The sequence below is a fragment of the Ruegeria sp. AF8 genome (assembly GCF_056541825.1).
This window is the reverse complement of sequence record NZ_JBQFYW010000001.1, coordinates 954,183-1,010,787: the sequence shown is the minus strand read 5'-3', so window position 1 is coordinate 1,010,787 and position 56,605 is coordinate 954,183. Positions and strand designations below refer to the sequence as shown.

At 58.2% G+C, this 56,605-nt stretch carries 55 protein-coding genes and 1 pseudogene (2 of these 56 only partly in view); 34 read left to right on the top strand and 22 right to left on the bottom strand.

The features are described 5' to 3' along the window. The 5 genes from ACR0AO_RS05140 to ACR0AO_RS05120 all read left to right on the top strand — a co-directional run. A protein-coding gene (locus ACR0AO_RS05140; protein WP_480600877.1) for an extracellular solute-binding protein crosses the window boundary here: on the top strand, positions 1-334 show its 3' end. Its footprint begins 1,481 nt before the window's first position; only the last 334 of its 1,815 coding nucleotides appear in the window; its start codon lies beyond the left edge, outside the window; it ends in the stop codon at positions 332-334. A 32-nt stretch (positions 335-366) separates the two neighbouring features. Continuing rightward, positions 367-1,191, top strand: coding sequence for a metalloregulator ArsR/SmtB family transcription factor (locus ACR0AO_RS05135; protein WP_480600646.1), 825 nt, complete (start codon positions 367-369; stop codon positions 1,189-1,191). Between the two features lie 30 nt (positions 1,192-1,221). Continuing rightward, positions 1,222-1,698, top strand: a complete 477-nt coding sequence (locus ACR0AO_RS05130) for an arsenate reductase ArsC (RefSeq protein WP_480600644.1) — start codon at positions 1,222-1,224, stop codon at positions 1,696-1,698. Then, entirely contained in the window at positions 1,695-2,354 is a 660-nt protein-coding gene (locus ACR0AO_RS05125) for an MIP/aquaporin family protein (protein WP_480600642.1), read from the top strand. Before ACR0AO_RS05130 ends, ACR0AO_RS05125 begins: the two co-directional genes overlap by 4 nt. A gap of 192 nt (positions 2,355-2,546) precedes the next feature. Then, the gene (locus tag ACR0AO_RS05120; RefSeq protein ID WP_480600639.1) at positions 2,547-2,771 is read left to right on the top strand and encodes a hypothetical protein; all 225 of its coding nucleotides are present in this window, start codon (positions 2,547-2,549) and stop codon (positions 2,769-2,771) included. Here the strand turns inward: ACR0AO_RS05120 and ACR0AO_RS05115 are convergent, their stop codons facing one another. Further along, positions 2,772-3,395, bottom strand: coding sequence for a helix-turn-helix domain-containing protein (locus ACR0AO_RS05115; protein ID WP_480600637.1), 624 nt, complete (start codon positions 3,393-3,395; stop codon positions 2,772-2,774). It abuts the gene before it with no gap. 64 nt (positions 3,396-3,459) lie between these two features. On the opposite strand from ACR0AO_RS05115, the gene ACR0AO_RS05110 reads away from it, so the two are divergent. From ACR0AO_RS05110 to ACR0AO_RS05090, 5 genes are all read left to right on the top strand, one after another. Beyond that, the gene (locus ACR0AO_RS05110) at positions 3,460-4,977 is read left to right on the top strand and encodes a class I adenylate-forming enzyme family protein (RefSeq protein ID WP_480600634.1); all 1,518 of its coding nucleotides are present in this window, start codon (positions 3,460-3,462) and stop codon (positions 4,975-4,977) included. Next, positions 4,974-5,633 carry a DsbA family oxidoreductase gene (locus ACR0AO_RS05105; RefSeq protein WP_480600631.1) on the top strand — a complete coding sequence of 220 codons (660 nt, stop codon included), beginning with the start codon at positions 4,974-4,976 and terminating at the stop codon, positions 5,631-5,633. Before ACR0AO_RS05110 ends, ACR0AO_RS05105 begins: the two co-directional genes overlap by 4 nt. A gap of 75 nt (positions 5,634-5,708) precedes the next feature. Continuing rightward, a complete protein-coding gene (locus ACR0AO_RS05100) occupies positions 5,709-6,917 on the top strand; it encodes a multidrug effflux MFS transporter (protein ID WP_480600629.1) in 1,209 nt (402 codons plus the stop codon). A 54-nt stretch (positions 6,918-6,971) separates the two neighbouring features. Then, positions 6,972-8,636 carry a tetratricopeptide repeat protein gene (locus tag ACR0AO_RS05095; RefSeq protein WP_480600627.1) on the top strand — a complete coding sequence of 555 codons (1,665 nt, stop codon included), beginning with the start codon at positions 6,972-6,974 and terminating at the stop codon, positions 8,634-8,636. Beyond that, positions 8,633-9,310 (top strand): SH3 domain-containing protein, encoded by a 678-nt coding sequence (locus ACR0AO_RS05090; RefSeq protein WP_480600625.1) that lies wholly within the window; start codon positions 8,633-8,635, stop codon positions 9,308-9,310. Before ACR0AO_RS05095 ends, ACR0AO_RS05090 begins: the two co-directional genes overlap by 4 nt. 15 nt (positions 9,311-9,325) lie before the next feature. On the opposite strand, the gene mfd is transcribed toward ACR0AO_RS05090, so the two are convergent. Beyond that, positions 9,326-12,781: a transcription-repair coupling factor gene (gene mfd, locus ACR0AO_RS05085; RefSeq protein WP_480600622.1), complete on the bottom strand. Its 3,456-nt coding sequence runs from the start codon at positions 12,779-12,781 to the stop codon at positions 9,326-9,328. Between the two features lie 23 nt (positions 12,782-12,804). After that, positions 12,805-13,329, bottom strand: coding sequence for a component of SufBCD complex (locus ACR0AO_RS05080; RefSeq protein ID WP_480600620.1), 525 nt, complete (start codon positions 13,327-13,329; stop codon positions 12,805-12,807). Between the two features lie 123 nt (positions 13,330-13,452). On the opposite strand from ACR0AO_RS05080, the gene hemB reads away from it, so the two are divergent. The 4 genes from hemB (at position 13,453) to ACR0AO_RS05060 (ending at position 18,334) form a co-directional block, all read left to right on the top strand. Next, a complete protein-coding gene (gene hemB / locus ACR0AO_RS05075; protein WP_480600618.1) occupies positions 13,453-14,451 on the top strand; it encodes a porphobilinogen synthase in 999 nt (332 codons plus the stop codon). 143 nt (positions 14,452-14,594) lie between these two features. Next, entirely contained in the window at positions 14,595-15,167 is a 573-nt protein-coding gene (locus ACR0AO_RS05070; protein WP_480600615.1) for a lipid-binding SYLF domain-containing protein, read from the top strand. A gap of 162 nt (positions 15,168-15,329) precedes the next feature. Further along, positions 15,330-17,792: a penicillin acylase family protein gene (locus tag ACR0AO_RS05065; protein ID WP_480600613.1), complete on the top strand. Its 2,463-nt coding sequence runs from the start codon at positions 15,330-15,332 to the stop codon at positions 17,790-17,792. 146 nt (positions 17,793-17,938) lie between these two features. Continuing rightward, positions 17,939-18,334 carry a nuclear transport factor 2 family protein gene (locus ACR0AO_RS05060; RefSeq protein ID WP_480600611.1) on the top strand — a complete coding sequence of 132 codons (396 nt, stop codon included), beginning with the start codon at positions 17,939-17,941 and terminating at the stop codon, positions 18,332-18,334. Positions 18,335-18,337: 3 nt separating this feature from the next. Here ACR0AO_RS05060 and hflX read toward each other — a convergent pair whose 3' ends face one another. The 4 genes from hflX to trkA form a co-directional block, all read right to left on the bottom strand. After that, a complete protein-coding gene (hflX, locus tag ACR0AO_RS05055) occupies positions 18,338-19,609 on the bottom strand; it encodes a GTPase HflX (RefSeq protein ID WP_480600609.1) in 1,272 nt (423 codons plus the stop codon). Then, on the bottom strand, positions 19,609-19,848 hold the full coding sequence (hfq, locus tag ACR0AO_RS05050; RefSeq protein WP_005982826.1) for an RNA chaperone Hfq: 240 nt from the start codon (positions 19,846-19,848) through the stop codon (positions 19,609-19,611). The genes hflX and hfq overlap by 1 nt, the downstream gene beginning before the upstream one ends. Before the next feature lie 132 nt (positions 19,849-19,980). Beyond that, positions 19,981-21,519, bottom strand: a complete 1,539-nt coding sequence (locus ACR0AO_RS05045) for a TrkH family potassium uptake protein (RefSeq protein ID WP_480600607.1) — start codon at positions 21,517-21,519, stop codon at positions 19,981-19,983. After that, positions 21,519-22,895 carry a Trk system potassium transporter TrkA gene (trkA, locus tag ACR0AO_RS05040; RefSeq protein WP_480600603.1) on the bottom strand — a complete coding sequence of 459 codons (1,377 nt, stop codon included), beginning with the start codon at positions 22,893-22,895 and terminating at the stop codon, positions 21,519-21,521. The genes ACR0AO_RS05045 and trkA overlap by 1 nt, the downstream gene beginning before the upstream one ends. Before the next feature lie 96 nt (positions 22,896-22,991). On the opposite strand from trkA, the gene ACR0AO_RS05035 reads away from it, so the two are divergent. Beyond that, entirely contained in the window at positions 22,992-23,471 is a 480-nt protein-coding gene (locus ACR0AO_RS05035) for a hypothetical protein (protein WP_480600601.1), read from the top strand. A 14-nt stretch (positions 23,472-23,485) separates the two neighbouring features. Here the strand turns inward: ACR0AO_RS05035 and ntrX are convergent, their stop codons facing one another. The 5 genes from ntrX to dusB all read right to left on the bottom strand — a co-directional run bounded on the left by ntrX (position 23,486) and on the right by dusB (position 30,706). After that, on the bottom strand, positions 23,486-24,895 hold the full coding sequence (ntrX, locus tag ACR0AO_RS05030) for a nitrogen assimilation response regulator NtrX (protein WP_480600599.1): 1,410 nt from the start codon (positions 24,893-24,895) through the stop codon (positions 23,486-23,488). Further along, a complete protein-coding gene (locus tag ACR0AO_RS05025) occupies positions 24,892-27,177 on the bottom strand; it encodes a sensor histidine kinase NtrY-like (RefSeq protein ID WP_480600597.1) in 2,286 nt (761 codons plus the stop codon). Before ACR0AO_RS05025 ends, ntrX begins: the two co-directional genes overlap by 4 nt. Positions 27,178-27,276: 99 nt before the next feature. Further along, positions 27,277-28,644, bottom strand: a complete 1,368-nt coding sequence (locus tag ACR0AO_RS05020) for a response regulator (protein ID WP_480600594.1) — start codon at positions 28,642-28,644, stop codon at positions 27,277-27,279. Beyond that, positions 28,644-29,726 (bottom strand): two-component system sensor histidine kinase NtrB, encoded by a 1,083-nt coding sequence (locus ACR0AO_RS05015; RefSeq protein ID WP_480600591.1) that lies wholly within the window; start codon positions 29,724-29,726, stop codon positions 28,644-28,646. Before ACR0AO_RS05015 ends, ACR0AO_RS05020 begins: the two co-directional genes overlap by 1 nt. After that, entirely contained in the window at positions 29,723-30,706 is a 984-nt protein-coding gene (gene dusB, locus ACR0AO_RS05010; RefSeq protein ID WP_480600588.1) for a tRNA dihydrouridine synthase DusB, read from the bottom strand. Before dusB ends, ACR0AO_RS05015 begins: the two co-directional genes overlap by 4 nt. Positions 30,707-30,888: 182 nt before the next feature. On the opposite strand from dusB, the gene ACR0AO_RS05005 reads away from it, so the two are divergent. The 4 genes from ACR0AO_RS05005 to ACR0AO_RS04990 all read left to right on the top strand — a co-directional run bounded on the left by ACR0AO_RS05005 (position 30,889) and on the right by ACR0AO_RS04990 (position 34,347). Next, positions 30,889-32,022, top strand: a complete 1,134-nt coding sequence (locus ACR0AO_RS05005) for a bifunctional 2-C-methyl-D-erythritol 4-phosphate cytidylyltransferase/2-C-methyl-D-erythritol 2,4-cyclodiphosphate synthase (protein WP_480600584.1) — start codon at positions 30,889-30,891, stop codon at positions 32,020-32,022. After that, positions 32,019-32,516, top strand: a complete 498-nt coding sequence (locus ACR0AO_RS05000) for a phosphatidylglycerophosphatase A family protein (protein ID WP_480600875.1) — start codon at positions 32,019-32,021, stop codon at positions 32,514-32,516. The genes ACR0AO_RS05005 and ACR0AO_RS05000 overlap by 4 nt, the downstream gene beginning before the upstream one ends. After that, positions 32,513-32,995 carry a CinA family protein gene (locus ACR0AO_RS04995; RefSeq protein WP_480600582.1) on the top strand — a complete coding sequence of 161 codons (483 nt, stop codon included), beginning with the start codon at positions 32,513-32,515 and terminating at the stop codon, positions 32,993-32,995. The genes ACR0AO_RS05000 and ACR0AO_RS04995 overlap by 4 nt, the downstream gene beginning before the upstream one ends. A gap of 170 nt (positions 32,996-33,165) precedes the next feature. Next, the gene (locus ACR0AO_RS04990; protein WP_480600580.1) at positions 33,166-34,347 is read left to right on the top strand and encodes an ammonium transporter; all 1,182 of its coding nucleotides are present in this window, start codon (positions 33,166-33,168) and stop codon (positions 34,345-34,347) included. 75 nt (positions 34,348-34,422) lie between these two features. Here the strand turns inward: ACR0AO_RS04990 and ACR0AO_RS04985 are convergent, their stop codons facing one another. Both ACR0AO_RS04985 and ACR0AO_RS04980 read right to left on the bottom strand, forming a co-directional pair. Continuing rightward, a complete protein-coding gene (locus tag ACR0AO_RS04985) occupies positions 34,423-35,721 on the bottom strand; it encodes an MmgE/PrpD family protein (RefSeq protein WP_480600576.1) in 1,299 nt (432 codons plus the stop codon). Positions 35,722-35,759: 38 nt separating this feature from the next. Beyond that, on the bottom strand, positions 35,760-36,206 hold the full coding sequence (locus tag ACR0AO_RS04980) for a type II toxin-antitoxin system RatA family toxin (RefSeq protein WP_480600574.1): 447 nt from the start codon (positions 36,204-36,206) through the stop codon (positions 35,760-35,762). Between the two features lie 72 nt (positions 36,207-36,278). On the opposite strand from ACR0AO_RS04980, the gene hpt reads away from it, so the two are divergent. Together hpt and ACR0AO_RS04970 are read left to right on the top strand one after the other, a co-directional pair. Then, a complete protein-coding gene (gene hpt, locus ACR0AO_RS04975; protein WP_480600571.1) occupies positions 36,279-36,827 on the top strand; it encodes a hypoxanthine phosphoribosyltransferase in 549 nt (182 codons plus the stop codon). A gap of 14 nt (positions 36,828-36,841) precedes the next feature. Continuing rightward, entirely contained in the window at positions 36,842-37,015 is a 174-nt protein-coding gene (locus ACR0AO_RS04970; protein ID WP_480600569.1) for a hypothetical protein, read from the top strand. A gap of 7 nt (positions 37,016-37,022) precedes the next feature. On the opposite strand, the gene ACR0AO_RS04965 is transcribed toward ACR0AO_RS04970, so the two are convergent. Next, complete coding sequence (locus ACR0AO_RS04965; RefSeq protein ID WP_480600566.1) at positions 37,023-38,165, bottom strand: amidohydrolase; 1,143 nt, start codon at positions 38,163-38,165, stop codon at positions 37,023-37,025. Beyond that, entirely contained in the window at positions 38,162-39,112 is a 951-nt protein-coding gene (lipA, locus tag ACR0AO_RS04960; protein WP_480600562.1) for a lipoyl synthase, read from the bottom strand. Before lipA ends, ACR0AO_RS04965 begins: the two co-directional genes overlap by 4 nt. A gap of 192 nt (positions 39,113-39,304) precedes the next feature. On the opposite strand from lipA, the gene ACR0AO_RS04955 reads away from it, so the two are divergent. Beyond that, the gene (locus ACR0AO_RS04955) at positions 39,305-40,222 is read left to right on the top strand and encodes a hypothetical protein (RefSeq protein ID WP_480600559.1); all 918 of its coding nucleotides are present in this window, start codon (positions 39,305-39,307) and stop codon (positions 40,220-40,222) included. 159 nt (positions 40,223-40,381) lie between these two features. Beyond that, on the top strand, positions 40,382-40,930 hold the full coding sequence (locus ACR0AO_RS04950) for a redoxin family protein (protein ID WP_480600557.1): 549 nt from the start codon (positions 40,382-40,384) through the stop codon (positions 40,928-40,930). Between the two features lie 52 nt (positions 40,931-40,982). Here ACR0AO_RS04950 and ACR0AO_RS04945 read toward each other — a convergent pair whose 3' ends face one another. Both ACR0AO_RS04945 and ACR0AO_RS04940 read right to left on the bottom strand, forming a co-directional pair. Then, positions 40,983-41,909 (bottom strand): LysR substrate-binding domain-containing protein, encoded by a 927-nt coding sequence (locus ACR0AO_RS04945; protein ID WP_480600555.1) that lies wholly within the window; start codon positions 41,907-41,909, stop codon positions 40,983-40,985. 100 nt (positions 41,910-42,009) lie between these two features. Beyond that, complete coding sequence (locus ACR0AO_RS04940; protein ID WP_480600552.1) at positions 42,010-43,152, bottom strand: DUF6456 domain-containing protein; 1,143 nt, start codon at positions 43,150-43,152, stop codon at positions 42,010-42,012. Positions 43,153-43,390: 238 nt separating this feature from the next. On the opposite strand from ACR0AO_RS04940, the gene ACR0AO_RS04935 reads away from it, so the two are divergent. Further along, positions 43,391-43,687 (top strand): DUF6477 family protein, encoded by a 297-nt coding sequence (locus ACR0AO_RS04935; RefSeq protein ID WP_480600549.1) that lies wholly within the window; start codon positions 43,391-43,393, stop codon positions 43,685-43,687. Positions 43,688-43,690: 3 nt separating this feature from the next. On the opposite strand, the gene ACR0AO_RS04930 is transcribed toward ACR0AO_RS04935, so the two are convergent. Further along, positions 43,691-45,235, bottom strand: coding sequence for a trimethylamine methyltransferase family protein (locus ACR0AO_RS04930; protein WP_480600546.1), 1,545 nt, complete (start codon positions 45,233-45,235; stop codon positions 43,691-43,693). Positions 45,236-45,390: 155 nt separating this feature from the next. On the opposite strand from ACR0AO_RS04930, the pseudogene ACR0AO_RS04925 reads away from it, so the two are divergent. Further along, positions 45,391-45,647: pseudogene (locus ACR0AO_RS04925) on the top strand (DUF2270 domain-containing protein); the annotation flags it as partial. Positions 45,648-45,701: 54 nt separating this feature from the next. Here the strand turns inward: ACR0AO_RS04925 and ACR0AO_RS04920 are convergent. Continuing rightward, positions 45,702-46,139, bottom strand: a complete 438-nt coding sequence (locus tag ACR0AO_RS04920; RefSeq protein WP_480600543.1) for a GNAT family N-acetyltransferase — start codon at positions 46,137-46,139, stop codon at positions 45,702-45,704. A gap of 82 nt (positions 46,140-46,221) precedes the next feature. Here ACR0AO_RS04920 and guaA point away from each other — a divergent pair, with 82 nt between their 5' ends. The 9 genes from guaA (at position 46,222) to ACR0AO_RS04875 (ending at position 55,444) form a co-directional block, all read left to right on the top strand. Further along, entirely contained in the window at positions 46,222-47,796 is a 1,575-nt protein-coding gene (gene guaA, locus ACR0AO_RS04915) for a glutamine-hydrolyzing GMP synthase (RefSeq protein WP_480600541.1), read from the top strand. Positions 47,797-47,910: 114 nt separating this feature from the next. Then, entirely contained in the window at positions 47,911-48,804 is an 894-nt protein-coding gene (locus ACR0AO_RS04910; RefSeq protein WP_480600538.1) for a DMT family transporter, read from the top strand. 140 nt (positions 48,805-48,944) lie between these two features. After that, on the top strand, positions 48,945-50,096 hold the full coding sequence (locus ACR0AO_RS04905; protein WP_480600536.1) for an OmpP1/FadL family transporter: 1,152 nt from the start codon (positions 48,945-48,947) through the stop codon (positions 50,094-50,096). Between the two features lie 104 nt (positions 50,097-50,200). Beyond that, complete coding sequence (locus ACR0AO_RS04900) at positions 50,201-51,100, top strand: DMT family transporter (protein WP_480600533.1); 900 nt, start codon at positions 50,201-50,203, stop codon at positions 51,098-51,100. 47 nt (positions 51,101-51,147) lie between these two features. After that, a complete protein-coding gene (locus ACR0AO_RS04895) occupies positions 51,148-52,020 on the top strand; it encodes an ATPase (protein WP_480600529.1) in 873 nt (290 codons plus the stop codon). A 37-nt stretch (positions 52,021-52,057) separates the two neighbouring features. After that, the gene (gene metA, locus ACR0AO_RS04890; RefSeq protein ID WP_480600526.1) at positions 52,058-52,975 is read left to right on the top strand and encodes a homoserine O-acetyltransferase MetA; all 918 of its coding nucleotides are present in this window, start codon (positions 52,058-52,060) and stop codon (positions 52,973-52,975) included. Beyond that, a complete protein-coding gene (locus tag ACR0AO_RS04885; protein ID WP_480600523.1) occupies positions 52,959-53,918 on the top strand; it encodes an alpha/beta fold hydrolase in 960 nt (319 codons plus the stop codon). The genes metA and ACR0AO_RS04885 overlap by 17 nt, the downstream gene beginning before the upstream one ends. A gap of 49 nt (positions 53,919-53,967) precedes the next feature. Continuing rightward, complete coding sequence (ppk2, locus tag ACR0AO_RS04880; protein ID WP_480600521.1) at positions 53,968-54,837, top strand: polyphosphate kinase 2; 870 nt, start codon at positions 53,968-53,970, stop codon at positions 54,835-54,837. Continuing rightward, positions 54,830-55,444 carry a TetR/AcrR family transcriptional regulator gene (locus ACR0AO_RS04875; protein WP_480600518.1) on the top strand — a complete coding sequence of 205 codons (615 nt, stop codon included), beginning with the start codon at positions 54,830-54,832 and terminating at the stop codon, positions 55,442-55,444. The genes ppk2 and ACR0AO_RS04875 overlap by 8 nt, the downstream gene beginning before the upstream one ends. A gap of 18 nt (positions 55,445-55,462) precedes the next feature. Here the strand turns inward: ACR0AO_RS04875 and ACR0AO_RS04870 are convergent, their stop codons facing one another. Together ACR0AO_RS04870 and ACR0AO_RS04865 are read right to left on the bottom strand one after the other, a co-directional pair. Continuing rightward, complete coding sequence (locus ACR0AO_RS04870; RefSeq protein ID WP_480600515.1) at positions 55,463-56,521, bottom strand: adenylate/guanylate cyclase domain-containing protein; 1,059 nt, start codon at positions 56,519-56,521, stop codon at positions 55,463-55,465. Then, on the bottom strand, positions 56,518-56,605 hold the end of the coding sequence (locus tag ACR0AO_RS04865; RefSeq protein WP_480600512.1) for a group I truncated hemoglobin. 281 nt of this gene lie beyond the right edge of the window; 88 of the gene's 369 nt are visible here — the last part of the coding sequence; its start codon lies beyond the right edge, outside the window; the stop codon is at positions 56,518-56,520. Before ACR0AO_RS04865 ends, ACR0AO_RS04870 begins: the two co-directional genes overlap by 4 nt.

The following is a 56,605-nucleotide window of genomic DNA, read 5'->3' as shown; positions in this document are numbered from 1 at the left end:
GAGGGATTTGTCGCTGTCTCCGGGAAATGAGCAACGCCTGTATTGGGGCAGCCAGGGCGCCGATCTGCCCGGAACGCGGAACCTGATGGGCATGTCCTCTCCTGCCGCCGATGCGATGATCGACACGATCCTGGCGGCAAAGTCGCGCGAGGATTTTTTGGCCGCAACCCGGGCGCTTGATCGCGTGTTGATATCGGGCCGCTATGTCATCCCGATCTGGAACTTTGATGTCGGGCGCATCGCTCATGCTAATGAACTGAAATTTCCCGAATACATCCCGATCTATGGCGACGGACCGCAATACATGCCCGATGTCTGGTGGTACGAGGATTGACGGCGACGTTCTATTTCCGTATTTCGTGAATTATGGAAATAGATTTACACGATCAATTGAGTGCTCTGGCCCACCCTAAAAGGCTCGAAGTGTTCCGGCTGCTGATGCGCCGGTATCCGGACGCGGTACCTGCAGGGCATATCGCAAGTGCGTTGGGTTTAAAGCCGAATACGGCCTCCGCTTATCTCAACGCGCTCAGAACTGCGGGTCTGATCGAACAGAACCGCGAAGGGACCACAATTTTCTACACCGCAAATTTGTCGGAAGTCCGTGATTTGTTCACCGGCCTGCTTGGAAATTGCTGCCAGAACCGCCCCGACCTTTGCATTGCCCCGTCGGGAGAACCGCTGATGTCGGACAAACCCCGTGTACTTAACGCGCTGTTCATCTGCACCGGAAATTCAGCACGCTCGATCATGGCCGAAGCGATCCTGGAAAATGAAGGCAAAGGGTTATTCAACGCCTTTTCGGCGGGCACAGCACCATCAGAAACCCCTCATGCTGAAGTTTTAAAGCTGCTTGACGGCAAAGGCTATGACACACAATCGTTGCGCTCGAAATGTGTGGACGAGTTCGCCTGCGAAGACGCGCCGAAAATGGATTTCGTTTTCACCGTCTGCGACCAAGCCGCCAACGAATCTTGCCCGGCCTGGCCGGGACAACCCATGAGCGCCCATTGGGGATTGCCGGACCCGGTCAAGACCGAAGGCACGGATGCCCAGAAACATCTCGCTTTTCAACAGGCCTATGGGCTGTTGCGCAATCGCATCTCAGCCTTCGTCAGTTTGCCCTTCGAAACACTCGACCGAATTTCATTGCAACATGAGGTCGACAAAATCGGACGGACGTTCGATTGAATCAACACCCCTTCACCAAGGAAAAATGCGATGAACATCCTCGTTCTCTGCACCGGCAACTCTGCCAGGTCGATCCTGCTCGAATCCATCCTGAACACATCGGGAACCGGTCGTGTGAACGCCTATTCCGCAGGCTCTGCGCCTGCGGGAAAAGTACATCCGCAATCGCTGATCCTGCTTGCCGAAAAAGGGCACGACACGTCAGGCGCACGGTCGAAAAGCTGGGATGAGTTCGCGACCGAAAATTCGCCTCGAATGGATATCGTCATTACGGTTTGCGGCTCGGCCGCAGAAGAAACTTGCCCGGTATGGCCCGGCGCGCCCATTCGCGCGCACTGGGGCGTCGAAGATCCTGCCGCGGCAGCCGAGCCGGACTGGAAACGCGCGTTCGACGATGCCTATGACATCCTGTCGCTCCGCGCCTCGGCGCTGTTGGCCCTACCGTTCGAAACAATGAGCGAACCCGAGCTGTCCATTCACCTCAAGCGCATCGGAGAAATCCAATGAACCCCCGCACATACTTTGCCGAATTTCTGGGCACCGCTTTCCTGCTTATCGGCGTGGTCGGCTCGGGCATAATGGCCGACAGCCTGTCGGGTGGAAACGTTGGGCTCGCCCTGCTTGCGAATGCCATCGCCACGGGCTGTATCCTCTACGCAATCATTACCACGCTCGGGCCGGTTTCAGGCGCGCATTTCAACCCGGCGGTCACCATCGCCTTTGCGTTGAGAAAAGAGCACAAGTGGCGCGATGTCACTCCGTACGTGTTGTGTCAGCTAGCTGGCGCCATAGTCGGCGTTTGGGCCGCGCATTTCATGTTCGATCTGGCAATACTCCAAAGCTCGACAACCATGCATCGGACGGGTCCGCATCAGTGGTTTTCCGAAATCATCGCCACGCTCGGCTTGCTTTTTGTTATTTTCGGCGGGATTCGGCACAAACCGGATGCCGTCCCCCCACTTGTGGGGCTCTACATTACCGGTGCTTATTGGTTTACATCGTCAACAAGCTTTGCAAATCCTGCAGTTACGGTCGCTAGGGGGTTTACGGATACCTTCGCAGGCATTTATCCTCACCATATTGTTATGTTTGTTTCGATGCAGATTCTTGCTGTCTTCATCGGACATATCCTGTTGAATTGGCTTTTTGCTGATGAAAAATAGCGGACCGGCCGCCACTCACTCCAAAGTCAGGTCCGTCAGCCCGTTGCGGTTTTCCCGCGACGGGCGAATTTTTTTCCACGAATCAACCCCAATAAGTGCGACATTTTGACTAGTCTGCATTGCAGTATCAAATTCCTTACCCTGATGGAGGGAGGGGAGCATTCCGTCAACACTCACTAGGAAAGCTCGCACATGATGACCTGGACGGACCTGACGCAAGATTGGGCCACGACTTATGCCCGCGCCAAGACGCGGTTTCCCAATTTGCGTGACAAGGACATGGCGTTCGTAAAGCAGGACCGGCACCGGTTCGAGGCCTATTTGGCGGAACGCCACCACCTGACAATAAACGAAGCCCATGAGGAGCTCGAAGATTTCCTCTTTACTGAAAAACTGTGTCGTGAACTGAACAGCTGATCACATCAATGACGTGACCCAGAGAATCGTGGCATCCTCGTCGCTGACCGAGATCACGTTGTGCCCCATACTGCCGTCGTAATAGGCGCTGTCCCCACGCCGCATTTCGACCGGCTCGTAGAACTCGGTAAAAAGCCGCACCACGCCGGTGAGGACATACATAAACTCCTCTCCGTCGTGGCGGACCCAGCCGTCAAATTCCTCCATCGAACGTGCACGGACGCGCGCGCGATAGGGCAGCATCTGCTTCTTGGTCAGTGTATCGGCCAGCAGTTCATGTTCGTATGTCGCCGTGGCATGCGCCGTGCCGGCCCCCGATTTGGTGACGGACATGCGCCCGATCACCTGATCCCGCAGCGGAGGCGTGAACAGCTGAGGGACTGAAATCTGCAATCCCACGGCCAGCTTTTTCAACGCATCATAAGTCGGCGACATCTGACCGTTCTCGATCTTGCTGAGAGTGGATCGCGCCAGACCGGCCTGAGTTGCGGCCTGCTCCAGCGTCCAGTTGCGGGCTTTGCGCAACTCTCTGACGCGGGCGCCAAGATCAAGCGGTTCCACCTCGGTCGCGGCGCCGTTGTCGCGCGCGATACGGATGAGGGATTTGGGGTCTCGGTTTTTCATGCCTTTTCTATAGGGCCGGTCAGGTGTGCTTGCAACGCAGAGCGTCGCGGGCTAGCCATTCGGCATGTTGTCAACCTTTGATCAGGGTCCACCGCCCGCCTGCCCCGCCCCGTTCAATCTTGCCGCTCACGTGATGCGCAGGGCCGGAGCGCAGCCCGGTAAAACCGCTCTTTCGGTTCTGAATGCTTCCGGAAGCTTGGATTGGAGCTTTGCCGATCTCGAAAGCGCCATTCGGGGAACGGCCTCTGGTTTGCTTGCCAACGGGGTGAAACCGGGCGATCTGGTTCTGATGCGTTTGGGAAACACGGTCGATTTTCCAATAGCCTACCTGGGCGCCATTGCCGCCGGGATCGTACCGGTACCGACGTCATCGCAACTCACCGAAGTGGAAACCGCCAGAATCATTGACGAGTTGCAGCCCGCCGCGATCCTGCGCGACCCTGCTGTCGCCTGCGCCGGGCACCCGCGCCAGATCGGTCTGGACGAGTTGATCGCCATGCGCAGCCTTCCGCCTGCGGAATATGACATGGGCGATCCTGAACGTCTGGCCTATGTCATCTACACCTCGGGCACTTCGGGCAGCCCCCGCGCCGTTGCCCATGCGCATCGGGCGATCTGGGCACGGCAGATGATGGTGGATGGCTGGTATGGGCTGACCGAACGGGACCGTCTGTGCCATGCCGGCGCATTCAACTGGACCTATACGCTGGGGACCGGGCTGATGGACCCCTGGACAATCGGAGCAACCGCCCTGATCCCGGAACCCGGCACTGAAATTTCCAGTCTTCCGGCATTTCTGAAGAAGTCACGCACAACTATTTTTGCTGCCGCACCGGGCGTTTATCGCAAGATGATGCAAGAGAATGCACAACTTGATCTGCCCGATTTGCGGCATGGGCTTTGCGCGGGCGAGAAGCTGTCTCGCACCCTACACGAGCAATGGCTGAGTGCAACCGGCAGCGAGCTTTACGAAGCTTACGGCATGTCGGAATGTTCCACCTTCATCTCGTCCAGCCCGGCCTCGCCGGCCAGCGGGGATGCTTTGGGCCGGCCACAACCGGGGCGTCGTGTCGCCATCATGGGACCGGAGGGACCTGTCCCGCAGGGTACAGAAGGTACAATCGCCGTGCATCGATCCGATCCCGGCCTGATGCTGACCTATCTGAATGCCCCGGATGAGGCCAAAGCCCGGATGCGCGGCGACTGGTTTCTGACCGGAGATCAGGGTTCGATGACCAGCGACGGGCAGATCTGCTATCTTGGCCGCGACGACGACATGATGAACGCGGGCGGTTATCGTGTTTCGCCGGTCGAAGTCGAGGCCGTTCTGTCCCGATTTCCCGGCATCTCACAGGTCGGGGCCACTGCAGTCGAGGTCAAACAGGATACATTCGTGATCGCGGCCTTTTACACCGGGCCGGAAAAACTGGACGATGCGGCCCTGCGGACCTATGTGGAGGCTAACCTGGCGCGCTACAAACAACCCCGTGCCTTCATCCACTTGCCCGCCCTGCCGATGGGCGGCAACGGCAAACTCCTGCGCCGCGCCCTGCCGGCCTATTTCAAGGCACCATCCGAATGACACAGACCGTCAAGCTTGATATCCTGTCCGACCCGATCTGCCCGTGGTGCTATATCGGCAAGACCCACCTGGACAAGGCGCTGGCGGCGCGGCCGGATCACCCCTTCGTCATCGAATGGCATCCCTTTCAGCTTAACCCGGACATGCCCGATGAAGGCATGGACCGGCGCGACTATCTGGAACGCAAGTTCGGCGGCAAGGACGGCGCCGTCCGGGCCTATGCGCCAGTGGTCGAGCACGCGGAGAAGGCCGGGCTGTCCATCAAGTTCGAGGATATGAAACGCACGCCCAATACACTGGATGCCCACCGCCTGATTCATTGGGCCGGAACCGAAGGCAAACAGAACGAGGCGGTCGATGCCCTGTTCGACGCATATTTCGTTGACGCGCGCGACATCGGCGATCACGAAATCCTCGCCGATATCGCGGACAGTATCGGCATGGATGCGGCGGTGGTTCTCAAATTGCTGAAATCTGACGCTGACCGCGAAGACATCCGCAATCGCGATACACATTCCCGACAGATGGGCATCAAATCCGTTCCCACCTATATTGTCGCCAATCAACACGCGGTTCCCGGCGCACAACCCCCTGAACTTTGGGAAAAAGTGATTGGTGAAATCATGTCCCAATTCGAGACTTCCTCTGCAGATTAGCACAGAGGTCTGTGCAATTTCCCCTCTGGCTCTGCCATGCCCGGCGTGATAGCGCGAACCGGTAAGGAGACGCCAATGGCCGACCGGATGTCCAGGGCAGAATTCATTGCGCTGATCGCGATGATGTTTGCCACGATTGCCTTTTCGATCGACTCGATGCTGCCTGCGCTGCCCGAGATCGGCGAACAACTCAGCCCCGGCGACGTGAACCGGGCGCAGTTGATCCTGACCTCATTTGTTTTGGGCATGGGCATCGGCACCTTCTTCACCGGGCCCTTGTCGGATGCCTTCGGGCGCAAGCCGGTGATCTATGCGGGGGCGATCCTTTATATTCTGGCTTCAGCCCTGGCATGGGCCAGTTCGTCCCTCGAAATGGTGCTGGCAGCGCGTATTTTGCAGGGGCTGGGCGCTGCCGGGCCCCGCGTCGTGGCTTTGGCGATCGTGCGTGACCTTTATGCCGGGCGCGAAATGGCGCGCATCATCTCCATCGCCATGTTGATCTTTACGCTGGTGCCTGCAATCGCTCCGATGCTTGGCGCAGGTGTTATTGCCATTACGGGCTGGCGCGGTATTTTCGCTTCGTTCATCCTGTTCTCGGCCATTTCGATCACCTGGATGGGGCTTCGCCTACCCGAGCCTCTGGCCCGCGAAAACCGCCGTCCGTTGCGGTTCCCTCTGATGATCGGATCGGCCAAGGAGATGTTCACGCATCCCACCGTACGGCTGTCAATCATCGTGCAGACCCTGTGCATGGGCGTTCTGTTCACCATGCTGACCATGGTGCAACCGGTCTATGACGTGATCCACGACCGGGCAGAGAGTTTTCCGTTCTGGTTCGGCTTCGTGGCACTGGTGTCCGGCTCCGCCAGCGTATTGAACGCGGCGCTGGTGGTGCGGGTCGGCATGCGCCGGATGGTGACCTGGTCGCTCGCCGCCCAGATCGTATTGACGTCTGTGGTCATTACGCTGAATGCACTTGACCTGTCGCCGAACGCGTCTTTCGCCCTGTTCGTCGCCTGGCAAACATCGATCTTTTTCATGGCCGGGACCACGCTTGGCAACCTCAACGCCATCGCGATGGAACCGATGGGACATATCGCCGGAATGGCGGCCTCGGTTATCGGCGCGGTCGCCACTGTTTTCGCGGCCGCAATCGCAGCCCCTGTCGGCCTGTTGTTCGATGGCTCTCTGACACCTTTGACGTTCGGCATCCTGATCATGTGTATCGCGGGCTTTGCGCTGATGCTTCACATGGGTCGAATCGAGGATCGCGTGCCTGCCTGACCTGTGCGGAATCGAAATTAGTGGTTACAGTCCCCGCAGTCAGGGGGCATTCTCATGAGCGACTATTACGATCTCGGATCGCATACTTGTCCGATCACCACCCACTCGACCAAGGCCCAACTCTGGTTCGACAGGGGGCTTGTCTGGACCTATGGCTATAATCATACCGAAGCCGTCGCCTGTTTCGAAAAGGCCGCCGCGGCGGACCCGGGCTGTGCAATGGCGTATTGGGGTATCTCCTATGCAGCGGGTCCGAATTACAATCTGCCATGGGATCGCTGGGATACCGCAGGCCGGGCCAAGGCGCTGGCCGCCTCTTTTGACGCTGCGCAAAAAGCCCTGTCGCTGGTCGAGGGATGCACGCCGGCGGAACGCGCGCTGATAGAGGCCCTGCCCGCACGTTACCCCCAACGCGATCTGGTTGAAGACATGCACGCGTGGGATTACGGCTTTGCCGACGCCATGCGCAGTGCTTTTACCAGGGTTTCAGACCATCTGGACGTTCGCACGATCTATGTCGAAGCGCTGCTGAACCTGACCCCCTGGAAGATGTGGGACCTTAAAACCGGTGAGCCGGCACAAGGTTCAGCGACGTTGGAAGCGAAGGACGCTCTGGAATGGGCGATGACACATGATCCGGCCGCCATGGCGCATCCGGGTCTTTTGCATCTCTATGTGCACCTGATGGAAATGTCACCGACGCCGGAAAAAGCGCTGCAGGCCGGAGACGTCCTCAGAACGCTTGTTCCGGATGCCGGGCATCTGGTGCACATGCCGACCCATATCGACATTCAGTGCGGCGACTATCACAATGTAGTTCACTGGAACCAGGCCGCCTCCGAGGCTGATCTGAAATATTTCGAACGCGAAGGCGCGTTCAACATCTATACCGGCTATCGGCAGCACAATTATCACTTTGCCATCTATGGCGCCTTTTTCCTTGGTCAGATGGAACCGGCCCTACGCGCCAATCAGGGGATCTGGGACACGACGCCCGAGGAATTGCTGCGTATCGAAAGCCCCCCAATGGCGGACTATTTCGAAAGCTACATGGCTATGGGTCCTCATATCCTGATCCGGTTCGGCCGATGGCAGGAAGCGATGGCACTTGAGATGCCGGACGATCCCGCGCTTTTCTGCACGCTGGCAGCGACCACGCGCTATGCCCGTGCTCTGGCCTTTGCCGCGACCGGCGATGCCGACCGGGCAGAGGAGGAAGAAAAGCTATTTCAGGAAGCAGTCGCGCAGGTTCCGGAAACCCGTCTTTTGCATAACAACAAAGTTGTCGACCTCCTGGAAATTGCAAAAGAAATGCTGCGTGGAGAAATCGAGTACCGAAAAGGCAATCTCGACACGGCCTATACCCACCTGCGCCGCGCTGTCGAACTGGACGACGGGCTGCCTTACGACGAACCCTGGGGCTGGATGCAGCCGACGCGGCACGCATTGGGGGCATTGCTGTTCGAACAAGGACATGTGGAAGAGGCCGAGGCGGTTTACCGCGAAGATCTCGGATTTGGTGGCAACCTTGGGCGCGCCCTGATCCACCCCGGCAATGTCTGGAGCCTTAAAGGACTGCACGACTGCCTGAAGAAAAGAGCGGAAACAATTGAAATTATCCAGATCAGACAGCAGCTTGATCTCGCATTGGCACGCGCCGACCGTGCGGTTGGCGCATCCTGTTTCTGCGCTCAGGCCGCGATGAGGGCCGCGGAATGAAGTTTTCTCTGCCGATTGCACTTGTGGTCTTTGGTCTGCCTGCACTCGCCGAGCGTCAGGCCTTTCCGCCCTCCGACGAGGCGCAGCATGACCCCGGTTTGCTGACGTTTCGCGAAGAACTGCGTACAGCCGTCGCGGAACGCAATGTTGACGCGGTCGTGGCAGCTGCCTGCCCGGATATTCACCTCAGCCTCGGCGGTCGGGGCGGTCCTGAAGAGCTGCGTCTAAACCTTACTTTGCCGCCAGAAGCGCTGGCCGAAGAATTCCGGCACGAGGCCGACGACATGCGCGAAGAATATTGGGCGGCGCTCGAGACGACGCTGGCCGCACCGGGGTATTTCGACGATGCGGGCGAATTCTGGATGCCGCATCAGTGGCGGATCCGGCTGCCCGTAGATATCGATCCGTTCGAAACTTATTTCGTGACCGGAGAACGAGTTACCCTGCGCTCCGAGAACCATTCCGGGTCGAAAATCCTCGATCTTATCAGCAACGAGGTCGTGTTCGCGCCTGGTTTCGATTCAGACGTCGACTATCAAAAAGTCCGCCTGACGGACGGCGCCGAAGGGTACATGCACCGCGACTTTCTTTGGTCCATGGTCGGCTATCGCGCGGCCTTCGTGAAATCGCCAGACGGAATATGGCAGCTTTGCACCTTTATTGCCGGAGATTGAACGGTCAGAACCGCATCAGGCTTTGACCTTTTTCTTTGCCTCAATCACTTTCTCGGCGAGATCCCGGGCGATGGCGAATGCGCCCTTTATCTTGTCGCTGTCCTTTTTCCAGTCGCGCCGCACGACGATCTTGTTGTCCTTGACCTTGGCCAGGCCGCGCTGGTTCTGGATGAACTCGACCAGCCCTTCGGGCGAGGCGAACTTGTCGTTGTGGAACTGGATCGTCGCACCCTTGGGTCCACCATCCAGTTTGGCGATCCCCGCCCGCTTGCACATCGCCTTGATGCGCACCACCAGAAGCAGCGTGTTGACCTCTTTGGGCAGGGTACCGAAACGGTCGATCAGTTCGGCGGCAAACCCCTCCAGTTCCACCTTGGTCGACAGAGAAGACAAGCGCCTATACAGGCCCAGACGCACGTCAAGATCCGGAACGTAATCCTCGGGGATAAGAACGGGAACGCCCAGGTTGATCTGCGGCGCCCATTGATCGTCGGCGTCGCTCAGCCCTTCCATCTCTCCGGCTTTGATCTTGGCGATCGCCTCTTCGAGCATGGATTGATACAGTTCGTATCCGACATCCCGCATCTGGCCGGACTGTTCCTCGCCCAACAGGTTTCCGGCCCCGCGAATGTCCAGATCCTGCGAGGCCAGCGTGAACCCCGCCCCAAGCGTATCGAGCGAACCCAGAACACGCAGGCGTTTCTCTGCTGCAGGGGTAAGTTTCATTCGGGGTTTTGTCGTGAGATACGCATAGGCCCGGGCTTTTGACCGCCCGACCCGGCCACGGATCTGGTAAAGCTGTGCCAAACCGAACATGTCCGCCCGATGCACAACCATTGTATTCGCGGTCGGGATATCCAGCCCGCTTTCCACGATGGTCGTCGCCAGCAGCACATCGTACTTGCCGTCGTAAAATGCGTTCATCCGGTCATCCAGCTCGCCTGCGGCCATCTGGCCATGGGCGATCACATAAGTCAGCTCGGGCAACTGATCTTTCAGAAACTGTTCGATATCGGGCAGATCCGAGATACGTGGCACGACATAGAAACTTTGACCGCCACGATAGTGTTCCCGTAACAGTGCCTCGCGGATGGTGACGGCGTCAAACTCACTGACATAGGTGCGGATCGCAAGGCGGTCGATGGGCGGCGTTCCGATAATCGACAGGTCACGCACGCCGGTCAACGACAACTGCAACGTGCGCGGGATCGGCGTCGCGGTCAGTGTCAGGACGTGGATGTCCGAGCGGAGCTGTTTCAGACGCTCCTTGTGGCCCACTCCGAAGTGCTGCTCTTCGTCAATGATCAAAAGCCCGAGATTGTTGAACCGGATGCCTTTGGCCAGCAGCGCGTGGGTGCCGATCACGATATCGATTGTCCCGCCGGCAATCCCTTCGCGGGTTTGCTGCGCCTCTTTCGCGGAAACGAACCGGGACAATTGCCGGACCTGCAAAGGAAAGCCGCGAAACCTGTCCTTGAACGACGCCGCATGCTGGCGCGCCAAAAGTGTCGTTGGCGCGACTACGGCCACCTGAAGGCCCGACATCGCCGCGACAAAGGCGGCACGCATGGCGACTTCGGTCTTGCCGAACCCCACATCGCCGCAAATCAGGCGATCCATCGGAACTCCGGAATGCAAGTCTTCCATCACATCCGAAATTGCGCGCAACTGATCGTCGGTTTCCTGATAGGGAAACCGCGCGCTGAACTCCTCCCAGGCATGCGGCGGGGGGTCCATCACCGGCGCTTTGCGCAAGGCCCGTTCGGCGGCAATCCGGATAAGCCGGTCGGCCATCTCGCGGATACGTTCCTTAAGCCGGGCCTTCTTGGCCTGCCATGCGCCGCCGCCCAACCGGTCAAGCAGACCTTCCTCGTGCCCGTATTTCGACAGAAGTTCGATATTTTCGACCGGCAGGTACAGCTTGGCCTGTTCGGCATATTCCAGCAGCAGGCATTCATGCGCCGCCCCCGCCGCCGTGATCACCTCCATCCCCTGATAGCGTCCGATGCCGTGATCGACATGCACGACCAGATCGCCGGGGCTGAGAGATTGAGTTTCGGTCAGAAAGTTCTCGGCCTTGCGGCGTTTTTTGGGTTGGCGGATCAGGCGGTCACCCAGCACATCCTGTTCCGAGATTACCGTCAGATCGGGCGTCTCGAACCCATGCTCCAGTGCCCAGACAGCCAGATGCAACCCACGCTTGCCGATCCGTGTGCCATCCCTCACAGGGATTGCCTCGGCCAGCCCTTCATCTTCGATCAGCCCGGTCAGGCGTTCGCGCGCGCCCTCGGAATACGAGGCGATCAGAACCGGCCCCTTTTTCATCCTGTCGGCAATGTGCGAGGCCAGCGCACCGAAAAGGCTGACACTTTCCTGCTGGCGTTCAGGCGAAAAATTGCGACCGATCCGGCCCCCGGCATCAATCACGCCCGGACCTGTCGATTGCGGCAAGGGATTGAACTGCAGGACGCGCCGATCCTCTATGGCATTCGCCCAGGCAGCGTCGTCCAGATACAGCAAATTGGGCGGCGCGGGCTTATAGACCGTATCCATGCGCGAGCGGTTTTCCAATGCCAGCCGCCGTGTCTCGTATTGATCGGCGATACTGTCCCATCGCGCCAACCGTGCGGGCGTCACCTGATCATCCAGTGTGATCGTGGCCTTCGGAAGATAGTCGAACAGCGTCTCAAGCTTTTCATGAAAGAACGGCAGCCAGTGTTCCATACCCTGATGCTTGCGACCGGCGGTCACCGCCTCGTAAAGCGGGTCGTCCGTTCCTGCCGCACCGAACTCGATGCGATAGTTCTGACGGAATCGGGTAATGGCCGCGTCATCCAGAATGACCTCGGACACCGGGGCAAGCTCCACCATTTCAAGTTTTTCGGTGGTCCGCTGCGACACCGGATCAAAGCGGCGCGCGCCATCCAGAACATCACCGAACAAATCCAGCCGCACCGGGCCGCTTTCCCCGGGCGGAAAGATGTCGATGATCCCGCCGCGAATTGCGTAGTCACCCGGCTCCATCACGGTCGGGCTTTGCGTGAACCCCATCCTGACGAGGAAAGCGCGCAGCGCTTCTTCGTCTATGCGGTGATTGACGCGGGCGGTGAACGCCGCTTTGCGCAGCACTTCGCGAGCCGGAACGCGCTGGGTCGCGGCGTTCAGGGTCGTCAGAAGCACGAACCGAGCGGGCATTTGGTGCACAAGAGCCGCAAGTGTCGCAACCCTGGCCGCAGCGATGTCCGGGTTGGGCGACACCCGGTCAAAAGGCAGACAATCCCAGCCCGGAAACACAAAGACTGGCATATCTGGCGCAAAAAACGAAAGCGCGGCGCGCGTGGCCTCCATGCGCTTGTCATCGCGCGCGATATGGGCCACCGGCCCTTCGGTCCGGGCAATTTCGTTCAGGATCAGCTGCGCATCAAACCCCTCGGGGGCGCCGCCGACTGTCACGTGGTTCGGAGCCTTCATTCCCTCGCCTTCCAGAAATTCACCTAGCCAAGCACACCGATCGACAGGTTCTGATACATCCCCCACAGGGAAGTTACAAAGATCGACACCATTCCAATGAGCTGGGTATAGAGACGGCACCGCAGAAACATCTTGGACACCATTTCCAAATCCGGCTCGGTCACCCGTATCCGACGCGCCAGCGACAAGTTGAGCAATGCGACCAGCGACATCGGAAACGCCAACAGGAACACAGCCTGCGCAAACTCTACCTTGTAGAAAAAGCCAAGCGTTGCCAGTGCGGTCAAAAGAAAACACACGATGCCCAACAGCCAGACACCGGAAACGTCCGCAATGTAAAGCATCCGGTTCACGTTGATCCTGACAATGTCAAGGAAATCGGCCTCGGCCTGACCTCTGTTGCGCCGGGCCCTTTGGATCAGATCATATGGCACGCCCAACACCCAATGACTGGCCGATGACCACACCACGGCAAGCGCGATCCAGAACCACAGATTTGAAAAACTTCGCATATCTATGAGTTCGATGATCGAGGAATACCAGTCCAACCGCGTTACCCTTTTATTTCGCCGCCGCAAGGTCGTTCTATCGTGGCCACGCGGCCAATGGTACCCTTGAGGCTGGTGGGAATTCATGCCACCCAATGCGGGAATGTGCAAGGAGAGCGCGTCATGAAACCCACCGTTGCCCTATATCCCAGCGCCCGTTTTCGTCGCGCCCGCCAATCCGAGGCGATCCGCGGCCTGGTTCGCGAAAATACCCTGACCGTGAACGACCTCATTTGGCCGGTCTTCGTTCGTGACGGCGAAGGAATCGAGGAACCCGTGCTCTCCATGCCGGGCGTCCGCCGTCGCTCGGTCGATCTGATTGCCGATGCAGCAATCGAGGCGCAGGCGTTGGGTATTCCGGCGATCTGCCTGTTTCCCTACACCGATCCAAGTCTGAAAACCGAAGACTGCGCCGAAGCATGGAACCCTGACAACCTGTCGAACCGTGCCATCCGCGCGATCAAGGCCGCCGCCCCCGACATTGCGGTGATGACCGACGTGGCGCTGGATCCCTACAACATCAACGGCCACGACGGATATGTGGTTGATGGTGAAATCGTGAATGACGCCACCGTCGAAGCGCTGGTCAAGATGACACTTGCACAGGCCGAGGCCGGGGCCGACATCATTGGACCGTCGGACATGATGGACGGTCGCATCGGTGCGATGCGGCAGGCGCTGGAAAGCGCCGGGCATCAGAACGTGATGATCCTCAGCTATGCCGCCAAATACGCCAGCGCATTCTATGGCCCGTTCCGCGACGCGGTGGGGGCCTCGGGCGCGCTGACCGGAGACAAGAAAACATACCAGATGGACCCTGCGAACTCGAACGAGGCGCTGCGATTGATCGAACGCGACCTCACCGAGGGGGCCGACATGGTCATGATCAAGCCAGGCATGCCCTATCTGGATATCTGCCGCCGCATAAAGGACACGTTCGGCGCCCCGACCTATGCCTATCAGGTGTCGGGGGAATATGCGATGGTTCAGGCCGCCGCGCAGAATGGATGGATTGATGGCGAGAAAGTCATGCTGGAAAGCCTGGTTGCGTTCAAACGCGCCGGCTGCGATGGCATCCTCACCTACTTTGCACCTGCGGTGGCGCGAATTTTGAACGGCTAAATAGTCAATTTTCCGCGATTTTTCGCCGATAGAATACTGAGCACGACCAGCTTTCCCGTGACAGAGCCGGGCATTCGGCATATTCTTGCAAGCAAGATCGGGAAAACCCGGCTTGATCAGGCAGCAATACAGAGAAACGAGATATGAGCAGTTCCAATTTCCCCCGACTGACCCGTCGTGGCTTTGCCCTTGGCATGGCCGGGCTGACCCTCACCTCCGCGTGCGGCAACGGCGTAGGCAATTCGAACGCGGCAACCATCGATGCGCGGGTCGATGCGACGTTGAACGAAATGTACTCACGTTACCCCAACACCGTGGAGATTGCGCAAAAAGCCAACGGCATGCTCGTGATGCCGCTGGTGACCGAGGCCGGTTTCATTTTCGGCGGCGGCTACGGGCGCGGCGCGCTCCGCATCAACGATGCCACTGTCGATTACTATTCGGCGGTCAAGGGCACGGCTGGTTTTCAGATCGGTGCGCAGCAATACGCGCATGTCCTTTTCTTCATGACCGAGGACGCCCTGAACGGTTTTCGCCGCTCCAGCGGTTGGACCGCCGGCGCGGATATCGGATATGTCGTAAGCGATCAGGGGCAGACATTGGCCGCCGACACCACGACCCTGCGTACTCCGGTTCTGGCCGCCATTTTCGGACAGGCAGGTCTTCAGATCGGGGCCACACTGGAAGGCGCCAAATACACGCGCATCATTCCATAAACCCGACCGGAAAAAACTCGGCGCCGAAGACCCTGTGCCTTCGGCAATCGGTATGGCGTGTGCTTTCAGTTTCGAACTCAGGAGCATCGCCCCTTCCGGTTCCGGCATGCTTCCACTAATCTCCGCACAGCTTAAAACCTCAGGATTATCGACGGGGCGTTTATGGGTCTTCTTTTTCGCTGGTTGATGCGGATCGCAGCCGGGCTCGTCGTTCTGGTCGTTGCTGTTGTGGCTCTGGTCTATTTCCTCGCCAGCCAATCCCTGCCCGATTACAACCAGACCGTCGAAGTACAGGGCCTGACCGCACCGGTCGAGGTTGTTCGCGATCATTCAAACGTTCCGCATATTTTTGGTCAGAACGATCCCGATGTCTTTTTCGGTCTTGGCTATGCGCACGCTCAGGACCGCCTGTGGCAGATGACTGTGATGCGACGCACGGTTCAAGGGCGTTTGTCCGAGGTATTCGGGCAAAGAACCGTGCCGATCGACAAACTGATGCGACGGTTCGATCTTTATCGTCTGGCGCAGCAATCTGTCGAGGTTCAGGACGAATACACCACGGCGGCCCTCAAAGCCTATGCCGCCGGTGTCAACGCGCGACTGGCGGAGATCAATGAGGATGCGCTTGGGCGCGGCGCGCCCGAGATGTTCCTGTTCAATGCCCCGGTTGCACCATGGCGACCCGGTGACAGCCTTGCGATCATCAAACTCATGGGCTTGCAGCTTTCCGGCCATCTGGAAGAAGAGGTTTTGCGCGCCCGCGTCTCGCTGATGCTGGATGATCCTGCGCGACTGGCAGATATCCTGCCGGATGTCCCCGGCCCGGGTGTTGCCGCCCTGCCCGAATATGCCACCCTGTTTCCGGATGTGCCGCGCTATGCTCAAGGCGCGGTGATGCCCGCCAATCCACTGTCACCTTTTCCCAAACGGGGTCTGGCCGGCGCTTCGAATGCCTGGACTGCGGCGCCAAGCCGGTCGGCCAGCGGGGGCACGTTATTGGCCAATGACCCGCATCTTGGTTTTTCCGCTCCTGCGATCTGGTATCTGGCGCGGCTCGAACTTGAAAATGGCGGCGTAATCGGAGGCTCGATCCCCGGCGTTCCGGCCATCATGGTTGGGCGAAGCGAACGCATGGGATGGGGGTTAACCTCTGCCTATACCGACGATCAGGATCTCTATATCGAAAAGCTCAACCCCGACAATCCAGAGGAATATCTTACACCGGACGGATTCAAACCCTTCGAGACACGCCCTTCGATCATCGAGATCAAGGATGCCTCCCCGATCACCCTGACCCTGCGCTGGACCGAAAACGGACCCGTATTGCCCGGCAGCCATTACAGCCTGGAAACCATTACCCCACCCGGTCATGTGGTATCATTGGCTTGGACAATCCTGAGCCCGGCGGACACATCGATGACCGCCTCCATGGCTTTGATGAATGCAAGCACCGTTCGATCGGCAATACGGGCAGCAGAGGATTTCATCGCGCCCGCGCAAAATCTGTCTTTGGCGGATAAGACAACGATTGCGATGAAAATGGTGGGCGCAGTGCCCAAACGTGATCCGGCGCACCAAAGCCAGGGTCGCATGCCCAGTCAGGGCTGGCGCGCCGAAAACCGCTGGCAAGGCCGTGCGCCCTATGCCGACAACCCTGAATTCGTCTCTCCGGCCGGAGGGCTGCTGGGCAATACCAACAACAAGACGGTCGACAGACCCTTCCCCAGGCATCTGTCCTTTGTCTGGGGCGACACCCAGCGCGTGCAACGATGGCAAAAACTGATGCAGGACCGCGAGGTGCATACCCGCGACAGTTTCATCGAAGCGCAACTTGATCCGGTCAGTTTTACCGCACGGTCGCTGTTGCCGCTGATCGGAGCCGATCTTTGGTTCACCGGTGAATCCGCACCCGAAGGAACCCCGGAACGACAACGCCAGATCGCACTGACCCTGCTGGCCGAGTGGAATGGCGAGATGAACGAACACCTCCCCGAACCACTCATCTATGCCACGTGGCTGCGTGCGTTGCAAAAGCGATTGACGGCTGACGAACTTGGGCCTCTTGCCACTGAGTTCAAACATGTTGAGCCGCTTTTTATCGAACGGGTCTTCCGCGACATCGACGGTGCGTCGATCTGGTGCGACGTGCGCCAAAGCGCCCCGGTTGAAACCTGCACGGAAATGGCCCGTCTCGCACTTGATGACGCCCTGATCTGGATCGCCGAAAAATACGGTGGCTCGCTGGAATCATTGCGCTGGGGCGATGCGCATCAGGCCACTCATGACCATCAGGTTCTCGGTACAGTTCCGATTCTGCGCTATTTCGTCAATATCCGCCAATCGACCAACGGCGGAGACAACACGCTGCAGCGCGGCCGTACATCAGGCGAGGACCCCGATCCGTTCCTAAACGTTCATGGCGCGGGATATCGCGGCGTCTATGACTTTGCCGATCCGGACAGCTCGGTTTTCGTTATTTCCACGGGCCAGTCGGGGCATTTCCTGTCGCGCCACTATGACGACCTTGCCCAGCTTTGGCGGCGCGGCGAATATGTTCCGATGTCACTGGATGCCGATCTGGCAGGGGCTGCGGCAGTGGGTATCACCCATCTGACCCCGCGCTGAGTTCTGAAACTTTGCCCATTTGCACTGATTTGTCGGCGAATGCGTTTCGTTTTTGGCAATCCGCCGCGCGTAAATTGACCTGACATAGACGAGGCGATCCCCACTGGCATACTCTACCGTAACCAACACGTCACTCGGAGGGGGCCATGGCCAGTGTTCAGGACGTTCTTCAAAACCTTGCGCGCGACTATGCAATCGCCTGGAGTTCGTGGGACGCCGACTCCGTAATCTCGTTTTTTGTTCCGGAGGCAAAAATCTCGGTGAACGGCGGTGATATCGTTCAAGGCCACGCAGCGATAAGGGAGTTGGCACGAGGCTTTTTTTCCGCCTTTCCTGATCTTGAGATCCGCTGCGACATGATGCGCAAAGCGGGCAATCACGCATTGTTTGTCTGGACCCTGGAAGGGCACCACGCCGAGACGGGAAATCTTGTTGTGTGCCGTGGATGGGAAGAGTGGGATTTGGATTCAGACATGAAAATTGTTGAATCAAAAGGTTGGTTCGACGCCGCCGACTATCAGAAACAGATCTACGGAGGTTGATTATTACAAAACCATGAACCGGGCTTCTTGCATGGGGGTCCAGAATACAGAGATTTCAAACCCCTCCTCCGTTTGAATTTCTGACTGCACGACGTCCTGATCAAACAGCCACGCCCGTTTTCGGCCTTCGCCAAACCCAAGATGCAAAACAGCTTTGTTGCGCGCCTCTTGCAGTTCTTGCGCAATTGCCGTGAGAAGCGTTTCCACCCCATCACCGCTAACTGCCGAGATCGCAAAGATATTCTTGTCCCGTGCCGCGCGGGCCAGCGTCGCCGTATGTTCTTCGTCATCCAGAAGGTCGATCTTGTTCCAGACCTCCAGCCTGGCCCGGTCTTCTGTCACTCCCAACGAAGTCAGGATCGTCTCGACATCCCGCGCCTGCGCTTCGGTTTCCTCGTGACTGATGTCGCGCACATGCACGATCAGATCGGCACCCAGAACCTCTTCCAGCGTGGCCCGGAAGGCGGCGACCAGTTCGGTGGGCAGGTTCGAGATGAACCCCACCGTGTCCGACAGGATCACCTCAGGTCCGTCCGGCAGTTCCACCCGGCGCATGGTCGGGTCCAGTGTGGCGAACAGCATGTCCTTGGCCATCACCTCGGCCCCGGTCAGCCGGTTGAACAGCGTGGATTTTCCTGCATTGGTGTAGCCGACCAGCGCTACGATGGGATAGGGCACCTTGGCCCGCGCCGCCCGATGCAGTGACCGGGTCTTGATCACTTTTTGCAACTGGCGGCGCAACCGAACAAGCTGTTCGTCGATTGCCCTGCGGTCGGCCTCGATCTGGGTTTCACCCGGACCGCCCACGAAGCCCAGACCGCCCCGCTGGCGTTCCAGGTGGGTCCAGGCCCGAACCAGACGCGTGCGCTGATAGCTGAGCGCGGCCATCTCGACCTGCAACACACCTTCGCGGGTGCGCGCGCGATCCGAAAAAATTTCAAGAATCAGGCCGGTCCGGTCAAGAATCTTGACCTTCCATTCCCGTTCAAGATTGCGCTGCTGAACCGGCGTCACCGGGCCATCGATCAAAACCAGTTCGATTTCGTGTTCTTTCAGCCGAAGGCCCAGTTCCTCGATCTTGCCCGATCCGAACAGCAGACCCGGCTGCGCCCTTTGCAGGCGCACGATTTCGGATCCGGCCACTTGCAGATCGGGCAATGCCGCAGCAAGTGCCACGGCTTCTTCCAGCGCAGGACCCGGGGCCCGACGCTCATCATCTGATTTGATATCGGGATGCAGCACCCAGGCCCGGGTTTGCATCCTGTCATGTTCCATCAAGAGGCGTCTTCGCCCTCATAAAGATTGATCGGCTGCGATGGCATGATGGTCGAAATCGCGTGCTTGTAGACCAACTGCGACTGTCCGTCGCGGCGCAACAATACGCAGAAATTGTCGAACCAGGTAATCACGCCCTGCAATTTCACACCGTTAATCAGGAAAATCGTAACCGGAACCTTAGCTTTCCGTACATTGTTCAGGAAGGCATCCTGTAGATTCTGTCTGTCCGAAGCCATATTTTATAATCTCGCCATTGTTCTTGCTACGCGCTGCGGACCAACGCGCTCCCTCCGGAGCAGTATGAAGTGCCGCGACAGGATATTCCAGACGAAAAAAGGAAATGCATAACGCAACGTCAAGCAAATTCTTCAACCACGCCACAAGGATGGAGTCACGAGTGCTATTATCGCCAGTGTTTCAAGCCGACCGATTATCATCGCGGCGCAAAGCGCAAATTTTGCCCCGGCTCCAAGTTCGACCAACCGGATCGGAATTTCTGTTGCCGTCTCGATCAGGGGCCCGGTCGTCGTCAGCGACGCAATTGTAAGCACCATGGATTGCTCAAAACTCGCCCCCAGCACAGCAAACACAATGGTAAAGGCGGTCAGGGAAAACGCGAACAGCATGAAAAATATCCACGCAATGAAGGCCCCATCGCGCTGGATGCGTCGATGGCCCCCCGCAGCCCCGCTGATCGAGGACGGATAGATCAACCGCTCCATTTCCCGCAACCCGTTGAGATAGAGAGCGAAAACGCGCAGAAGTTTCACGCCGCCCGCTGTCGTGGCAACCCCGCCGCCAACCATGGCGAGACCCATCAAGATCATTCCCGGGGTCCCCAATCCCGACCACTGCTGGGCTTCCGCCCAATCGGAACTGACAAATCCCGTGGTTGTCAGAAACGACAGCACTGTGAACATGCTGCCCCACAGGGCGCGCAAGCCAACCTCGGCGTCCATCTCGGCGTTCACGTCATAAGCACCTAACCAATGCCGAAAGAACAAAACCAACGGCACGGCAATGATGAAAAGCACCCCAATCCGGAATTCAGGATCTTTGTCCAGGCGTGAATATCCCGACGCCGCCGTATCCGAGGAAAATGTCAGCCGCGACAGCGCGAAGAACATGAACAGAAACAGGATCGCCTCGCCGGTCAGGCCCGAAGTCGACCCCTCGAGCCCGCCAACCGGCGAAATACCCGATGTGGCCATGATCGACATGGCATGGCAAACGGCGGTCAGGCCCTCATCACCTGCGATCAGCAGAAGAACCCAAACAACACCGGTCAATCCGGCATAGACCGGAAAAAGGGTCTTGGATATCCGCAGCAGTCGTCCGCGCGGATCGGCCTGTTCACTTTGCGCAACGCCAAACACGGCACGGCCCGGTTCGCCCTTGGCTGTGACCTCGAAACCGCCCAGCGACAAAGGCGCCAGGATGGCGGATGCCGCAATCCACATCAGCAGCCCTCCCATCCAGCCAACCTGAGCGCGCCAGAGATGCAGCGGCGCGGACAGCCGTTGAGGATCGGGAAACATGTCCGCACCGGTCGTCGTCAGCGCGCTGACCATATCGAAATAGGCGTTCAGAAACGTGGTTGTGCCCAATGCATCGTGAAACGGGATTGCCAGGAACACAGGCATCAGCGCAAAGGTCGCCAACAGCGCGGCCAACTGACCCAAGGTACCCCGTTTCGGAAACCGGTTCAGCATCGCCAGTGCGATCATCGTCACGACAACAAGGCCGGTCAGCCCGGAATAGAAAAAGGACCTGGATGCCGGGTGATCGTTCAGCGCCAGCGCATAACTGGCCGGAATCCACATGGTGACCGAGGCAATCCCCCAGATCAGCAGAAACAGCGGCAGCCGCCGTACATATCCGATCTGTTGCTTCGCCCGCGCCACCATCAGAAAAAGTCGATCGATACCTGCATCAGCCGCTCGACCTCGGCCACGTCGTCGGCCATGGCAAAGATCGCCACCACATCTTTTTCCTCAATCCGCAAACTTCCGGTCGGGCGTAGAACCTCATCCCCCTTGCGAACGGCGCCGACAAGGACACCTTCGGGAAAGTCGATATCCCGCAGCTTTTGACCCGCCATTGGTGATGTGGACAAAACCTCGGCCTCGATCACTTCAGCCTCGGCATCCCCGATCGAATAAACCTGGCGAACACGCCCGTGACGGACATGGCGGAGGATGGAACTGACCGTGGTGGCACGAGGGTTGATATAGGCATCGACGCCCAGCGGCCCCATCAGCGCCACCATGCTAGGGTCGTTGACAAGGGCAATGGCCAGCGGACAACCATCCGCCTTGGCCCGCACAGCCGCCAACATGTTGGTCCGATCATCATCAGTCACCGCCAGCATCGCATCGGCCCGCTCGATCCCCGCCTCCTTGAGCAGCGCGGAATCGAGCCCGTCTCCGTTCAAAACAATGGTCCGTTCCAGTTCTTCCGCGGCCTTCTCGGCACAGCGCCGGTCCCGCTCGATTACCTTTGCGCGCGCGCGGCCCTCTCGTTCCTCCAGCGTTTTGGCCACTTCCAGCCCGACATTGCCGCCACCGACAATAACGATCCGGTCCTGCTTTTTCTGGGTCTTGCCGAAAACCTCCATCGTCCGGTCCAAATCTTCGACAGCGGTGAATACGTAGCATTCATCGCCCACGAACAACTGATCGTCCGGTTCGGGCGCGAACAGAGATCCTGCGCGGCGAACACCGACCACAATCGACTTGAGTGTGGAGAACAGGTCTGTCAGCTGTCGCAGCGGCGTGTTGACGATCGGGCAATCCTCTTCGACGCGAATGCCCAGCAACTGCGCCCGACCACCCATAAACAACTCGGTATCGAAGGCGGCCGGCGCCGACAGGCGGCGCATGGCGGCGGCGGCCACCTCACGCTCGGGGCTGATCACCACGTCGATAGGCAGGTGGTCACGCCGGTACAGATCCGAGTGGATCGCTTCAAGATAAGATTTCGCCCGAAGCCTCGCAATCTTGCGCTGGATCGAAAAGACAGAATGGGCCATCTGGCAGGTGACCATGTTCACCTCGTCCGAATGGGTGGCCGCGATGATCATATCCGCGTCGCGTGCGCCGGCCCGCTCCAACACATCCGGATAGCTGGCAAATCCCGCAATTCCCTGTACATCCAGCGTTTCCGTGGCACGGCGCACGAGATCGGGATTGTTGTCGACCACTGTGACGTCGTTCAGTTCGCCCGACAGGTGGCGAGCGATCTGCCATCCGACCTGACCCGCGCCGCAAATGATGACCTTCATGTTTCTGGCCCTTCTGCCTGAGCGTTTTGAATGACAGATGCCTTTCTGGTGGTCAATTCAATTGTCTAAAACTCAAGGTTGAGGCAAGGTAAGCCCATGAAAACAGTGATCGCTATCTCATTGCTTGCCTTCGTTCTGTCCGCCTGCGGGCCGCTTTCGCTGTATTATCGCGAAGGGGCATCGGTGACGAAAATGCAGACCGAAACCACCGATTGTCAGATCAAGGCACTCAGGGATGCCCCGGTCGCCACTCAGGTGCGCCAAAGCCCGCCGATCTATTATCCTGGCCGCACCGTCTGCAACAGCGCCGGGCAATGCTACAGAACCGGCGGATGGTGGCAACCCGGCAATATCTATACCGTCGACGTCAATCAGGGCCTTCGTAACCGCGTCGAAGCGCAATGCATGGCGCAAAAGGGATTTCAACCAGTTAGCTTGCCAGCCTGCAAACAGAGCGTGAAATCTCAAATTCCCGCGCAACGGACAACGACATTTCCGCCGCTGAACGCAGGTTCGTGCTTTGTCAAATTCGACGACGGTTCGTTCCAGATCATCACCCCGCAACAGGCGGGGTGAAATTCTCGTCCTGCCTATTCGGCGGGTTCCGGTTCGTCCACATGCGCGACACGCGCGCCGGATTTGTTGGATGTCACCACACCGAGCGACTTCAGCTTTCGGTGCAAGGCGCTGCGCTCCATCCCGACAAAGCTGGCGGTGCGGCTGATATTGCCGCCAAATCGATTGATCTGGGTCAGCAGATATTCCCGTTCGAACGCCTCGCGCGCCTCGCGCAGTGGTAAAGTCGCCAGCGCCCCGGACAACACGACACGTCCTTCCTCTTCGGTGCTTTGGTCCTCGCTTGGGAGTTCCCGCGGTTCGATCGCGCCAGAATTTTCACCAAGGATCAAAACGCGTTCCACCAGGTTTTTGAGCTGGCGAACATTGCCGGGCCAGATCATCGTCTGCATCAGCGCCACGGCTTCGTCACTGAGTTCGCGCAACGGCAATCCCTGCGTTTCATTGCACATTTCTATGAAATGCTGCGCCAACATCGGTATGTCTTCACGTCGCTCCTCCAAAGATGGCACCGCAACCGGCACGACGTTCAGGCGGTGGTACAGTTCTTCACGGAACCTTTCCTCGCGAATTTCGTTTTCCAGATCCCTGTTCGTCGAAGAGATCACCCTCAGATCGACCCGAACCTTATCCGTGCCGCCTACCCTCTGAAATTGCTGATCGACCAGAACGCGCAGTATCTTGGATTGCGTTCCCAGCGGCATGTCCGCCACTTCGTCGAAATAGATCACGCCTCCATGGGCTTCTTCCAGCAAACCGGATTCGATTCCGCGTTCGGAGGATTCGCGCCCGAACAGAACCTCTTCCATCCGCTCCGGCTCCATGCCGGCGCAGTTCACGGTCACGAAAGGCGCATTGGCCCGGTTGGAATGAGCGTGGATATAGCGCGCGGCGATCTCTTTGCCTGACCCCGCCGGGCCCCTCAGCATGACACGACCATTCGATTTCGTTACCTTGTCGAGTTGGTTCTGCATCGTTCGGAAAGCCGCGGATTTGCCGATCATGTCGGAACAGCTGACTTCGCGCCGTTTCAGCGCAGCGTTCTCGCGGCGCAGGCGCGATGTTTCCATCGCGCGCCGGATAACCACCATCAGCTGATCGATGTTGAAGGGCTTTTCGATAAAGTCATAGGCCCCCTGCTTGATCGCGGCCACCGCAATTTCAATGTTACCGTGGCCGGAAATGATCACCACCGGCACATCGGGATTGTCGCGCTTGACCGCCTTCAGGATGTCAATGCCGTCCATCCGGCTGTCTTTGAGCCAGATATCCAGGATCAAAAGCCCCGGCGGATCGGAATTGATCGCTGTCATGCAATCGTCCGAATTGCCGGCCAGCCGGGTGGAATACCCTTCATCCTCCAGAATATCGGACACCAGTTCACGAATATCGCGCTCATCGTCTACGATCAGAATATCACTCATGATTGGCCTGCTTTCAATTTTGGTTTAATCGCCTGCTTTGGTGACGCAGTTCCTGGGTCGGTCCGGACCCCGGTTAAACGGATCACGGCCACCGCGCCGAAATGGTCCTGTCCGTCGAATACCGGCGCATCCTCCAGCACGAGGTTGCCGCCGTGTTCCTCAATGATTTTCTTGACGATGGGCAAACCGAGGCCGGTGCCCTCGTCCCGGGTAGTGACATACGGTTCAAACAATCTTGCCCGATCTTCGGGCAAGCCCACACCGTTGTCGGCAATCCTGATCTGGGTGCCATCGGAAAAGTCCGTCATAGACACGCGGATTTCCGGACAGAGATTTTTCGGAGCGCCATTTTTCTTCAGGGTCTCAATGGCTTCACCCGCGTTCTTGATTAGATTGGTCAATGCCTGATTGAGCATGGTCGCATCCACATCCGCACGAACAGGATGCTGCGGAAGATCCACCTCGAACCTTACATCCGGCTGCCCGGACTGTTGCAGCAACACGGCTTCACGGACCAGTTCAACCAAATCTTCTTCGTGCCGGTCCGGCTCGGGCATTCGGGCGAATTTGGAGAACTCGTCGACAATGCGCCGCAAATCGTTTGTCTGGCGAACGATCACATCGGTCATGGACATCAGAACGTCGCAATCGTCCTCGTCCAGCTTGTGCGAGAATTTCCGTTTGATCCTTTCCGCGCTCAACTGAATGGGTGTCAGCGGGTTCTTGATTTCATGAGCGATCCGGCGCGCCACATCCCCCCAGGCCGCCATACGCTGGGCGCTGACCAGATCGGTGACATCGTCGAAAGCCACAACATATCCTTCCAGCGTGTCATCCTCGTTTCGACGCGTAGACATGCGCACCAGCAGGTTTTCAAGCCGCCCCTTCCGGGTCACTTTGATCTCACCCTGAACGGTTTCCTGTGTCCCGATTTCCAAAGTTTCGAACAGGGGCAGGAATTCCGGAACCGCAATGCCCAACGCCAGGCTCTGCTCATCCCCCGACCAGTCCAGCAGACGTTCCGCCGAACGGTTCACAAACGTGACTTTGCCGTCGGAATCCAATCCGACGACGCCGGAGGTAACGGAACTCAAAACCGAATCGAACAACCTGCGCCGTCGCTCGATCTGTCGCGTATTCTCCAGCAAGGCATCGCGCTGCCCTTTGAGTTGCCGCGTCATCTGGTTGAAATACCGCCCCAGCATCGAGATTTCGTCATCTCCATCGCCTTCTGCCACCTGAACGCTCAGATCGCCTGCGCCGACACGCTGCGCCGCGGTTGTCAGCCAGCCTACAGGGCGGGACAACCGTTCGGCAAACCACATACCCAAGGAAACCGCCGCCAGAATAAGTATGACCGCAAAGCCCAGATAAAGAAGCCCGAATTCAAACAGAACCTTTCCCCGTTCGCTTTCAAGCTGGTTGTAAAAGCGCACGGTTTCCTTGGTATCGTCCAACAGGTTCAGTATTGCGCCGTCGACTTCCCGGCTCACGTAAAGATATCGATCCAGATAGACTTGCAGAGGAACAAGCGCGCGAAACTCGTTGTTGCCCCAGTCCTGGATGATCAGAAAGCCGTCGCCACTGGATTGCGCAATCTCTTCCGGTGTCGGCTTTTCATAGTCGAACAGATAGGACCGGTCGCCCCGTGCCCGGATTTCGCCCGTCCCGTCGATAATGTAGGCTTCGCGCAGGCCGCGTTGTATCTGACTTTGGCCCTGGGCCAGCACCTCGCGCAATTCCGCGTCCGTCACATAATAATTCAACTGACGTGCGCCATCGAGGTAACGTGCAAGCACGATCGCGTCCTGACGCAAACCTTCGCGATGCTCCAGCTCATAGGCTTCGGCAGCGGACAACGACGATCCGACCACTTGTCGCACACGGTCCGAAAACCATCCTTCCAACCCGATATTGATGGTCAGGCCCGCAAAGATGGCAACCGTCACGGTTGGAACCAGAGCCAACAGCGTGAAAGCGCCAATCAGCCGCAGATGCAGCCGTGACCCCGCCGACTTGGCGCGCCGCGCCACCACCAGACGGCCCAGTTGTCCCAGCACCAAGGCTGCAAGCACCAGAACATAGACCAGATCCGCCAGCAAAATGAGTCGCAGTGCCGAGGCGGATGCGCCAAGATCGAATGGCCCGATGACAAGATAGGTCGCAAAGGCCAGAACTGGCCCTAAAAGAACCAGCCCCAAAGTCCCGAAATTGCGCAGTTTTCTGGACTTGCGCCACCGTATAATCGATGGGATTGGCCCGTACTGTGACCGGGTTGCCACCTGCCGCCCTCATTCTGATGTGCCGCCTAAGCGGCTTACCGCCATATTTCGTGGTCCTTGCCGGGTAGACACCCAGTTGCCACGGTTTGTGTGGCGATATTACATCAGCTTGCGGCGCCGTGTCACCTCTATATCGAGGTCAGTGATCTTTTTCCGCAGCGTATTTCGGTTAATCCCCAGAAGATCAGCACATTTTGCCTGATTTCCGCCGGTCGCATCCAACGCAATTTCTATCAGTGGTGCTTCGACCTCGCGCAAAATTCGCTGATACAGGCCCGGTGCCGGCAGCATGTTGCCGTGCAGATCGAAATACCGGCGCAAGTGACGCGCGACAGATGCCGACAGCTTTTCCTTGTCTCCTCCACCCAGTACCGGTTCGACCTCGGGCTGGCTGCCCAGCACGGCTTCGACTTCGCTGCGTGTTATTTCGCTCCCTCGGCTGGTCAGCCCCAGACGCCGGATCGCATTTTCCAGCTGCCGCACGTTCCCCGGCCACGAGTAACGGCGCACCAGGTCGAGGGCCTCTTTTCCCAGCCAGCGCTTCGACGCGCTTTCGCTTTCATCCCGTGCCAGGAAATGCTCGGCCAACAAGGGAATGTCATCGACCCTTTCGCGCAAGGCAGGGACATGGAGCGTCGCCCCGCACAGGCGATAGTAAAGATCCTGCCGCATGCGGCCGCCTTCCATTGCCTCCGCCAGATCGCTTTGGCTGGTGGCCATGAATCTGGGCACATGATCCCCCGGTGAATCGATCATCCTGACGATCCGCGCCTGAATGTCTTCTTCGACATCCGCGATTTCATCGATCAGCAACGTGCCGCCGCGAACGCGTGCAAGAACCCGCGCCGGTCCGTCAAGATCCCGCAGATCGGCCCCCGTTACCGTAACAAACGGCAAGGTGCGACGATCCGAGAAGTCATGGATGGCCCTTGCGATCAGGGACTTGCCCGTGCCGCTTTCACCCGAAATCACGACCGGCAAGTCCGTGTTCATGACCCGTGCCACCAACCGGTACAGGGCCTGCATGACCGGCGTGCTTCCGACCAGAGGCAGTTCTTCGGGACGTTCGTTCCTGACTTCCTGCGGCTCAGAGCGCGTGCGGCGCTTCTGGTCCAGCGCGCGGGCCGTCCGTTTCATCAGGTCAGGCAAATCGAACGGCTTTGGCAAATAGTCATAGGCTTCGGCTTCGGCCGCCTGAATGGCCGTCATGATGGTGTTCTGAGCAGAAATGACGATAACCGGCAAACCCGGCCTGTCCTGCGCAATTTTCGGAAGCATTTCCAGGCCGTTGCCATCCGGCATTACGACATCGGAAATGACCACGTCTCCCTTGCCCTCGCCAACCCATCGCATCAGCGTGGTCAGTGAACTGGTTGCGTGAACCCTGCATCCCGCTCGTGTCAGCGCCTGTGTGAGAACCGTACGGATCGTACGGTCGTCATCGGCCACCAGAACTGTGCCGTCCATCAAATGTTCTCCTCTTGATCCACGTCGCGCGGAGCGCGTCGAAGCGACAGGCGGAACACGGTTCGGCCCGGGACCGAATCCACCGAAATCCACCCTCCATGATCGGAAACGATCTTGCTGACCAACGCCAGCCCAAGGCCCGTACCATTCTCGCGGCCCGACACGAACGGGTCAAAGATGTCGGCCTTGATGTTTTCGGGCAAGCCCGGACCATCGTCGATGATTTCGATCTGCAATGGCAGGGAATGGCCGGTTCCATCGTTGCGCCGCAGGCGGATGGAATGCTCGAAATAGGTGCGCAGGCGGATTTTGCCACCTTCCCGACCTGCCGCCTCGGCTGCGTTTTTCAGAAGGTTCAGGATGACCTGAAGCAACTGGTCCGGATCGCCATAGGCCATCGGCAGCGAAGGGTCATAATCTTCGACGATCGCCATATTGGCGCCAAAGCCCAGCAAGGCCGATCTGCGCGCCCGGTCCAGAATGTCATGGATATTGACGGATTTGAGGTCCGGAGGCAGGAGGTTACCGAATTGCTCGACCTGCTCCAGCAACTTAACGATCCGACGGCTTTCTGCGACAATCAGATCTGTCAATTCAAGGTCTTGCGAAGCGACATTCATGCTCAGCAACTGGGCGGCTCCGGTAATGCCTGCCAATGGATTCTTGATCTCGTGGGCCAGCATTTCCGCCATCCCGATGGCGGATTGCGCCGCGGATTTGACCGTATGGTTCATTGTCATCCGCCCGGAAATCTCACGCGGCGAAATCGTCATGATCATCGCGCCGGGCTGACCAAGCAAAGGGCCGATCTGAAGCGCACATTGCAGCGGACTCTGGCTGCCCGACCCTACATCCACATCGTTTACGAAAAGCGGCGTGCCATTTTCACGCGCCTTCTGGAACGCCGTTTCCAGTGGCGCATCCACGGCAATCTGATCCCAGACCGGTTCTCCGATAACCGATTTGCGCGACGAGTTTAGAAACCCCTCGCCGGCCGAGTTCACATCCGCAATTCGGTCCCCGGAATCGATGATGAAAGCCGGCACCGGAAGCGAGGTCCAGATATCTTGGTCCAGGCTCAAGCCGCCTCCTCGTGTTGCGACAGCAGCGCGTCGGGCAGCATGTGCAGAACCTCTTGCGGATCACGCGATGTCAAAATGGTTCGGCGCAGCGGGGCGCTGGTGTCTGCTTCGTCCAAATACCATCCAAGATGCTTGCGGGCGACGCGCAGGCCCAGATCGGTCCCGTAAAACGCCAGCATCGCTTCATAGTGGGCACAGACCATGTCGGCCAGATCGTGACGCACCGGAAGATCGGGCGCCTTGGCACCATAGAGGGCATGGCAAATCTGGGCCAGAATCCAGGGCCGGCCCTGCGCGCCCCGACCGACCATCACCCCATCTGCGCCCGACCGTCCCAGAGCGTCGCGCGCCGATGCGGTATCCGTAATGTCCCCGTTCGCGATCACCGGAACCGGAACGGCCTCCTTGACCGCACGAATCGCGTCCCAGTCGGCGCGACCCTTGTAAAACTGACACCGTGTTCGTCCATGGATCGTGACCATACAAATCCCCGCCTCAGCGGCGCGTCTGGCCACATCGGGGGCGTTGAGCAGGGTGTCGTCCCATCCCAGTCGGGTTTTCAGGGTCACTGGAACGTCCACCGCCTCGACCACCGCCTCGATAAGTTTCAATGCATGATCCGGAGTCTTCAGCAGGGCAGATCCGGAATAACCATTGGTTACTTTCTTGGCAGGACACCCCATATTGATGTCGATGACCCGCGCCCCGCGGTCCGCGACCTGTCGTGCAGCCTCGGCCATCCAGTGCGCCTCTCGACCGGCGAGTTGCACCGCTGTGTTTTCAATATCTGCGGACAATTCCGCCCGTTCGCGCACGCCAGGCTTGGCCTGCACCATTTCCTGGCTCGCGACCATTTCGCTGACCACCATCCCCGCGCCGAACCGCATCACGAGGTCGCGAAAGGGCCGATCCGTGATTCCGGCCATGGGCGCCAGTATCACCGGCAGGTTCAGGTCTTTGTCGCCGAGACGCAGGGTCAAATCGCCTATTCCTTGTGCATTTGCGATATGGATAACGAAATCTCCGCAAATGGACAATCAAACCGGGCGGTTTAAGCCCACAAAATCATCATGTGCACAATTTTTTGGCACACTGACGCGGGTGATTGCCTCTGCTTTCGCCTCCCCCTAAACAGAAACCGGATCACAGGAGCTTTTCCCATATGACAACCGCCGCCATTATCGTCGCCGCCGGACGTGGCCAGCGCGCTGGTGGTGGCGTCCCGAAACAGTGGCGCGCACTGACGGGACGAAGGGTGGCCGACTGGACGCTGGAAGCATTTCGGGCAGCTGGGCTGAACCATATCGTGCTGGTTCTTTCCGAAGACGACCCGGACGCCTGGAAGGAGTTCTCGGCCTCGGACCTTTTGCTGGCACCGGGCGGGCAGGACCGCGCCGGTTCCGTACGAAACGGCCTTGAGGCACTGGCCGAGCTTGGCGTTTCGCGCGTCCTCATCCACGATGTGGCGCGGCCCTGCGTGTCCCAGCGCCTCATTCGGGATGTCCTTGGCGCCCTTGACACTCACCAGGCTGCGGCACCCGGGCTGACGGTTACCGATGCGCTCTGGACAGGCGACGGCCGCCATGTCACCGGAACCCAGGACCGGACCAATCTTTTTGCGGCACAGACGCCTCAGGGTTTTCACTATGATGTCATCAAGGCGGCGCATAACGGGCATCCGGGCGGAGCCGCAGACGATGTCGAAGTCGCGCGCGCGGCGGGAATTGATGTATCTATCGTGCCGGGCGATCCGGACAATCTGAAAATCACGCGCCCCGGCGACTTTGCAAGGGCTGAGCGCATTTTAGGAGCAGCCATGGATATCAGGCTTGGCAACGGGTATGACGTGCACCGGTTCGGCGACGGGGACCACGTTACTTTATGTGGCGTGAACATCCCGCATGATCGCGGATTGCAGGGTCATTCCGACGCCGATGTTGGAATGCACGCTGTGACCGACGCACTCTATGGCGCTCTGGCCCGGGGCGATATCGGGCAACACTTTCCACCTTCGGACCCGCAATGGAAAGGGGCCGCAAGCGAGATATTTCTGCGCCACGCGGTCGAGCTTGTTTCGACTATGGGCTACGCGGTGTCGAACGTCGATTGCACGTTGATTTGCGAATACCCCAAGATTGGGCCACATTCCGCCGCCATGCGCGAAACGATGGCCCAGATCATGGGGCTGAGACCCGATCAGGTCTCGGTCAAGGCCACCACGTCCGAGAGGCTGGGCTTCACCGGGCGCGGTGAAGGTATCGCTTCGATTGCGACCGCATGTCTGGTGCGCGCATGACCCCGGCCCGGCTGATCGGAACCGTTTGTGGCGTCGGCTATATACGCCCTGCCCCCGGCACATGGGGCTCATTGGCGGCCCTGCCCCTGGCCTTTGTTCTGCACAAGATCGGAGGCTTTCCCCTGCTGGTATTGGCGACCGCCGCAGCCTTTCTGGGCGGGTTGTGGGCGACCCGGATCATGACTGCAGGGCAGGATGATCACGACCCGTCCGAGATCGTGATCGATGAGGTCGCCGGGCAGTTCATCGCCCTGTGGGCCATCTCATACCCGGCCTGGGCGCACGGGATCGAAATCACCAAGCTGTGGCCCGGCTGGGTCGCCGGGTTCCTGCTGTTCCGCCTGTTCGACATCACCAAACCCGGCCCCGTCGGCTGGGCCGACCGTCGTGGCGATCCGATGGGGGTGATGCTGGACGATGTCATCGCGGGCGCGTTTGCCGCGATCGGCGTCGCGGTTCTTGCGTTCATTTCACATGGGATACTGGGGCTATGAATGTTGCCGGCCTTCTCGACCGCGCCAAGACCATGAACGTCATGATTGCCACCGCCGAAAGCTGCACCGGCGGCATGGTCATCGCTGCACTGACGGATATTCCGGGCAGTTCCGCCGTGGTTGAAAGAGGCTTTGTAACCTACACGAACTGCGCCAAGCAGGAGATGCTGGGCGTTTCCGCATCGACGCTCGATGCAGTCGGCGCCGTCTCGGAAGACGTGGCACGCGAGATGGCCGAGGGCGCCTTGCGCCACTCGCGGGCAGCGCTGTCCGTGTCGGTCACCGGGATTGCGGGACCGGGGGGATCGGAATTCAAACCCGAAGGCCGCGTCTGTTTCGCACTGGCCGCAGATGGATTGGCAACTTTGACCGAAACAGTTGAATTCGGTGCGCTTGGCCGGGACAAAGTGCGACTGGCCGCCCGCGATCATGCCCTGAACCTGTTGGATCACGGCCTTTCCCGCATCGCCCAAAAATAAGGCAAACTGCGCCAGATTGCGCGCAAAACGACGTCAACCGAACAAAAGGCGTAAAAACAGGCACGCTGCGCGCGGGATGCCTCTTTTTTCCTCGCGATCATTTGGGTTCAACGCTCTCCACCTTCACTCACCGGGGCTTTGCCCCCGAATACCGAAAAGGAGAGCGGCCCATGAACGGAGCCGATACTGCCTGGATCATCGTCGCCACCGCGCTGGTCCTTTTCATGACCCTGCCGGGGCTGGCTTTGTTTTATGGCGGCCTCGTTCGGGCGCGGAATGTGCTGAGCGTTTTCATGCACTGTTTCGCAATTGCCTGCCTGATGAGCATTCTGTGGATGATTGCTGGCTATTCCATCGCCTTTGGTGGCGGCACGTCCGGGATATGGGGCGGGTTGGACAAGGCGTTTCTGATCGGTATCACCCCGGACAGCCTGTCGGGCACTCTGCCCGAAATCCTGTTCTTCGCCTTCCAGATGACCTTTGCCATTATCACCCCGGCGCTCATTGTCGGCGCGTATGTGGAACGGGTGGGGTTCGGCTTTGTCCTGACGTTCTCGGGCCTTTGGATGCTGCTGTGTTACGCCCCCGTGGTTCATTGGATCTGGGGCGGAGGCATCCTTACCGATGGCGGCATATTCGGAGAAACCGGCGTGCGTGATTTCGCCGGCGGCATTGTCGTGCATGAAACTGCAGGACTCGCGGCCCTGATCATCGCGGTCTTTCTGGGACCACGCCGAAACCGGACCGTTCCACCGCACAATCCCGGCTTTGTCATGATCGGCGCCGCGATGCTTTGGGTCGGCTGGTTCGGGTTCAACGGTGGCTCGCAACTGGCCGCGGATGGCGGGGCGGCGATGGCCTTGACGGTCACCCATATCTCCGCCGCGACCGCCTCGCTGACGTGGGCGCTTTGGGAACGGATCAAATACGGGAAGGCGTCGCTGGTTGGCCTCGTCACCGGCACCATCGCGGGCCTTGCGTCGATCACGCCGGCGTCTGGCTATGTCGATCCGGTTCAGGCCCTGCTCATCGGGGCCGTGGCCGGAGTCCTTTGCCAGGAAGCTGTCAACGTCGTGCGCAATATACTCAGGATCGACGACACGCTCGACGTGTTCGCCGTGCATGGGGTCGGCGGGATTTTCGGCACCATCATGATCGCCGTTTACGGGCTTGGCAGTTGGACCGCCCAACTGGGTGGGCTGGCAATCGTGGGTGCCTATACGGCAGTTGTCACGATTGTGTTGGTCAAGGTGGTTGCACTGGTCGTGCCGCTTCGCGTAGATGCCGAGACTGAAACAAACGGGCTCGACCTTTCCGTTCATGGCGAGCGGGCCTATGACATGAGCAGCTGAGCCCACCTTGGCATGCTCTGCCGCCCGAAAGGGCAAAAGCGGACCTCTTGGGGGTCCGCTTTTTCATTGGTCGGATCACGCAACACTCAGATAATCGGCAAGGTCCGACGCGCGGCCGCCGGTTCTTAGCAGAGACCAGATTTCGTCCGCGCTCTGCCGGCCGATCAATTTGGCAGCTTTCTCTCTTACCCGTGCCTCGCGCTCGGACAGCGAGACCGGTGCCATCAGGTCATGTTCGGCCTCGCGCCGGACGCCATCCCGGCGCAGCAAGGACAGCCGGGCCTGAGTTTCGGAAAGCGTTTCATCCTGTTCGACCTTGATCCGCTCTCTCAGTGAAATCAGGCGTGGATCGTTGCAGGTTTTTTCCGAGTAGCTTTCGAGTTTCGCCGTGTCATATCCCAGCGCCTGCATCGCAATCACCGTGTGATAGGAGAATTTTGCCCCCAAACCCGTGCTTGGCGCCAATTGATTGCATACACTCATCCATCTGGGATGTGTTTGCACTGTGATCTCGGCCACTTCGGGTTCCGCGATATCCAGTTTCAGCCCGGCCTCCAACGCTGCGTGCAATCCGTGACAGCAGGCATGAAACTTGTGGCTGACGGTTTCGAAAAGCCACTCATTCCCCAGGCCGTTCAACGCGGATCCGGTATCACCGCCGCCGTGATGGGTCGCGCAAAACCCGTACGGGCCTTCCAGCGACCCTGCGTTGGGCTCGAACCCGCGCTGTACCAGAAGAACCGCCTCAACGCCGCTCGCGGCGGCAATGCCTGCATTGTACGGCTTGCCCATGGTTCCGAACTGCGCCTTGAGACCCGCCGCACGCGTTGCGGTCAGGCCCAGCACACGTTCGACCTGCCCCGCATTCAGCCCCGCCAGCCGGCTGGCAGCGGCAGCGGCGCCAAAGGCCCCGGCCGTAGCTGTCTGGTGAAATCCGGTCTGATAGTGCCCGCGCCCAAGCCAAAGCCCGACACGTATGGAAAGCTCCATTCCGACCAGGGCGGATTCCAACAGTTCCACAAGCATCCGGTCGCTCCATTCGGCCATCGCCAGAGCTGCCGGAAACACCGCAACCGACGGATGACCGATATGAGCAAAATGGGTGTCGTCATAGTCGAGCGCATGGGAAACGGTGCCATTGACCAGGGCAGCACCGCGCATCGGGGCCGCGCCCTGCCCAAAGACCCTGGCCTGTGGCGTGCCGCCCTCGTCCAGCACCATGTCCCTAACGATCCGGGATACGGGCTCGTTCGCGCCGGCACGCCCGACCGCCAGCCAATCCAGCGCCGACAGCGAGGTTACGATGCGGGCTTGGGCGCCTGCCGAGACCGGGCCAACGACGAATGCGGCCAGTTCAGAGGTAAAATCAGTCATGAGGCGCAGTCTAGCGCCGCGATGGCCCGGGTAAAGCCTTAGCCGTAGAGCTCGACCGCGCGCTTTTCAAAGGCTTTGACAATTCGGTGCATCGCTTCATTGAACACCACACCTATGATGCCCTGAAGGACTGCGTTCTTGAATTCGAAATCCACGTGGAAGGAAACGTTACAGCCACCATCGGGCGCATCCTCAAAGGACCAGTCGGATTTCAAGTAGCGAAAGGGACCGTCAAGGTATTCCGTATCGATCTTCTTCGGCCCGGGAAACAGCGTCACCCGGCTGCCGAAACGTTCGCGGAACACCTTGAACGAGATGACCAGATCCGCCTCCATCACTTCCGCCTCGCCCAACGCATAGGTCCGCCGGATGCGGGCCGCCGCGCACCACGGCAGGAATTGAGGATACCTGCCCACATCGGCGACCAGATCGTACATCTGCTGAGCGGTGTAAGGCAGGTGACGGGTTTCCGAGTGTATAGGCATCAGTTCCGGTTTTACTTGGTGACAATGGCGCGTCATGTCGTATGTTGCGCCCGAAAGATCAAGGGGGATGACATGAGCCAGCGCGCCTATGTGATAGATGAAATGATCTCGGCCAAGACCATTGCAGCCAGAATCGAAGATTTGTGCCGGGAGATTTCCGCCGAGTTCAACGACACGGACAAGCTGGTCGTCGTCGGGCTTCTGCGTGGCAGTTTCGTTTTCATCGCCGATCTAGTGCGCGAACTGGAGCTTCCGATCGAGGTGGATTTTCTCGAGGCATCCTCCTATGGCGACTCGATGGAGAGCAGCCGGGAAGTACGTATTCTCAAAGACTTGCGCGCCGCAATTGAAGGGCGCGATGTTCTGGTTGTCGAGGATATCGTCGATACCGGACACACATTGAACCACGTCACGAACCTGTTGATCAGTCGCAGTCCCAAACGCCTGAAATCCATCGCGCTTCTCGACAAGCCGAGCCGCCGCGAGGTGGATTTCCGATCAGACTGGGTTGGTTTCGAAATTCCCGATGAATTTGTCGTGGGTTATGGCATCGACTATGCACAGCGCAACCGGAACCTGCCGTTTATCGGTAAGGTAAGGTTTGTTCAGGAACCAGCCTGAGCCGGGTTGAGGCGATGAATATCCTTCACTTTCTGCGCATGGCCAAATGGGCCCGCCGCCCACCATCCGACAAGCGGGTCAAGCTGGTATTCGGAGTCATCCTCGTGTGCCTGATTATCGCTGGTATCGAATACTTTGGCTGGTGGCCCGACTGGGCGCGAACCGGATCGCTCCGGTTGCGGCCTTGATGCGGGCCTAACCCAGGACTTCGCGGATGGCGGCCAGAAAGATTCCCGTACCCACCGGTATGAGCTGATCGGGGAAGTCATAGTCGGGATTATGCAGTTGCGGATGATCCCGCCCCGCCCCCAACCAGAACATCGCCGACCTCGCGCCTTTTCCGAATTGACCGAAGTCTTCGGAAAACCGCTGTGGCAAGCTTGTCAGATTCACGGAAACGCTTTCCGAATGGCATGCGCTCTCAAGAATTTCCACGGCTTCCCAGTGGTTTACGCACGCGTCGAACACATCGTCATAGGTGATGTCAACGCCCAAGCGAGCCGCCTGTGCCGCACGGTGAACAAGGGCCTCCGCGTCGGCAACCAAGCGCTCCATGCGGGCGTCCGATACGGTGCGGAGCGTGACCCAGATCTCTCCCCGTCCGGGCGCAACACCAAATGTCCTTTCTCCAAGTTCCGCGTGAGTCAACGTCGTGAGGGCATAGTCATCGTTCAGCTCGCCGCCCTTCCCCAATCCGGAAAGCGCTGGCATCAGTTGTACCATTGCGTCGGCGGGAGAGATTCCATCCTGCGGCGCGGCCGCGTGAGAGGTCTTTCCGGTCAGAACGACGCGCATTCCACGCGAGGCACAGTTCGTCGCGCTTGTACAAAGTTCGACAGCCTCGAGCTCCAAACTGGGCAAATTGTGCAGGGAAAAAACATAGTCTGGTTCAAATTGTACAAACCTGGGATCACCGCGAAACGCAATTGCGCCCTTCCCGGTTTCCTCGGCCGGCTGAAAAATCAATACAACGCGACCGCGTTTCGGGCGTTCTGCTGCAAGCGCTTCGGCCACGCCAAGAACCATGGTCATGTGGCCGTCATGGCCACATAAGTGCCCTTTGCCGGGGTGTTTTGACGAATAGGCGGCGCCGGAAAGTTCCTCGATCGGGAGCGCATCCAACTCGCAACGAATCCCGACGCTTGGTCCTTCTATCTCACTGTCGAAGAGGGCGGCAACACCATGCCCCCCGATCCCGGTGATGATCTTGTCCGGGGCAAATCCCTGCAACAACTCGGCAATGCGCGCAGCGGTTTGCACCTCTGCGCCCGATATCTCGGGGTGCTGGTGCAATTCATGCCGGATTGCCGTAAGCCGGGCCAGCGTCGCAGGCGTCATGCCTGGTCGAGCTTTTCCATCCGCGCCTCGCGCAGCCGGGCAAAATCATCGCCGGCATGGTACGAAGACCGGGTCAGCGGCGTGGCGGACACCATCAGGAATCCCTTGCCAAAGGCCGCCTTTTCATAGGCCGCGAATTCCTCGGGCGTCACGAAACGGTCAACGCCGTGATGTTTCGGCGTGGGCTGCAGGTATTGACCGATGGTCAGGAAATCGATGTCGGCTGCGCGCATATCATCCATGACCTGCCGCACCTGCTGTTCGGTTTCACCCAACCCAACCATGATGCCGGATTTGGTGAACATTGCCGGGTCCAGTTCCTTGACCTTCTGCAACAGGCGTAGCGAATGGAAATACCGCGCGCCCGGGCGAACCTCGGGGTACAGGCCGGGAACGGTTTCCAGATTGTGATTGAATACGTCCGGTTTCGCCTCGACCACGACCTCCAGCACGGACGGATCGCATTTCAGGAAATCCGGTGTCAGAATTTCAATGGTGGTCTTGGGTGAGCGGTGCCGAACCGCACGGATCGTCTGGGCGAAATGTTCAGCCCCTCCATCGTCGAGATCGTCCCGGTCGACCGAGGTGATGACCACATGGTTCAGGCCAAGTTTCTCGACCGCATGCGCGACGCGGCCCGGCTCAAACGTGTCCAGCGCATCGGGGCGGCCCGTGGCGATGTTGCAAAAGGTACAGCCCCGCGTACAGATCTCGCCCATGATCATCATGGTGGCATGACCCTGCGACCAGCACTCGCCCACATTGGGGCACCCCGCCTCTTCGCAAACAGTGACGAGGTTGTTGTCCCGCATGATCCTGTGCGTATCGGCATATCCTTTGCCACCTGGCGCCCTGACGCGAATCCAGCTGGGCTTTTTGGGTTGCGCATTGTCCTTGCGATGCGCTTTTTCAGGATGGCGTTGTTCGGGAATTTTCAGATCGCGCACGGGCGGCTACCTATTGATTGAGACAGGTTTCACGCCCTCTAGCATATTCTTTCGCCGAAAGTAACGCCAGCGACGCATGGCCGCTATGCGCGGGGCCGAACAGCCCGCAACGTTCGCTTTCTCCAAGCTTGCCAAGTCAAAGGCTCAGGCTGATACTGAAACGTGGTGTGGAGCGTTCAGCGGAGGTCGGCAATGCCTGGCGAAGCAAAAAAGTTGGTCAAGGAATTCAAAACCCTGGAAAAAGAGATCAAGGGGATATCCGCAGCGCAAGGAAAGAAACTCAAGAAAGACATCACCAGTTGGCTGGATCAGGTCTGGAAATTGGAAGACAAAATTTCCGAAGCCATAGAAGATGCCAGAAAAGGCGGGCACGACGGGAAAAAGGCGGATGATTTCAAGGACGAGAGTGCTTACAAGAAGGCATTGGAAGATTGGACCAAGGCCGTCAAGAAGCATCATGAAAACATTGATGAATTCACCGAATACACCAAACGCGCCGACACACTGCATGCCAAGCTGAAAAAGCAATGCACCAAAGTTGAAAAGGAACTGAAAAGCGGTAAGTCCGACGGTGATGCCGCCAAGACTGAAACTACTATGAAGGCGGTCAAGGCCGCCCTTCCCGAACTGCAAAAAACTGGCAAGCAGGCAAGCGGCCTGCCCGTGCATGTCGTTTTCTATGCACGGAAAATTAAGGCATCCGTCGACAAGATCGTTGCGGATGCGGTCAAAAAATCCTCGCCGCCAGAGTTTCCCAAGTCGATGCAGGAAGACCAACGCAAAAAGACAGAACGCAAAATTTCATCAGCGGAACGCAAAATCACGCATTATTGCAAGACCGCAAAGGCGAACCTTGGCAAGGACCTAAAGAATGCGGAAAAATCTTTGTCCATGGCCAAGTCCGAACTTACTGCATTGGAAAGGCTGAATGACGAAATCGCCGCCGCGTCGAAAAAGATGCGCAAGCAAATCAAGGACCTGAAAGACCCAAAGGAAAGGCAGGCCCTGAACAATCTGATCAAGGTCGTTTCGAATACGTACAAGCGATGCGAAAAAGGTTTTGACGAAATCGATGAGCTTGTCGAAGAGGCGCAGGCCCAGCGGGTTTGATCCCGGAACCCAGCAGTGAAATCCCGATACAGTCCGGCTGAGTTCGTTGGAAGCGAGCGCATTTCCGTCCGCTTGCGTGGCATTGAACTTTTGTGTTGAAGCGGTTTGAGAATCGACATAGGCCCGCTCCGAAAATGTGAATTCGCAAGGAGCAAGAACATGAAAGCAGGCGCAAAACTGCCCGACGTGACTTTCCACACCCGCGTGCGCGACGACGCCGTAGAAGGCCCGAACCCGTTCCGTTGGGAAGACAGGACCACCGCAGACTATTTCGCAGGCAAGCGCGTGATTCTGTTCTCGCTGCCGGGCGCGTTCACCCCCACTTGCTCGACCTATCAGCTGCCGGGTTTCGAGAAGGGTTTTGACGAGTTCAGTGCCAACGGCATCGATGAAATTTACTGCCTGTCCGTCAACGACAGTTTTGTCATGAACAAATGGGCGCAGGACCAGAATCTGGAAAACGTCAAGGTGATCCCCGACGGCTCCGGCGAGTTCACCCGCAAGATGGGCATGCTGGTCGACAAGGACAATCTGGGATTTGGTATGCGTTCCTGGCGCTATGCGGCCATCGTCAAAGACGGTGTCGTCGAGGCATGGTTCGAAGAACCGGGCTTGATGGACAACTGCCCAGAAGACCCCTATGGCGTTTCGTCGCCGGAAACGCTGCTGCGGCATCTGACAGAGGCAAAAGAAGAAGCTTTCGCCTGATCCGCCAGACCGGCACAAAAACAAAACCCGCGGTGTTTCGCGGGTTTTTTTGTCAGGCTGCACGTGTCTTTTCGACGATATCCTGACCGACGTCGCGGATGATCCGAGCCAGGTTGTCGAACCACTCTGTCTCGCGGGTGGTTTCCCTTCGGATCAACCCTACGGTGCGGGACGGTTCCGGTTCGTTGAACCGGACCAGTTTCAAATCGGGAATGGCGGAGCATTCGGAACGGACCGACAATTCCGGCATCAACGTCAGCCCGAAACCTTCGGCAACCAGCCTCGTCAATGTGCCGAGCGATGACGCGCCCATATTGATCCCGCTGCTGTGGCGATCCTGCCCGCAGACCTCCAGCGCCTGATCGGTCAGGCAATGACCATCTTCAAGCAGCATCAGATGTGCCGTGTTCAGATCGATCGGACGCAGCATGTCCGGCCCGACGGTCAAGGACGTAAGGCGCGCGGCAGATCCCGCCAAAAGAAACCGGTCTTCAAAAAGGGCCGTTTCCACGAACCCGCTTTCACCGGTTGGCAGGGCGAGAACTGCGGCATCGATCTCGCCCGAGCGCAACGCCGCCAGCAACTGCCCGGTCCGGGCCTCGCGAATCTTTACGCGCAGTGACAGATCGCGCGCGCGCAAAGACGCCAACACCCCTGGCAACAAATACGGAGCCATGGTCGGTATCAGACCCAGAGAAAGCGAGCGATATCCCCGGCTTTGATCCCGCGCCAGACGGTCAAGCCGGTCGGCGGCCGTCAACACTTCGACGGCATGCGCCAGAACATCCCGCCCCAACGGCGTCAAAACGACGTCACGCGCCTGCCGTTCAACCAGCGCGCCGCCCATCAGATCTTCCAGCGCCTTGATCTGAACTGACAAAGCAGGCTGGGAGATATGGCAAACCGACGCGGCACGGCCGAAATTGCGTTTTTCGGCCAGCGCCTTGAAATACCGAAGTTGTCTGAGCGTGAAGGACATAACTGATACTTATCAAGGCGAGCCCTACTCGCAAGACTGAATTATCACAATTTGCCAACACAGGATGTGGTCACCGGGAAATCTGATCGAACCGCGCCGATTAACCAATCAACTGATCACTGTCCGCCTGCCGATCATAGTGCCGCTTCAACCTCTGCAAGGCTATACGCAGTACAATTTTCCCCGAGCGCGCCGACCAGCCCATCCGCTTTTCCGCAAGCTCCAGCCCCTCAAGATAACAACAGCACCGCAGCGCGACATCGCTCAATCCTGGCCCGAGATCCGCAAGGGCGTGCGCCACCCTGTCGCGCGCGCGTGACGATCCTCCCGGTCCGGTATCGCCGGCCGTGAAATCGCCGCTGCATCCAGCCGTCAGAAATCTTTCCCAGTTCTGGGTCACACTCGGCCCCATCTGCGCCAGCTCGAAATCTTCGCGCAATCGCTCCCCCGCGCGCACGAGCGTATCATTCAAAAAGGGTTTGCCTTCCCGGTCGCGGCGCCTGGCAAGTGCAACCAGCGGACTTTCAACAGCGGAATACCGAACCCGGCGGGGTCCGTCCTGGTTAAGGCCGTCGTCACATTTTTCGTCAACAGAAGCTCTTTTTCCGGAAAACTGAGCGGGCATCTCGGCAAAGCCGCAATCGTTGCGCACCCGGGCACGGTTTTCTTCATTCGCCAGAAGACGGCCCAATGCGTTGCGCCCGGCAGCGGTAATTTGGTACCGGCTGATACGCCCCGGATTGTCGCAGGAAATCCAGTCTTGCAACGCCAGGCCTTGCGCGATCTTGCATTCGACCACCGCAGTTCGCGTGGCCTCTCCTGCTCCTCCATCCCGAACCACGACTGCCTTGTCCATATCCTCGGCAACGGCCAGCACCGCACCGGATTCGCAAAGACGCCGCAAAACCCGTACCGCTTCCAGATTGAAGCGATCGGTTTTCGAACCCTCGTCGGAAGCAGTTGATTTCAGCTGCAAAGAAGCGTTCGGCCGAACCTTGATATCCTGACTGAAGGTCTTGAGCGGCGGAAAGTGTTCTTCGGCCAGAGATTGCAGGGCCGCATCAACCAATGGATCGTCGCGCCGCATTTCGATCTTGCGAATTTGGCGCAGGATCGTCGAGGCATGACAACCCGCCGAACGTGCCAAATCCCTGATCGACCGCCCGGCTTCGGTGTGGGCAAGGTAGCGTTGCGCACCTTCGGGAACCCAAGCCGGAACAGAGATAACAGTGCTGTTTTCCATAATTTCGCGCCCTCATCGATGTTGGTTCAATCTCAAATATGCCCGCGGATTTAAGGTTAACAAAATCTACCTAGAGTTGACTTTGTTACTTGTTCGTTAATGCGCGGCAGTACTGAGCAGAATTCGTTTAAAATGATAAACACTGGTGAAACCAACGCTCGCTTGTGATCCAGAAGACGCAACACTCGCTTAGGTTGTGCAATGACTGAATGCGGAACAACCACGAAATGGAGCCGGCATGCAGGACATTACCGCGATTTTGTCGAACCTTCGCCGCCCCCGATTGCTGATCCGCGCAGCAAGGCACGGGGCACAGGATTACAACCGGAACCGACACCTGCAAAGGCTTCTGGGATATGGCGCAATACCCGGTTCGGGTGCGGCGCTGATGCGCTTGATGGATATGGAGCGGGAAATTGACGAGCAGCGACGGTCGCACGATGCCGGCTATTCACTGGTCCGGCATCTGGACCTGTTAATCGCGCTCATGGGCGAGGCGCAACTGTATCAGGCCAGCCGCGCCCCCCAGATTTGATGATTACATGAAAGCGTCGGGCATCGACGCTTTCTTTTCCGCCACATAAGCGGTCAACGCCTCGTAAACTGCCGGGTCCATCTGAGGTTGCTGGTAATTGGTCAACAACTTTTCGACCCGCTGAGATGCCAGAACACGCGTGTCGCGGGCGCCTTCGTCTTCCCAGGTTTCGTATGGTTTATAGTCCAGCAGCTCGGTCTTCCAGAAAGCATCCTTGAAGTTCGCCTGCGTGTGCGCGCAGCCCAGGTAGTGCCCGCCCGGGCCAACTTCGCGGATGGCGTCCATGGCTTGTGCGTTCTGGTCATAGGCGACACCTTTGGCCAAACCGTGCAAAACGCCCAACTGATCTGCATCCATGACGAATTTCTCGAAATCGGCGACCAGTCCACCTTCGAGCCAGCCGCAGGCATGCAACATGAAATTCACGCCCGACAAAAGACCCATGTTGAGCGAATTGGCCGTTTCATAGGCCGCTTGCGCATCCGGCAGTTTCGAGCCGCAGAACGATCCGGCAGAGCGGAAAGGAACGCCAAGGCGACGCGCCAACTGGCCCGCGCCATATGTGATATGCGCCGCTTCGGGCGTCCCAAAGGTCGGCGCCCCGGAATTCATATCGATCGACGTCACAAAAGCGCCAAAAATCACCGGCGCTCCGGCGCGCACCAGCTGGGAATAGGCGATCCCGGTCATCACTTCTGCCAGAACCTGGGTCAGTGTCCCGGCCACCGAAACCGGTGCCATGGCACCGCCAACGATAAAGGGCGACACGATACAGGCCTGATTGTTTCTGGCATAAACCTCGAGCGATCCCATCATCACATCGTCGAATGTCATCGGCGAGTTGATGTTGGTCAGCGAAGTCATCACGGTGTTTTGCTGCACGAAGTCCTTGCCGAACAGAATCTCGCACATCTCGACCGAATCCTGCGCCCGGCTGGGATCGGTGACAGAGCCCATGAAGGGTTTGTCACTCAGCGTCATATGCGCCATCAGCATATCCAGATGACGCTTGTTCACTGGAATATCGGTCGGTTCACACACCGTGCCGCCCGAATGGTGCAGCCATTTGGACATATAGGCCAGTTTCACAAACTTGTTGAAATCGTCCATCGTCGCATAGCGGCGGCCACCTTGCGCATCGCGCACGAAGGGCGGGCCGTAAACCGGCGCAAGAACCAGATTGCGACCCCCGATTACCACCGATTTTTCGGTATTGCGGGCATGCTGAGTGAACTCGGCAGGCGCCGTCGCACAAAGCTTGCGCGCCAGACCACGCGGAATTCGGACCCGCTCGCCATCGACATCGGCGCCGGCTTGGCGCCACAGCTCAAGGGCTGCCGGGTTGTCGATAAAATTAACCCCGACCTCTTCGAGGATCGTTTCCGCGTTATGTTCGATGATTTCCAGCGCTTCCTCGTTCAGAACCTCGAAGTTCGGAATGTTGCGCTCGATATATTTCGCGGTGTCGATACGGACTGCGGTGCGTTCGGCCCGGCGGGCGGCGCCACCGCCACCTCTTGCCCTGCGCCGGGAGGTTGCCTCTGACATGAGAATTTCCCGTTTGGTTGGTTAGATTGACAAATTTGTTACAGGACCGCTCAGGGTACCAGCATATGATTTACGGCGCTCTGGGGGGAAAAGCGACATGCATAAGACATCTCCAGAACTTTGACCGCTCAGTCTTGTCCGGGCATGATAACACAATGACGACCAAAGATCAGGCGACCCCGCTGTACGAGGTTGAACAAAAAACCCTTGAGGCCGTCGAAATTGGTGCTGTCGCACATCTGTACCGTGGCGAAGTTTACCGCAGCACCATATGGGGTACGCGGTTGGACACGACGACAAATTGGGCGTCGTTACTTTGGGTGTTGCGCTGTCGGTTTCCTTCGCCTCTCCTGAGGCACCACCCTTACCGCTGGTCCATTGTCGCGTTCTGGAGCTACAGCGCAGACGCTACCCGTGCAACTCACCGCGGCAGCGCAATATCAGAGTCTATGGGGTAAGAGCGAACTCAAAGTGCTTTGACCATCGCCACCGAATTCCCAGAGACTTCAGATTCGACCCAGCCCAAATGGGTATAAATCGCGCGCGTGTTCTGCATCTGGCGATGGGTGCGCAATTCCATAGTGGTGCAACCGCTGTCCCGCGCCTCGGCCTCGGCAAGCTCCAGCAATCTTCCGGCAACCCCCTGCCCCTGCGCATCCGGCGACACCGCCAGATTGATGATCTTTGTCGCGCCGCCTTTCTGCGCAAACACTATCACACCGGCCATCAAGTCACCCAACCAAGCCAGAACCACGCGGTTGTCCGAAATCTCCTGCGCGATACCGGACGTTACATCAGGCAGATCGGCCAGAGTTTCGCGGGCTTCTGCATAGGCAGCCGCAATGCAGTCGGTAATCGCCGCGACATCCTCCTGCGTGGCGTTCATGAAACGAATGGCTGTCATGGATCGGATCTCCCTTTGCTTCTGGGCGAAAAACACCTTCATAGCGCTTGCACATAACCGCCGCGCAACCTAAGAGCCAGTCATGACCCAAGACACCCACGACCGCCTTCTGATCATCGACTTCGGCAGCCAGGTGACCCAGCTGATCGCACGCCGTTTGCGCGAGCTGAACGTCTATTGCGAAATCCACCCCTATCAGAATGTCACAATGGACTTTGTTCGCGAAATGGCGCCCAAAGCCGTGATATTCTCGGGCGGGCCGGACAGCGTGACCCGCGAGGGTTCGCCACGCGCGCCGCAAGGGATCTTTGACTACGGCGTGCCGATCCTCGGCATCTGCTATGGTCAGCAGGTGATGATGCAGCAATTGGGCGGCAAGGTCGAAGGCGGCAAGATCTCGGGCGGTGGCGGCACTGCCGAATTTGGGCGCGCCTTTGTAACGCCGGGCCAATCACTTGATATTCTGGATGGCTGGTTCGCCAATGGTGACGAACAGGTCTGGATGAGCCACGGGGACCATGTCAGCCAGTTGGCGCCGGGTTTCGAAGTGTTTGGCACCTCACCCAACGCGCCTTACGCAATCACTGCGGATACGGACCGTCAATTCTACGCCGTGCAGTTCCACCCCGAGGTCCATCACACGCCCAAGGGTGCCAAGCTCTACGAAAATTTTGTAAAGTTGGCGGGATTCACAGGCGACTGGACGATGGGAGCCTATCGCGAGCAAGCCATCGAGGAAATTCGCCAACAGGTGGGTGACAAGAAGGTCATCTGTGGCCTGTCCGGCGGGGTTGATTCCTCGGTCGCGGCGATTCTGATCCACGAGGCGATCGGTGACCAGCTGACCTGCGTCTTTGTCGACCACGGACTTCTGCGCAAGAACGAAGCGCAGGAAGTCGTTTCAATGTTCAGGGACAACTACAACATCCAGTTGATCCATGCCGATGAATCCGAGTTGTTCCTTGGAGAGCTCGAGGGCCAGAGCGACCCGGAAACCAAACGCAAGATTATCGGAAAGCTGTTCATCGACGTGTTCCAAAAACACGCCGACACTATTGAAGGCGCCGAATTTCTTGCTCAGGGAACGCTTTATCCGGACGTGATAGAATCGGTCTCGTTCAGCGGTGGCCCCTCGGTCACCATCAAGTCGCACCACAATGTAGGCGGGCTTCCCGAAAAGATGGGGCTGAAGCTGGTCGAACCCCTGCGAGAGTTGTTCAAGGACGAGGTTCGCGCGTTGGGCCGCGAACTGGGGCTGCCGCAAAGCTTTATTGGCCGCCACCCCTTCCCCGGACCGGGCCTTGCCATCCGCTGCCCCGGCGAGATTACCCACGAGAAACTGGAAATCCTGCGCGAAGCGGATGCCGTTTATATCGATCAGATCCGCAAGCACGGCCTTTACGATGAAATCTGGCAGGCCTTCGTGGCGATCCTGCCCGTTCGTACCGTCGGTGTGATGGGCGATGGGCGGACCTATGACTATGCCTGCGCGTTGCGGGCGGTAACCTCGGTCGACGGCATGACCGCGGACTACTATCCGTTCAGTCACGAATTCCTGGGCGAAACCGCCACGAGGATCATCAACGAGGTCAAGGGCATCAACCGCTGCACCTATGATATCACCTCGAAACCGCCGGGGACCATCGAGTGGGAATGAACCGAGGATGCCGGGCAATCGCCCGGCATTTTTTTTGGCTCAGGCAAAGCCCTCGCCGATTATTTCTTGACCTTGTTGCCGGTTCCGGTCCCTCGTGTCAGCCGGGAGAGTGACGTGCAGCAAGACGGTGTTCAGATAGGCAAGGCGGCCCTGTGGATGACCGGGGCAATCGCCTCTTTCTCATCGATGGCGATTGCCGGTCGCGAATTGAGCGTTGCCCACGATACTTTCGAAATCATGATGTATCGAAGCCTTGTGGGTGTTCTGATCGTTTCAATTGCTCTCACCGTCACCCGGAACTGGTCACAGGTCTCGACCCGCCGGTTTGGGTTGCACGTGATTCGCAACACCGTTCATTTCACCGGGCAAAACCTGTGGTTCTACGCCGTCACCGCGACTCCACTGGCCCAGGTATTCGCGCTGGAGTTCACTCAGCCATTGTGGGTGATCGTCTTGTCGCCTTTTCTGTTGGGCGAACGGCTGACACCCAGCCGTGCCGCCGCCGCCATGATCGGTTTTGTCGGAATACTGATCGTCGCGCGTCCCGGTGCAACTCCACTAAGCCTCGGCGTTCTGACCGCCGGTCTGTCAGCGGTGTTCTTTGCGCTGACCACGATAACAACGAAAAAGCTGACCGGTATTGCCAGCATCGGCTGCATCATGTTCTGGTTGACCGTTATGCAATTGTTTCTTGGGTTTGCGGCATCCGGAGCGGATGGGGAAATTGCCTTGCCAAGCCTGCAGTCTGCACCTTTCCTGATCCTTGTCGGCCTTGCCGGATTACTGGCGCATTTCTGCATCACCAATGCGCTGGCCATAGCTCCGGCAACAGTCGTAGTGCCGATTGATTTCGTGCGGCTTCCGACCATTGCCGTCATTGGAATGCTTCTTTACGGCGAACAGCTTGATATCTGGGTCCTGGCCGGATCGGTCCTGATCCTGGGCGCGAATTACATGAACATCTGGCAGGAAAGCCGTGGCAGTGGGGCAACACTTTTCAAAAGGTGACAAAATCTTAACGCGCCGTCAGCAATTGACCGCTCAAATCAACGACGAATAGCTTACGGGTCCATAATCGGACGAAATTGGGCGTGAAGATCACTGGAAAGCGAGTTCAGATCGCGATTTGGTACAACAGGGAGGCAGGAATGAAGATCGCACTAACAAGTGCACTGGCGTTGGGAGTGGGAGCAACGGCAGGTTTTGCAGGCGGAATTGACCGATCAGGTCAGGGTATCAATATCCTTTTTGAAAGTGGCGATGTCGTACAATTTAGGCTGGGTTATACATCACCGGATGTAAGTGGCACCATGCCCAGTCTGACGACCGGTCAGCCCGTTGATTCCGGCAACGTGGCGAACAGCTTCATTACGCCTCACCTTGCCTACAAAGCGGCAATCACCGAGAATTTGGATCTCGCCATCATATACGATGAGCCATTTGGGGCCGATATCGACTATGCTGCGACTTACCCGCTTTCGATCAACCCGGTTCCCGGCGGACGAAGCGACGTTCTTCGGGCCAAAGCCGATGTCGATGCAATTACCGCGTTACTGCGTTACAAGTTCGACAACGGGCTTAGCGCGATCGGCGGGCTGCGCGCGCAACGTGTAAAAGCGTCCGTGGCTGTCCCTATTGCTGCCGGCTATCAGGTCGATACCGATGCGAGCACCGATTTGGGGTACATCGTCGGTATCGCATGGGAAAGGCCGGACATTGCGGCACGGGTCGCGCTGACCTACAATTCAAAGGTTTCGCACGATCTGTCTCAAACCGAGTCTTTGAACCCGCCCCCGCCGCTTGTTCCACCAGGCACCGTTGCAACCTTCGACACATCCAGTCAGGTCGAGTTGCCGCAATCAATCAATCTCGACTTCCAGACTGGCGTCGCGCCGCGTACTTTGTTGTTCGGGACAGTTCGCTGGGTGGATTGGCCACAACTGGTATATGACCCGCCAAACTATCCTCCGACTTCCAACCTTGTTGACTACGAAGATGCAACCATCACCTATTCTCTTGGTCTGGGTTATCAGTTTACTGATGAATTCTCAGGTGCGGTAACCTTGGGCTATGAACCAGCCAATGGGTCAATTGTTTCGAATCTGGGACCAACTGATGGCTTTTGGAGCATTGGGCTGGGCGGCACCTATACGATTGAAAACGCAAAAATTTCGGGTGGGGTCCGCTATACCGATATTGGCGATGCGACAGCCAGTGGCGCTGGCCCGGGTCTAAGAGCCGATTTCACCGGAAACAGCGCTTGGAGTGTGGGCTTCCAGATCACTTATGCTCTGAACTAGTGACTGTTCCATAACATCCAGAACGCCCCGCCTGAACTGCGGGGCGTTTTCTATGCGCAATATCCGGGTCGCACCACCCCCCGGTCTTGCGGCACTACACATCCATGATGCAACAGAAATCCATTTCTCCGCGGGCCTGGGCTGAACTGATCCTACTGGGCGTGATCTGGGGCGCTTCCTTTGTTTCCATCCGGGTCGCCCTGGATGAAGTTCCTGTTCTGACCTCGGTTCTTCATCGTACCTTCTGGGCCATGTGCCTTCTGTGGTTCGTCGTATTTCGGTCGCGCCTGCACCTGCCCCGCACGCCGGGAATTTGGGCGGCCTTTCTGGTAATGGGTCTTCTCAACAACGCCATTCCATTTGGCCTGATGGCCTGGGGGCAACTCTATATCGAAAGCGGTCTTACTTCGATTCTGAACGCCGCCACGGCCATTTTCGGCGTGCTTGTGGCTGCCGCCATTTTCCCGGATGAAAGATTGACCGCCCACCGCATGATTGGTGTGGTCCTTGGTTTTTTGGGCGTCGCCACCGCGATCGGCTTGCGAAACTTCACGGGTTTCGATTTGCGCAGCACAGCGCAACTGGCGATTCTTGCAGGCGCGTTTTCATATGCCTGCGCCGGGGCATGGGCCCGTATCAAGCTGTCGCATCTGCCTCCGCAAGTTGCTGCCGCCGGAATGCTAAGCGGTTCAACGGTAATCCTGCTGCCGATAACACTGATGGTCGACGGAGTTCCTGCCTTCAATCTGGAACCGGTAACGTGGGTCGCGATCGGTTATTATTCGTTGGTTGCTACCGCCGGGGCGTATCTGCTGTACTACCGCGTCCTGGCGATGGCAGGCAGCGGCAATCTGATGCTTGTGACGCTCATCATCCCCCCAGTCGCGATCGTGCTTGGAGCCTGGCTGCGCAACGAAACCCTGCCTTCTCAGGCGTTTGCCGGGTTTGTCTTGCTGGGGCTCGGATTGATCATTCTCAACCGGTCCGGGCGCGGTCCCGATTGACGCCGCCTGCCCCCCGAATTAGCAAGGACGCAAAAGGAAGGTGGGGCATGATCTACGGCTCGGCAAAGGACTGGCGTCAGGCGCCACGGAAGAAGGTGCTGTTTTTTGGCATGTCGGGGCTGGGCAAAACCTATGTTTCGAACATCCTGCGCGACCAGGGGCAGTGGTTTCACTATTCCATCGACTACCGCATCGGCACCAGGTACATGGGCGAATACATTACCGACAACGCCAAAGCCGAAGCGATGAAGGTTCCCTTCCTGCGCGACTTGCTGCTGTCGGATTCAATCTATATCGGATCGAACATTTCGTTCGAAAATCTGACCCCTGTTGCGGCCTATCTCGGCAAGCCCGGCGATCCTGCCCGTGGTGGCCTGGAGATCACTGAATACCGGCGCCGGCAAGAACAGTTCCGCCTGGCCGAAATCCACGCGCTGCTCGATACCGAGTATTTCATAGACCGGGCGCAACGGCTTTATGGCTATCCACATTTCATCTGCGACACCGGTGGCTCAATCTGTGAATGGGTCGATCCCGAAGACCCCAGGGACCAGGTCCTTTCCGAACTGTCGCGCCACACTCTGATGATCTGGATCAAGGGGGATGAAGCACATACCGAAAATCTGATCCGCCGCTTCGACAAAGCGCCAAAACCGATGTCCTATCAGCCCGAATTTCTGAATCGGGTCTGGAATGAATACCTGACCCGGAATGCCTGCGCCGCCGGCGATGTTGATCCTGATGCGTTCATCCGCTGGACCTATGCCCAGGCTCTTGCGCATCGCCAACCCCGATACGAAGCCATGGCAAGGAACTGGGGCGTCGCCATCAGCGCCGACGATATCGCGGCGATACGCGATGCCGGTGATTTCGACGAATTGATCGAACACACCCTTGAGACCCGTGCCCGGGATGTCTAATTACCTGAATTCATTCGCAACGTAAAAGACCACGCCAATGCCCATCAAGATCCCATCCGACCTGCCCGCCTATGACGTCCTGACCAAAGAGGGCGTTATGGTCATGTCCGAGGATCAGGCAATGCGGCAGGATATCCGGCCCCTTCACATCGGTTTGCTGAATCTCATGCCAAAGAAGATCCAGACCGAAAACCAGTTCGCGCGTCTGATCGGGGCCACGCCGCTCCAGATCGAGCTGAGCCTGATCCGCATGACCGAACATCAGACCAGGAATACCGCCGCCGAACATATGGAGGAGTTCTATCGTCCGTTTCAGGAGGTCAGAGACAAAAAATTCGACGGTTTGATCATCACCGGCGCCCCCATCGAACATCTGGAATTCGGCGATGTCACCTATTGGGACGAAATGCGTGAGGTCTTCGACTGGACCCAGACAAACGTGCATTCCACATTTGGTGTGTGCTGGGGCGGCATGGCCATGATCAACCATTTCCATGGCGTCAAAAAACACATGCTGGACGCCAAGGCATTCGGGTGTTTTCGTCACGTGAACCTGTCGCCGGCATCGCCATTTCTGCGCGGGTTTTCCGATGATTTCGTCATCCCCGTCAGCCGCTGGACTGAGATGAAGCAAAACGAGATCGACGCGGCCCCCGCCTTGCGCACCTTGCTGGGCAGCGACGAGGTCGGGCCTTGCCTGGTCGAAGATGCCGCGCATCGGGCGCTCTATATCTTCAATCATTTCGAGTATGACAGCGACACGCTGAAACAGGAATTTGATCGTGACGTGTCAAACGGGACACCGATCAACGTCCCGATCAACTATTACCCGGACGATGATCCATCCTGCACACCGCAGAACCGCTGGCGCAGCCACGCGCATCTGCTTTATGGTAACTGGATCAACGAAATTTATCAGACAACACCCTTCGATCTGGATGAAATTGGCCGCTAAACTGTTGATATCCATCGGACTTGCAACTGCGGGTCTGGCGGCGCTGACAACATGGCGCGCGGAACAGCTTGAGGCACGCGCCGAAGCGGAATTTCCTCCCGAAGGCCAATTCGTGACTGTGAACGGCGTGCAGGTTCATGCGGTCGTCATGGGACATGGCCCGGATGTTGTGCTGATCCACGGCTCGTCCGGCAATACGCGCGACATGACCTTTGCGCTGGCTCCGGCACTGGCCGAAACCTATCGGGTGATCGTCTTTGACCGTCCGGGGCTGGGTTATTCCGAGACCTTCAACCCGGATGGCGAAACCATTTTTGAACAGGCCGACATCCTGCAGAAAGCCGCCGCACAGCTAGGTGCGGAACGGCCCATCGTGGTGGGTCAGAGCTATGGCGGCGCAGTGGCTCTGGCCTGGGCCGTCGAACACCCGAACAACATTGCCGCACTCGTTCCGGTCGCTGCGGCTTCGAATCCCTGGTCGACCCCTCTGGATCTCTACAATCGCATCGCATCTCACCCGGTGGGTTCCAGACTGTTGCCGCCGCTGATCACGGCCTTCGTGCCCGATGCCTTTATCGACAGCACACTCGACACTGTATTTGCCCCGCAGGTTGTGCCGGAAGGTTATACGAGCCATTTCGGCCCCGGCCTTACCCTGCGCCGCGAATCCATGCGGGCCAATGCCCGGCAACGGGCCAATCTTCTGGACGAGCTTCACGCGCTGTACCCGCGCTATGAGAATATCAGTGTACCGACCGAAATCATTCACGGAAGCGCAGACGACACTGTCGAGGTTGATCTTCATTCCGATTTACTTGCCCGCCAGATTCCGGGCGCCAACCTGACCATCGTTGAGGATATGGGGCACATGCCGCAAGTTGTCTCTGTTCCTGAAGTCGTCGCAGCCATCAACCGTGTGGCGGAACGCGCGGGTTTGCGTTAATCGGATTCACATTCCATAGTAAGATACGGAATTCATTGGGAGGCACCGAATGGCCAAACCAAAAAGCGACGCGATAACCGCATATTTTCAGAACGAAGCACCTGATGATATCCGAGCAGCCATCAGCGGGGTCGAGAAGAAAGAAGTTCTGTCGCCCACCTACCCTCATCGCGAGCCGATGAAAGGCAAGGATTACGACCGGGAAATGGAGTACCTTCAGATCGAGCTGGTAAAGCTGCAATCCTGGGTCAAGGAAACTGGAAAGCGGATCGCCATCATTTTTGAAGGGCGCGACGCCGCTGGCAAGGGCGGCACCATCAAGCGCTTTCGCGAAAACCTGAATCATCGTGGCGCCCGCGTCGTCGCGCTGTCGAAACCATCCGACGCCGAACGCACTCAATGGTATTTTCAACGCTACATTCATCACCTGCCATCCGCCGGCGAGATCGTGTTCTTTGACCGCAGCTGGTACAACCGTGGCGTTGTGGAGCATGTCTTCGGCTTTTGCGAGGAAGCCGAGCGTGAACGCTTTTTCCGACAGGTCACACCGCTGGAGCAGGGGCTGGTGAACGACGGCATCCAACTGTTCAAATTCTGGCTCAATGTCGGTCGCGCCGAACAACTGCGACGATTTCTGGCGCGGGAAAACGACCCGCTGAAACACTGGAAACTGAGTCCCATCGACGTCAGGGGATTGGGAAAATGGGATGCATATTCCAATGCGATTTCGGAAACCTTGACCCGCAGCCATTCGGATGTCAGCCCGTGGATCATCGTGCGTTCCGACGATAAAAAGCGGGCTCGGCTGGCTGCGATCCGAACCGTTCTGAATGCGGTCGATTATGACGAAAAGGATGAAAAGGCCATTGGTCAGGTCGATCTGAAAATCTGCGGAGGCCCGGAAATCTGGGATGTCTAAACGCGGCTATCATCATGGGAATCTCAAACAGGCTTTGATCGACGCCGCACTCAAGCTGATCGAGGAAAAGGGGCCGACCGGATTTACCTTGTCCGAAGCGGCCAAGACTGCGGGCGTAACCCCGGCGGCGGTCTATCGCCATTTCGAAGGACGCGAAGATCTGATTGCCGAAGCTGCGCGACAGGGGTTCGAGATGTTCGCCGACCTGATGCAATACGCCTATGACAAGGGCCAGCCTTCGGCCTTGGCCGCGTTCGAGGCGACGGGGCGCGCGTATCTGGCCTTTGCCCGAAAGCATCCGGGGCACTACATTTCAATGTTCGAAAGCGGAATTTCTTTGAACCGGACACCGCAACTTGCCGCGGCCGCGAACCGCGCCAAGACCGTTCTGGAAACGGCGGCAGCCGATCTGTCGCAACACATCCCGCCGGAAAAACGCCCCCCCGCCTCCATGTTCAGCGCCCATATCTGGGCTATGAGCCATGGTGTGGTCGAGCTTTATGCCCGCAACACCGGCACCGCATCCCCCTTCCCGCCCGAGGATCTGTTGGAATCGGGGATCGGCATCTATTTACGCGGGCTTGGACTGATTGCGCCGGATGGCTAGCCAATTTGGCCGGCATATTCAGAACCTCGGGCTGGGATGAGGCTGGCGCAGCGGCGAACTCACGTTGATAAGGTCAATGGTTCCCATGCCCTTGATTTCCGCAGGCCCCAAGTCAGACACCTGGAACTCGTCAATCAGCGCGAATTTCATTTCCTCCGGCGCCACGATCTTCATCGGATGGGCAAAAACCTGAAGCCGCGAAGCCATGTTCACTGCCGGGCCGAACACGTCATAGACGTATTTCTGGATACCGACGACCGAACCGACGGCGGCCCCCGTTCCTAGGCCGATCCGTGCACGCCATTTATGCGGATGGCTTTCATTCCGCCGTTCCAGATATCTCAGAAACCGCGTCGCGCAATGCGCGACGGCGGTTGCATGGTCAGGGGTCGGGTCAGGCATGCCGGACACCGCCAGATAGGCGTCACCGATGGTTTTGATCCGCTCGCATCCGAACTGTTCGACGATCCGGTCAAAGGCAGTAAAAATGTCGTTCAATTCCCCCAGCGTGATCGTCGGATCGGTCTTCGCCGCGAAATCGGTGAAATCAACAAAGTCCAGCATCACGACCGAGACGCTCTCAAACAACTGCGGAGTAACGACGCCAAACGTCTTGAATTCCTCATAAACCGATCTGGGCATGAGGTTCAAAAGCAGCCGCTCCACCCTTTCCTTTTCGCGCTCAAGCTCACGCGTGTTGCGCTCGACCATGGTCGAGTAGCTGTCGATCATGCTTTCCAATTCACGGATGCGGGTAATATTCTGGCATTCGACGACAAGAATTTTTTCGTCCAAGGAATTGGCCAGTGAAATAGCAATCGCAAAAACCAGCGTGCGCCGCTTGGGTTTGATCTGCAGCTCGACCGTATAGCGCAGACCGTTGTTGCGTACATTGTCCAGCTCCTCCGGGTCCAGCCCCTGCAGCACGTCGGTCAGACGGGCTCCGGCATCCGGCGAACCGAACCATTCGGCAAACGGTTCGTTCTGAAAAACGAATGTCAGATCCGAGACACGGACCACTGCAATTCCGACACCGATTGCACGCAACAGATGCTCGTTGATGGCGGCAATACTCATGCCGCATCTCGTACGACGATAATGGACCGTTTTCCTTCGATGGCGGCCAAGGCCGTACCGATGTCCTCTTCCGACATGCCATGT

Excerpts from the sequence above, each read along its gene's own strand:
- ACR0AO_RS05135 (WP_480600646.1), top strand. The coding sequence starts at position 367 with ATGGAAATAGATTTACACGATCAATTGAGTGCTCTGGCCCACCCTAAA.
- ACR0AO_RS05130 (WP_480600644.1), top strand. The coding sequence starts at position 1,222 with ATGAACATCCTCGTTCTCTGCACCGGCAACTCTGCCAGGTCGATCCTG.
- ACR0AO_RS05125 (WP_480600642.1), top strand. The coding sequence starts at position 1,695 with ATGAACCCCCGCACATACTTTGCCGAATTTCTGGGCACCGCTTTCCTG.
- ACR0AO_RS05120 (WP_480600639.1), top strand. The coding sequence starts at position 2,547 with ATGATGACCTGGACGGACCTGACGCAAGATTGGGCCACGACTTATGCC.
- ACR0AO_RS05115 (WP_480600637.1), bottom strand. The coding sequence starts at position 3,395 with ATGAAAAACCGAGACCCCAAATCCCTCATCCGTATCGCGCGCGACAAC.
- ACR0AO_RS05110 (WP_480600634.1), top strand. The coding sequence starts at position 3,460 with ATGTTGTCAACCTTTGATCAGGGTCCACCGCCCGCCTGCCCCGCCCCG.
- ACR0AO_RS05105 (WP_480600631.1), top strand. The coding sequence starts at position 4,974 with ATGACACAGACCGTCAAGCTTGATATCCTGTCCGACCCGATCTGCCCG.
- ACR0AO_RS05100 (WP_480600629.1), top strand. The coding sequence starts at position 5,709 with ATGGCCGACCGGATGTCCAGGGCAGAATTCATTGCGCTGATCGCGATG.
- ACR0AO_RS05095 (WP_480600627.1), top strand. The coding sequence starts at position 6,972 with ATGAGCGACTATTACGATCTCGGATCGCATACTTGTCCGATCACCACC.
- ACR0AO_RS05090 (WP_480600625.1), top strand. The coding sequence starts at position 8,633 with ATGAAGTTTTCTCTGCCGATTGCACTTGTGGTCTTTGGTCTGCCTGCA.
- mfd (WP_480600622.1), bottom strand. The coding sequence starts at position 12,781 with ATGAAGGCTCCGAACCACGTGACAGTCGGCGGCGCCCCCGAGGGGTTT.
- hemB (WP_480600618.1), top strand. The coding sequence starts at position 13,453 with ATGAAACCCACCGTTGCCCTATATCCCAGCGCCCGTTTTCGTCGCGCC.
- ACR0AO_RS05070 (WP_480600615.1), top strand. The coding sequence starts at position 14,595 with ATGAGCAGTTCCAATTTCCCCCGACTGACCCGTCGTGGCTTTGCCCTT.
- ACR0AO_RS05065 (WP_480600613.1), top strand. The coding sequence starts at position 15,330 with ATGGGTCTTCTTTTTCGCTGGTTGATGCGGATCGCAGCCGGGCTCGTC.
- ACR0AO_RS05060 (WP_480600611.1), top strand. The coding sequence starts at position 17,939 with ATGGCCAGTGTTCAGGACGTTCTTCAAAACCTTGCGCGCGACTATGCA.
- hflX (WP_480600609.1), bottom strand. The coding sequence starts at position 19,609 with ATGGAACATGACAGGATGCAAACCCGGGCCTGGGTGCTGCATCCCGAT.
- hfq (WP_005982826.1), bottom strand. The coding sequence starts at position 19,848 with ATGGCTTCGGACAGACAGAATCTACAGGATGCCTTCCTGAACAATGTA.
- ACR0AO_RS05045 (WP_480600607.1), bottom strand. The coding sequence starts at position 21,519 with ATGGTGGCGCGGGCGAAGCAACAGATCGGATATGTACGGCGGCTGCCG.
- trkA (WP_480600603.1), bottom strand. The coding sequence starts at position 22,895 with ATGAAGGTCATCATTTGCGGCGCGGGTCAGGTCGGATGGCAGATCGCT.
- ACR0AO_RS05035 (WP_480600601.1), top strand. The coding sequence starts at position 22,992 with ATGAAAACAGTGATCGCTATCTCATTGCTTGCCTTCGTTCTGTCCGCC.
- ntrX (WP_480600599.1), bottom strand. The coding sequence starts at position 24,895 with ATGAGTGATATTCTGATCGTAGACGATGAGCGCGATATTCGTGAACTG.
- ACR0AO_RS05020 (WP_480600594.1), bottom strand. The coding sequence starts at position 28,644 with ATGGACGGCACAGTTCTGGTGGCCGATGACGACCGTACGATCCGTACG.
- ACR0AO_RS05005 (WP_480600584.1), top strand. The coding sequence starts at position 30,889 with ATGACAACCGCCGCCATTATCGTCGCCGCCGGACGTGGCCAGCGCGCT.
- ACR0AO_RS05000 (WP_480600875.1), top strand. The coding sequence starts at position 32,019 with ATGACCCCGGCCCGGCTGATCGGAACCGTTTGTGGCGTCGGCTATATA.
- ACR0AO_RS04995 (WP_480600582.1), top strand. The coding sequence starts at position 32,513 with ATGAATGTTGCCGGCCTTCTCGACCGCGCCAAGACCATGAACGTCATG.
- ACR0AO_RS04990 (WP_480600580.1), top strand. The coding sequence starts at position 33,166 with ATGAACGGAGCCGATACTGCCTGGATCATCGTCGCCACCGCGCTGGTC.
- ACR0AO_RS04985 (WP_480600576.1), bottom strand. The coding sequence starts at position 35,721 with ATGACTGATTTTACCTCTGAACTGGCCGCATTCGTCGTTGGCCCGGTC.
- ACR0AO_RS04980 (WP_480600574.1), bottom strand. The coding sequence starts at position 36,206 with ATGCCTATACACTCGGAAACCCGTCACCTGCCTTACACCGCTCAGCAG.
- hpt (WP_480600571.1), top strand. The coding sequence starts at position 36,279 with ATGAGCCAGCGCGCCTATGTGATAGATGAAATGATCTCGGCCAAGACC.
- ACR0AO_RS04970 (WP_480600569.1), top strand. The coding sequence starts at position 36,842 with ATGAATATCCTTCACTTTCTGCGCATGGCCAAATGGGCCCGCCGCCCA.
- ACR0AO_RS04965 (WP_480600566.1), bottom strand. The coding sequence starts at position 38,165 with ATGACGCCTGCGACGCTGGCCCGGCTTACGGCAATCCGGCATGAATTG.
- ACR0AO_RS04955 (WP_480600559.1), top strand. The coding sequence starts at position 39,305 with ATGCCTGGCGAAGCAAAAAAGTTGGTCAAGGAATTCAAAACCCTGGAA.
- ACR0AO_RS04950 (WP_480600557.1), top strand. The coding sequence starts at position 40,382 with ATGAAAGCAGGCGCAAAACTGCCCGACGTGACTTTCCACACCCGCGTG.
- ACR0AO_RS04945 (WP_480600555.1), bottom strand. The coding sequence starts at position 41,909 with ATGTCCTTCACGCTCAGACAACTTCGGTATTTCAAGGCGCTGGCCGAA.
- ACR0AO_RS04940 (WP_480600552.1), bottom strand. The coding sequence starts at position 43,152 with ATGGAAAACAGCACTGTTATCTCTGTTCCGGCTTGGGTTCCCGAAGGT.
- ACR0AO_RS04935 (WP_480600549.1), top strand. The coding sequence starts at position 43,391 with ATGCAGGACATTACCGCGATTTTGTCGAACCTTCGCCGCCCCCGATTG.
- ACR0AO_RS04930 (WP_480600546.1), bottom strand. The coding sequence starts at position 45,235 with ATGTCAGAGGCAACCTCCCGGCGCAGGGCAAGAGGTGGCGGTGGCGCC.
- ACR0AO_RS04920 (WP_480600543.1), bottom strand. The coding sequence starts at position 46,139 with ATGACAGCCATTCGTTTCATGAACGCCACGCAGGAGGATGTCGCGGCG.
- guaA (WP_480600541.1), top strand. The coding sequence starts at position 46,222 with ATGACCCAAGACACCCACGACCGCCTTCTGATCATCGACTTCGGCAGC.
- ACR0AO_RS04905 (WP_480600536.1), top strand. The coding sequence starts at position 48,945 with ATGAAGATCGCACTAACAAGTGCACTGGCGTTGGGAGTGGGAGCAACG.
- ACR0AO_RS04900 (WP_480600533.1), top strand. The coding sequence starts at position 50,201 with ATGATGCAACAGAAATCCATTTCTCCGCGGGCCTGGGCTGAACTGATC.
- ACR0AO_RS04895 (WP_480600529.1), top strand. The coding sequence starts at position 51,148 with ATGATCTACGGCTCGGCAAAGGACTGGCGTCAGGCGCCACGGAAGAAG.
- metA (WP_480600526.1), top strand. The coding sequence starts at position 52,058 with ATGCCCATCAAGATCCCATCCGACCTGCCCGCCTATGACGTCCTGACC.
- ACR0AO_RS04885 (WP_480600523.1), top strand. The coding sequence starts at position 52,959 with ATGAAATTGGCCGCTAAACTGTTGATATCCATCGGACTTGCAACTGCG.
- ppk2 (WP_480600521.1), top strand. The coding sequence starts at position 53,968 with ATGGCCAAACCAAAAAGCGACGCGATAACCGCATATTTTCAGAACGAA.
- ACR0AO_RS04875 (WP_480600518.1), top strand. The coding sequence starts at position 54,830 with ATGTCTAAACGCGGCTATCATCATGGGAATCTCAAACAGGCTTTGATC.
- ACR0AO_RS04870 (WP_480600515.1), bottom strand. The coding sequence starts at position 56,521 with ATGAGTATTGCCGCCATCAACGAGCATCTGTTGCGTGCAATCGGTGTC.